General features: G+C 48.9%; 53 protein-coding genes, 3 tRNA genes and 1 pseudogene (1 of these 57 only partly in view). 25 read left to right on the top strand and 32 right to left on the bottom strand.

The annotated features are described in order from the left end of the window. Positions 1 to 1,141, top strand: the 3' portion of a protein-coding gene (locus ELAC_RS04835; RefSeq protein WP_098038142.1) for a catalase. 311 nt of this gene lie to the left of the window's left edge; the window shows 1,141 of its 1,452 coding nt (coding positions 312-1,452); its start codon lies beyond the left edge, outside the window; the stop codon is at positions 1,139 to 1,141. Positions 1,142 to 1,358: 217 nt separating this feature from the next. On the opposite strand, the gene ELAC_RS04830 is transcribed toward ELAC_RS04835, so the two are convergent. From ELAC_RS04830 to ELAC_RS11825, 6 genes are all read right to left on the bottom strand, one after another. After that, positions 1,359 to 1,445 (bottom strand) — tRNA-Ser (locus tag ELAC_RS04830). Positions 1,446 to 1,596: 151 nt separating this feature from the next. Then, complete coding sequence (gene rny, locus ELAC_RS04825) at positions 1,597 to 3,171, bottom strand: ribonuclease Y (RefSeq protein WP_098038141.1); 1,575 nt, start codon at positions 3,169 to 3,171, stop codon at positions 1,597 to 1,599. Positions 3,172 to 3,182: 11 nt separating this feature from the next. After that, a complete protein-coding gene (locus ELAC_RS04820) occupies positions 3,183 to 4,541 on the bottom strand; it encodes a hemolysin family protein (RefSeq protein ID WP_098038140.1) in 1,359 nt (452 codons plus the stop codon). A 5-nt stretch (positions 4,542 to 4,546) separates the two neighbouring features. Then, entirely contained in the window at positions 4,547 to 5,020 is a 474-nt protein-coding gene (ybeY, locus tag ELAC_RS04815; protein ID WP_158227808.1) for an rRNA maturation RNase YbeY, read from the bottom strand. 42 nt (positions 5,021 to 5,062) lie between these two features. Beyond that, positions 5,063 to 5,224: a small basic protein gene (locus ELAC_RS04810; RefSeq protein ID WP_098038138.1), complete on the bottom strand. Its 162-nt coding sequence runs from the start codon at positions 5,222 to 5,224 to the stop codon at positions 5,063 to 5,065. 12 nt (positions 5,225 to 5,236) lie between these two features. Further along, the gene (locus ELAC_RS11825) at positions 5,237 to 5,410 is read right to left on the bottom strand and encodes a hypothetical protein (protein ID WP_204250531.1); all 174 of its coding nucleotides are present in this window, start codon (positions 5,408 to 5,410) and stop codon (positions 5,237 to 5,239) included. A 219-nt stretch (positions 5,411 to 5,629) separates the two neighbouring features. Between ELAC_RS11825 and ELAC_RS04805 the strand changes: the two genes are divergently transcribed. Next, a complete protein-coding gene (locus ELAC_RS04805; RefSeq protein WP_098038137.1) occupies positions 5,630 to 7,093 on the top strand; it encodes a hypothetical protein in 1,464 nt (487 codons plus the stop codon). On the opposite strand, the gene ELAC_RS04800 is transcribed toward ELAC_RS04805, so the two are convergent. Together ELAC_RS04800 and ELAC_RS04795 are read right to left on the bottom strand one after the other, a co-directional pair. Further along, a complete protein-coding gene (locus ELAC_RS04800; RefSeq protein ID WP_098038136.1) occupies positions 7,053 to 7,940 on the bottom strand; it encodes a hypothetical protein in 888 nt (295 codons plus the stop codon). The two genes, ELAC_RS04805 and ELAC_RS04800, sit on opposite strands and share 41 nt — an antisense overlap. A gap of 167 nt (positions 7,941 to 8,107) precedes the next feature. Beyond that, on the bottom strand, positions 8,108 to 9,817 hold the full coding sequence (locus ELAC_RS04795; RefSeq protein WP_098038135.1) for a hypothetical protein: 1,710 nt from the start codon (positions 9,815 to 9,817) through the stop codon (positions 8,108 to 8,110). Positions 9,818 to 9,989: 172 nt separating this feature from the next. On the opposite strand from ELAC_RS04795, the gene ELAC_RS04790 reads away from it, so the two are divergent. Together ELAC_RS04790 and ELAC_RS04785 are read left to right on the top strand one after the other, a co-directional pair. Further along, positions 9,990 to 10,062, top strand: a tRNA-Thr gene (locus ELAC_RS04790). Between the two features lie 14 nt (positions 10,063 to 10,076). After that, a tRNA-Tyr gene (locus ELAC_RS04785) sits at positions 10,077 to 10,159 on the top strand. Positions 10,160 to 10,209: 50 nt separating this feature from the next. Here the strand turns inward: ELAC_RS04785 and ELAC_RS04780 are convergent. Beyond that, the gene (locus ELAC_RS04780) at positions 10,210 to 11,205 is read right to left on the bottom strand and encodes an aminoglycoside phosphotransferase family protein (RefSeq protein ID WP_098038134.1); all 996 of its coding nucleotides are present in this window, start codon (positions 11,203 to 11,205) and stop codon (positions 10,210 to 10,212) included. Between the two features lie 232 nt (positions 11,206 to 11,437). Here ELAC_RS04780 and ELAC_RS04775 point away from each other — a divergent pair, with 232 nt between their 5' ends. From ELAC_RS04775 to ELAC_RS04765, 3 genes are all read left to right on the top strand, one after another. Beyond that, positions 11,438 to 12,034, top strand: a complete 597-nt coding sequence (locus ELAC_RS04775; protein WP_098038133.1) for a type IV toxin-antitoxin system AbiEi family antitoxin domain-containing protein — start codon at positions 11,438 to 11,440, stop codon at positions 12,032 to 12,034. Then, positions 12,031 to 12,894, top strand: a complete 864-nt coding sequence (locus tag ELAC_RS04770) for a nucleotidyl transferase AbiEii/AbiGii toxin family protein (protein ID WP_239414366.1) — start codon at positions 12,031 to 12,033, stop codon at positions 12,892 to 12,894. The genes ELAC_RS04775 and ELAC_RS04770 overlap by 4 nt, the downstream gene beginning before the upstream one ends. Before the next feature lie 91 nt (positions 12,895 to 12,985). Then, entirely contained in the window at positions 12,986 to 13,825 is an 840-nt protein-coding gene (locus tag ELAC_RS04765) for a GNAT family N-acetyltransferase (RefSeq protein WP_098038132.1), read from the top strand. A gap of 111 nt (positions 13,826 to 13,936) precedes the next feature. Here ELAC_RS04765 and ELAC_RS04760 read toward each other — a convergent pair whose 3' ends face one another. Beyond that, positions 13,937 to 16,645: a protein-tyrosine phosphatase family protein gene (locus tag ELAC_RS04760; protein ID WP_098038131.1), complete on the bottom strand. Its 2,709-nt coding sequence runs from the start codon at positions 16,643 to 16,645 to the stop codon at positions 13,937 to 13,939. A 118-nt stretch (positions 16,646 to 16,763) separates the two neighbouring features. On the opposite strand from ELAC_RS04760, the gene ELAC_RS04755 reads away from it, so the two are divergent. Next, on the top strand, positions 16,764 to 17,957 hold the full coding sequence (locus ELAC_RS04755; RefSeq protein WP_098038130.1) for an aminotransferase class V-fold PLP-dependent enzyme: 1,194 nt from the start codon (positions 16,764 to 16,766) through the stop codon (positions 17,955 to 17,957). A 4-nt stretch (positions 17,958 to 17,961) separates the two neighbouring features. Here the strand turns inward: ELAC_RS04755 and ELAC_RS04750 are convergent, their stop codons facing one another. The 3 genes from ELAC_RS04750 to ELAC_RS04740 form a co-directional block, all read right to left on the bottom strand. Beyond that, positions 17,962 to 19,725, bottom strand: a complete 1,764-nt coding sequence (locus ELAC_RS04750; RefSeq protein ID WP_098038129.1) for an ABC transporter ATP-binding protein — start codon at positions 19,723 to 19,725, stop codon at positions 17,962 to 17,964. 6 nt (positions 19,726 to 19,731) lie between these two features. Continuing rightward, positions 19,732 to 21,108 (bottom strand): flavin monoamine oxidase family protein, encoded by a 1,377-nt coding sequence (locus tag ELAC_RS04745; RefSeq protein ID WP_098038128.1) that lies wholly within the window; start codon positions 21,106 to 21,108, stop codon positions 19,732 to 19,734. A 108-nt stretch (positions 21,109 to 21,216) separates the two neighbouring features. Beyond that, positions 21,217 to 22,104, bottom strand: a complete 888-nt coding sequence (locus ELAC_RS04740; protein ID WP_098038127.1) for a hypothetical protein — start codon at positions 22,102 to 22,104, stop codon at positions 21,217 to 21,219. 425 nt (positions 22,105 to 22,529) lie between these two features. Between ELAC_RS04740 and ELAC_RS04735 the strand changes: the two genes are divergently transcribed. The 3 genes from ELAC_RS04735 (at position 22,530) to ELAC_RS04725 (ending at position 24,842) form a co-directional block, all read left to right on the top strand. After that, entirely contained in the window at positions 22,530 to 22,985 is a 456-nt protein-coding gene (locus ELAC_RS04735; protein WP_098038126.1) for a hypothetical protein, read from the top strand. A gap of 101 nt (positions 22,986 to 23,086) precedes the next feature. Further along, positions 23,087 to 23,884 carry a hypothetical protein gene (locus ELAC_RS04730; protein WP_098038125.1) on the top strand — a complete coding sequence of 266 codons (798 nt, stop codon included), beginning with the start codon at positions 23,087 to 23,089 and terminating at the stop codon, positions 23,882 to 23,884. Further along, on the top strand, positions 23,862 to 24,842 hold the full coding sequence (locus tag ELAC_RS04725; protein WP_098038124.1) for a tRNA dihydrouridine synthase: 981 nt from the start codon (positions 23,862 to 23,864) through the stop codon (positions 24,840 to 24,842). Before ELAC_RS04730 ends, ELAC_RS04725 begins: the two co-directional genes overlap by 23 nt. Here the strand turns inward: ELAC_RS04725 and ELAC_RS04720 are convergent. The 3 genes and pseudogenes from ELAC_RS04720 to ELAC_RS04710 all read right to left on the bottom strand — a co-directional run. Continuing rightward, a pseudogene (locus ELAC_RS04720) lies at positions 24,843 to 25,214 on the bottom strand (peptide chain release factor-like protein); the annotation flags it as partial. Beyond that, positions 25,199 to 25,453: a GIY-YIG nuclease family protein gene (locus tag ELAC_RS04715; RefSeq protein ID WP_098038122.1), complete on the bottom strand. Its 255-nt coding sequence runs from the start codon at positions 25,451 to 25,453 to the stop codon at positions 25,199 to 25,201. The gene ELAC_RS04715 and the pseudogene ELAC_RS04720, both read right to left, overlap by 16 nt. Continuing rightward, positions 25,450 to 25,833, bottom strand: a complete 384-nt coding sequence (locus tag ELAC_RS04710; RefSeq protein WP_098038121.1) for a hypothetical protein — start codon at positions 25,831 to 25,833, stop codon at positions 25,450 to 25,452. The genes ELAC_RS04715 and ELAC_RS04710 overlap by 4 nt, the downstream gene beginning before the upstream one ends. A 135-nt stretch (positions 25,834 to 25,968) precedes the next feature. Between ELAC_RS04710 and ELAC_RS04705 the strand changes: the two genes are divergently transcribed. From ELAC_RS04705 to ELAC_RS04680, 6 genes are all read left to right on the top strand, one after another. Beyond that, complete coding sequence (locus ELAC_RS04705) at positions 25,969 to 27,114, top strand: alpha/beta hydrolase family protein (RefSeq protein ID WP_098038120.1); 1,146 nt, start codon at positions 25,969 to 25,971, stop codon at positions 27,112 to 27,114. 115 nt (positions 27,115 to 27,229) lie between these two features. Further along, entirely contained in the window at positions 27,230 to 28,402 is a 1,173-nt protein-coding gene (locus ELAC_RS04700) for an MFS transporter (protein WP_098038119.1), read from the top strand. 72 nt (positions 28,403 to 28,474) lie between these two features. Continuing rightward, the gene (locus tag ELAC_RS04695; RefSeq protein ID WP_098038118.1) at positions 28,475 to 28,936 is read left to right on the top strand and encodes an OsmC family protein; all 462 of its coding nucleotides are present in this window, start codon (positions 28,475 to 28,477) and stop codon (positions 28,934 to 28,936) included. A gap of 12 nt (positions 28,937 to 28,948) precedes the next feature. Continuing rightward, positions 28,949 to 29,365 (top strand): MamS/MamX family magnetosome protein, encoded by a 417-nt coding sequence (locus tag ELAC_RS04690; protein ID WP_143406441.1) that lies wholly within the window; start codon positions 28,949 to 28,951, stop codon positions 29,363 to 29,365. Then, positions 29,335 to 30,996 (top strand): glycosyltransferase, encoded by a 1,662-nt coding sequence (locus tag ELAC_RS04685; protein WP_098038116.1) that lies wholly within the window; start codon positions 29,335 to 29,337, stop codon positions 30,994 to 30,996. Before ELAC_RS04690 ends, ELAC_RS04685 begins: the two co-directional genes overlap by 31 nt. A gap of 47 nt (positions 30,997 to 31,043) precedes the next feature. After that, on the top strand, positions 31,044 to 32,030 hold the full coding sequence (locus tag ELAC_RS04680; RefSeq protein WP_098038115.1) for an alpha/beta hydrolase family protein: 987 nt from the start codon (positions 31,044 to 31,046) through the stop codon (positions 32,028 to 32,030). Positions 32,031 to 32,156: 126 nt separating this feature from the next. Here the strand turns inward: ELAC_RS04680 and ELAC_RS04675 are convergent, their stop codons facing one another. The 3 genes from ELAC_RS04675 to ELAC_RS04665 are packed head-to-tail and all read right to left on the bottom strand — an operon-like array spanning position 32,157 to position 34,442. Beyond that, entirely contained in the window at positions 32,157 to 33,062 is a 906-nt protein-coding gene (locus ELAC_RS04675; protein WP_098038114.1) for a glycosyltransferase family 25 protein, read from the bottom strand. A gap of 3 nt (positions 33,063 to 33,065) precedes the next feature. Beyond that, positions 33,066 to 33,542, bottom strand: a complete 477-nt coding sequence (locus tag ELAC_RS04670; protein ID WP_098038113.1) for a DUF6790 family protein — start codon at positions 33,540 to 33,542, stop codon at positions 33,066 to 33,068. Between the two features lie 57 nt (positions 33,543 to 33,599). Continuing rightward, entirely contained in the window at positions 33,600 to 34,442 is an 843-nt protein-coding gene (locus ELAC_RS04665) for a glycosyltransferase family 25 protein (protein ID WP_098038112.1), read from the bottom strand. Between the two features lie 95 nt (positions 34,443 to 34,537). On the opposite strand from ELAC_RS04665, the gene ELAC_RS04660 reads away from it, so the two are divergent. Together ELAC_RS04660 and ELAC_RS04655 are read left to right on the top strand one after the other, a co-directional pair. Continuing rightward, positions 34,538 to 35,134: an HAD-IA family hydrolase gene (locus ELAC_RS04660; RefSeq protein ID WP_098038111.1), complete on the top strand. Its 597-nt coding sequence runs from the start codon at positions 34,538 to 34,540 to the stop codon at positions 35,132 to 35,134. Between the two features lie 110 nt (positions 35,135 to 35,244). After that, positions 35,245 to 35,850 carry an NADPH-dependent FMN reductase gene (locus ELAC_RS04655; RefSeq protein ID WP_098038110.1) on the top strand — a complete coding sequence of 202 codons (606 nt, stop codon included), beginning with the start codon at positions 35,245 to 35,247 and terminating at the stop codon, positions 35,848 to 35,850. Here the strand turns inward: ELAC_RS04655 and ELAC_RS04650 are convergent. From ELAC_RS04650 to ELAC_RS04640, 3 genes are all read right to left on the bottom strand, one after another. Then, on the bottom strand, positions 35,840 to 36,682 hold the full coding sequence (locus tag ELAC_RS04650) for an NAD-dependent epimerase/dehydratase family protein (protein WP_098038109.1): 843 nt from the start codon (positions 36,680 to 36,682) through the stop codon (positions 35,840 to 35,842). The two genes, ELAC_RS04655 and ELAC_RS04650, sit on opposite strands and share 11 nt — an antisense overlap. A 16-nt stretch (positions 36,683 to 36,698) precedes the next feature. Then, positions 36,699 to 37,673, bottom strand: coding sequence for a polysaccharide pyruvyl transferase family protein (locus tag ELAC_RS04645; protein WP_098038108.1), 975 nt, complete (start codon positions 37,671 to 37,673; stop codon positions 36,699 to 36,701). Positions 37,674 to 37,851: 178 nt separating this feature from the next. Continuing rightward, the gene (locus ELAC_RS04640; protein WP_143406439.1) at positions 37,852 to 38,649 is read right to left on the bottom strand and encodes a hypothetical protein; all 798 of its coding nucleotides are present in this window, start codon (positions 38,647 to 38,649) and stop codon (positions 37,852 to 37,854) included. 184 nt (positions 38,650 to 38,833) lie between these two features. Here ELAC_RS04640 and acs point away from each other — a divergent pair, with 184 nt between their 5' ends. From acs to ELAC_RS04620, 4 genes are all read left to right on the top strand, one after another. Then, the gene (gene acs, locus ELAC_RS04635; protein ID WP_098038106.1) at positions 38,834 to 40,843 is read left to right on the top strand and encodes an acetate--CoA ligase; all 2,010 of its coding nucleotides are present in this window, start codon (positions 38,834 to 38,836) and stop codon (positions 40,841 to 40,843) included. Between the two features lie 145 nt (positions 40,844 to 40,988). Further along, positions 40,989 to 41,636 carry a DUF1796 family putative cysteine peptidase gene (locus ELAC_RS04630; protein ID WP_158227807.1) on the top strand — a complete coding sequence of 216 codons (648 nt, stop codon included), beginning with the start codon at positions 40,989 to 40,991 and terminating at the stop codon, positions 41,634 to 41,636. Positions 41,637 to 41,759: 123 nt separating this feature from the next. Beyond that, complete coding sequence (locus ELAC_RS04625; protein ID WP_158227806.1) at positions 41,760 to 42,683, top strand: glycosyltransferase family 25 protein; 924 nt, start codon at positions 41,760 to 41,762, stop codon at positions 42,681 to 42,683. Positions 42,684 to 42,914: 231 nt separating this feature from the next. Next, entirely contained in the window at positions 42,915 to 43,595 is a 681-nt protein-coding gene (locus tag ELAC_RS04620; protein WP_158227805.1) for a class I SAM-dependent methyltransferase, read from the top strand. Positions 43,596 to 43,636: 41 nt separating this feature from the next. On the opposite strand, the gene ELAC_RS04615 is transcribed toward ELAC_RS04620, so the two are convergent. Then, positions 43,637 to 44,680, bottom strand: coding sequence for a glycoside hydrolase family 130 protein (locus tag ELAC_RS04615; protein ID WP_098038102.1), 1,044 nt, complete (start codon positions 44,678 to 44,680; stop codon positions 43,637 to 43,639). Positions 44,681 to 44,699: 19 nt separating this feature from the next. Continuing rightward, on the bottom strand, positions 44,700 to 44,840 hold the full coding sequence (locus tag ELAC_RS11730) for a hypothetical protein (RefSeq protein WP_158227804.1): 141 nt from the start codon (positions 44,838 to 44,840) through the stop codon (positions 44,700 to 44,702). 586 nt (positions 44,841 to 45,426) lie between these two features. Between ELAC_RS11730 and dacB the strand changes: the two genes are divergently transcribed. Further along, positions 45,427 to 46,890 (top strand): D-alanyl-D-alanine carboxypeptidase/D-alanyl-D-alanine endopeptidase, encoded by a 1,464-nt coding sequence (gene dacB, locus ELAC_RS04610; protein WP_158227803.1) that lies wholly within the window; start codon positions 45,427 to 45,429, stop codon positions 46,888 to 46,890. On the opposite strand, the gene ELAC_RS04605 is transcribed toward dacB, so the two are convergent. The 8 genes from ELAC_RS04605 to ELAC_RS04570 form a co-directional block, all read right to left on the bottom strand. Continuing rightward, positions 46,800 to 47,534: a cyclase family protein gene (locus tag ELAC_RS04605; RefSeq protein WP_098038100.1), complete on the bottom strand. Its 735-nt coding sequence runs from the start codon at positions 47,532 to 47,534 to the stop codon at positions 46,800 to 46,802. The two genes, dacB and ELAC_RS04605, sit on opposite strands and share 91 nt — an antisense overlap. Before the next feature lie 12 nt (positions 47,535 to 47,546). Continuing rightward, a complete protein-coding gene (locus tag ELAC_RS04600; RefSeq protein WP_098038099.1) occupies positions 47,547 to 48,683 on the bottom strand; it encodes a branched-chain amino acid transport system II carrier protein in 1,137 nt (378 codons plus the stop codon). 318 nt (positions 48,684 to 49,001) lie between these two features. Beyond that, positions 49,002 to 50,813, bottom strand: a complete 1,812-nt coding sequence (locus ELAC_RS04595) for a hypothetical protein (protein WP_143406437.1) — start codon at positions 50,811 to 50,813, stop codon at positions 49,002 to 49,004. A gap of 159 nt (positions 50,814 to 50,972) precedes the next feature. Continuing rightward, a complete protein-coding gene (locus ELAC_RS04590) occupies positions 50,973 to 51,410 on the bottom strand; it encodes a hypothetical protein (protein WP_098038097.1) in 438 nt (145 codons plus the stop codon). 28 nt (positions 51,411 to 51,438) lie between these two features. Continuing rightward, positions 51,439 to 52,353, bottom strand: coding sequence for a hypothetical protein (locus ELAC_RS04585; RefSeq protein ID WP_098038096.1), 915 nt, complete (start codon positions 52,351 to 52,353; stop codon positions 51,439 to 51,441). 232 nt (positions 52,354 to 52,585) lie between these two features. Then, positions 52,586 to 53,329: a hypothetical protein gene (locus ELAC_RS04580; RefSeq protein ID WP_098038095.1), complete on the bottom strand. Its 744-nt coding sequence runs from the start codon at positions 53,327 to 53,329 to the stop codon at positions 52,586 to 52,588. 111 nt (positions 53,330 to 53,440) lie between these two features. Further along, positions 53,441 to 53,824 carry a hypothetical protein gene (locus ELAC_RS04575; RefSeq protein WP_143406436.1) on the bottom strand — a complete coding sequence of 128 codons (384 nt, stop codon included), beginning with the start codon at positions 53,822 to 53,824 and terminating at the stop codon, positions 53,441 to 53,443. Positions 53,825 to 53,984: 160 nt separating this feature from the next. Beyond that, entirely contained in the window at positions 53,985 to 55,457 is a 1,473-nt protein-coding gene (locus tag ELAC_RS04570; protein WP_098038093.1) for a hypothetical protein, read from the bottom strand. A 225-nt stretch (positions 55,458 to 55,682) separates the two neighbouring features. Between ELAC_RS04570 and ELAC_RS04565 the strand changes: the two genes are divergently transcribed. Further along, a partial coding sequence (locus tag ELAC_RS04565) for a neutral/alkaline non-lysosomal ceramidase N-terminal domain-containing protein (protein WP_143406445.1) occupies positions 55,683 to 56,515 on the top strand: 833 nt, incomplete at its 3' end.

The raw sequence follows: 56,515 nt of genomic DNA, 5'->3' as shown, positions 1-56,515 counted from the left end.
GGATGCCGAGAGAGATGTGCGCGGATTTGCCATCAAGTTTTACACGGAAGAGGGTAACTGGGATCTTGTCGGCAATAACACACCGGTTTTCTTTGTGCGCGATCCGTTGAAGTTCCCTGATTTTATCCGCACTCAAAAGAGGCACCCGAAGACTAACCTGCGCTCGCCCACGGCGATGTGGGATTTTTGGTCTCTTTCGCCTGAGTCGCTGCACCAGGTGACAATCCTTTTCTCGGACAGAGGACTTCCGCAGTCTGTTCGTTTTATGAACGGCTACGGGTCGCACACCTACAGCTTTATCAACGCAAAAGACGAGCGTTTCTGGGTGAAATTCCACTTCAAAACAATGCAGGGCCATAAGCATTGGACCAATGCCGAAGCGGCAAATGTCGTTGCGAAAACACGCGAATCTACCCAAGAGGACCTCTTCAATGCAATTGAAAAAAGGGAGTTTCCCAAATGGAAATTTTTCGTCCAGATCATGCCTGAGCATGAAGCGGAGAAGACCCCATACAATCCTTTTGACTTGACGAAGGTCTGGCCTCACGGTGATTACCCCTTGATTGAAGTGGGAGAGCTTGAGCTCAATAGAAATCCGGAGAACTACTTCGCTGAAATTGAGCAGGCGGCATTTTCTCCATCCAATTTCATCCCCGGCATTGGGTTTTCGCCAGACAAGATGCTGCAGGCGCGTGTCTTTGCTTACGCCGACGCCCACAGACATAGGCTCGGCACGCATTATGAGGCGCTTCCTGTGAACGCCGCCAAGTGCCCGATGCATAATTATCACAAAGACGGCGCCATGCGATTTTTCCCTAACTGTGAAAATCCGGACGCGTATTATGAGCCGAACAGCTTCATGGGCCCTAAAGAGGATAAGCGATATAAAGAGCCGCCTCTCAAGATATCCGGAGATGCGGACCGCTATGATCATCGTGTGGGAAATGACGACTACACACAGCCGGGGAATTTATTCCGCCTCTTTACGCCCGAGCAAAAAGAGCGCCTCTTTGCCAATATCGCCGACGCGATGCAGGGAGTGCCAGAGCACATAGTCGAGCGCCAGATTGGCCATTTCACCAAAGCCGATCCGGCTTATGGAGAAGGTGTTAGAAAAGCGCTGGATAAGAGAAAAAAATAGCATGAGACACTAAAAGCATCTCTCAATTAGTGATTTGGGATTACCCGAGATCCTCGGGGATCGACCAATCCCAAATCACTTCCAATGAAGCCATTCTTTAACTGTGAAGTTCAGTCAAAAGCCGAAATCTTAAATTTTTAGATACGTTGGATATATAGTCGATTCTGGTGGGGGATTTTGTAGGTGCCTGCCTTGGAGGGCAGTCTTGGGTAGGATACGGAAGAGGTAGGATTCGAACCTACGTCACTATCGCTAGTGAATCTGTTTTCGAGACAGACGCATTCGGCCACTCTGCCACTCTTCCACACTGTCAAAGGCACATTGTGCCAAAAACGGATATCTCTTTTCAAGGAAAGATAATTATTTAAATTTTTTCGAAGCTTATACCCAAATTCGGCAGCAAATCAGTATGGGGAGTTTGCCCCATAGGGTCAGAAGCTACAGTGGATAGTCTCTTAAAGGGCGTAGTCGATCACTCTTTGCTCACGGATAACCGAAACCTTGACTTTTCCCTGCAGGGGATATTCGGCTGATACTTTCTTACTGATTTCCCGGGATAGGGCGATGGCTCCTTCATCTGAGACTTTATCGGGTTCTACAAAAACATGGATTTCCCTGCCAGCCTGCAGGGCATACGCTTTCTCGACGCCAGCGAAAGTTTTGGCGATCTCTTCCAGTCTTCCGAGGCGTTTGACATAATCGTGCGCAGCCTCTGTGCGTGCTCCGGGACGTGCTGCCGAAAGGGTATCGGCGGCGGCGGTCAAAGCGCCTTCCCAAGTTATCGGCTCCATTTCCTGGTGGTGCGCTCCAATGCCGCTTGCGACATCTTCACCTTCGCCATACTGCAGGGCGAGGCGGTAGCCGATCATGGCGTGCGAGCCGTCCATTTCGTGGGTGACGGCTTTCCCCATATCATGGAGAAGGCCTATCCTTTTGGCAAGTTTGACGTCCAGCCCAAGCTCGGAAGCCATGAGTCCCATCAGATGGGAAACTTCGAGCGAGTGGTCCAGAACGTTTTGACCCATGCTATAGCGCAGTTTAAGACGTCCCAAGAGGTGGGTAAGCTCAGGATGCAGATTGAAGGCACCGGCTTCCGCCCAGGCCCCGGCTTCCGCCGCCGCTTCCTGTCCCCAGGTTTTGATGTTTGCGTCAGTTTTGTCTCTTGCCGCTTTAGCGGCCTCCTCAATCTTGGTTGGATGGATTCTGCCGTCGCGGATTAGCTCTTTGATTGCCTCTTTCGCCACATGCATCCGATAGGGGTCAAATCCGGAGATTACAAGCGCTTTTGGTGTCTCATCGAGGAGAATCGTCACTCCCAGCTCACGCTCGAGTGCCCGGATGTTGCGCCCTTCTTTGCCGATAATCCTGCCTTTCATCTCATCGCTGGGGAGGGCTATGGTATTGACAGTACACTCTGAAGCGAGGGGTCTTGCCATCCTTCCGATGGCTGTCACGATCGTTTTTTTTGCAAGGGCGTCTTCGGAAGCTTTGAGGGTTTGCTGCGCTTCCATCAAGGCTTTCTCAAGATCGGTGTGGATGGATGCTTTGGCCTCTTCTAAAAGTTGGGCTTGAGCATCCACAAGGGAGAGGTGGGCGCTCTTCTCAAGTTGCTCCAGTAATTTTTTTTCTTTATGCTGTAGGTCAGCCTTTAATTGGTGGAGCGTCAATTCGAGGTCTTTCAACGCAGCTTCTTTGCGCTCCGTCTCCTGACTCTTCTTTTCGATCTGCTGGGACCTAGAGGCGATCTTCTCTTCGCGATGTGCGATCTGATCTTCCCGTTCTTTGATTTTTTTGAGCTCTTTGTGGAGACGGTCTTCTAATTTGGTGCGTTCCTCATCCAGCCTGCTTTTGATCCGCTCTTCATTTTCATCAAATCGCTTTTGAGCTCTCTCTTCAGCGGCTTTGATGATACTGTCGCCAATTTCTTTAAATCCGCCCAGCTTCACCTTTTGGTAAATGAGCAGGCTGCAGGCGCTGAAGAGGGCTCCAAACAGGAATGTGAATGCGAGAAACAGAAGGTCTTCTTCCATTTTTATCAGCCTTAAGCTTTTTCGTCTTTCTGCTGCGTCTCTTCTGCGATGACGCGCGGTTTGATCTTAACTTTTTCCACCATGCGGTCGTTGGATCTTAAGACTTCGATGATAAATTCATCGCTTTCGACGGTGAATCCTTTGGGAGGGATCTCTCCCGTACATTGGAATAGATAGCCTGCCAAGGTGTCGAAATCACCCTCTTCCGGAATTTTGATCCCGAGTTGCTGCTCCACTTCCAGGAGAGTGATGGTTGCATCGACGATCCAGGCTCCGTCGGGCTGGGCGATGAATAGCTCTTCTTTTACATCGTATTCATCGGCGATCTGCCCGACGATGTCCTCAAGGATATCTTCTATGGTGATAATCCCTTCGGTGCCGCCGTATTCGTCGACCACGATGGCTAGGTGAACCTGCTTTTTTCTAAACTCCTGCAGCAGGGCGGAGATTCTTTTGGTTTCGGGTGTGTAGAGCGCAGGTTTCTGAATGGAGGAGATGGGGGCTTTGAGAATTTCCGGATTGCAGCCGTTCTCTTCATACTCCATATATTTTTTGAGGATATCTTTGTACATCAGGATGCCGACGATGTTGTCGACTGTCTCCTCATAGACTGGCACGCGGCTGTAGCCTTCGATGTCGAGGAGTTTTCCAGCTTCTTTAATGGTAGTCGTTGCATCAAGACTGAAGACATCAACCCTGGGAACCATCACTTCTCTGGTGAGGTGCCCGGAAAACGAGAGAACTGAGGAAATCAATTTCTTGTCGCTGTCTGTCAGCTCCTCTTTGAGATCCGCCTGGCGGATAATGCTGAAGAGCTCTCTTTTGACTTTCGATTCGGGCTCTTGCGTCGTGTCCAAATAGATGTTTCGCGAAAACGAGCGGGTAATCTTTAAAAAGACAAACGTGATCGGCAGCACGGTAAGAAGGAAAAAGGAGGATAAAAAGGCCATTTTATCCAGTGTTTTCGTCGGAAAACGCGTTCCGATGATGCGCGGAATCCAGTCGCCTAAGGAAAAAGAGAGGGCGCCAAAGAGCAGCAGCATCAGAAAGATGCCAAAGAACTTTAAATCCTGATGGCCGGCCTCGACCGTTGGGTTAGCTGCCTGAAAGAGGAAGAGTGCGGCGGAACCTGCGAAGAAAAAACGGGCCATATTCTGGGCACAGGTCGTGGCAAAAAAAAGACCCTCGTATTCATCGTGTGGAAAAAAAAACAGGTGAATGGGCCTGTAGAAGAACTTGCGGCCGATCGATTTCAAGATTTTGAGGCCTTCTTTCTCGTGAATGCTGCGGAGTGCTGCAGCCAGGCCTGTCAGGACAAACGTTCCGAGAAGCGAAAAGGCGGAAATTGCAAGTAATATGGCGGGAGTCAACTGGTTTAGCTCCTTGTGACAGTTTCTTTAGGAGAGAGCCATGCGTTCACTTCTTTTAGATAAGCCATCTCTTCTCTCTCTTTTCTTCTCATCAGGCTGCGGTCCTTTTTGTTTATATCATCATAGCCCAATAGATGCAAAAGCGCATGGATGATATAGAGGGTAAGTTCCTGATAGACCTCTTTGCCTCTTTTCTCGGAAAAAACAAGCGCGGTCTTGGGGCAGACAACAATGTCCCCGAGCACTAAGTCGCTTTGCCCTTTGACGATAGGGTCTACCGGGAAGGTCATGCAGTCAGTGGGGGAGGGGTCGTCGAAAAATTCGGCGTGCATGGCACGCATCTTTTTGTCGGTGACGAAGTGGACGGTGATTTCCGAAAAGGTAATTTTCCGCCGAGCGAAGAAGGTGAGAACCAAGTTGCGCACTTGGGCTCTATCGATAGCTAAATCTTTTTGACTGTTGGTGATGAATACTTTCACAGGAAATGTTCCACCGCCTTGCGACGACGGTGGAGTGATGGCTTACTGGAGAACAGGGGTTTTTGGAAGGCCGGTGACACGGCTATTTTTTCCCTCTTCCCAACGTCCTAATTTCTTGAGCACGTCGATGCGTTCAAATCTCTTGAGGACATTGCGTTTTTTTGTGGCTTTATTGGATTTGCCAAAACTTGGGTGTCTAGACATTGTACTCCGTCCTTATTTAATCTTTGGGATGAACATTTTTTTTGCGGCTTCCCCTTCGACAGCGGAGACTACAGGCTTGAAACCTTTAGGAAGGTTGTCCTTTTTGGGACCTGTTTTGGTCCTTGCGAGTTTGGGGCGTCTCGGGGATGTATTTCTTTTTTGCGCTTGCTTGCTGATGCGAACCATTATTGACTCCTATTAACGAATGCGTTGAGTATATCGATAAAAGTTTAAATGTGCAAGGATTGTTTTTGTGTCAAATCTCCTGGGGCAGAGCCCTTTTGCAGGCGAGGAAAGCCGGTTAGGATAGTTTAAAGTTATTTCTTTACACAATCCTTGTAAAAAAATGATTAATATAATATACTATTGTAGTGAAAGTTTATAAATAGTTGGTAGGGAGATCTTATGCCGAAGGGCGATACAATATCCAGGTACGAATCCTCTGATATGTTTTCTGTCTCCAGAACGCCCCGGCGCAATGACGAGAAGCTCGCAAATCCGACAAAAAACATCAAAGATACCGTCGAGACAACTCAGGAAAAGAATGATCGATTAACTCCCCCCAAGGTAGCTCCTACAGATAACCGCGCCGCCCAAGACAGTCAAGTTCAGGTCGGACGCGCCGGACGCTTTGTATTCATGGCGATTTGCCTCCCTCCCTATTTCGTGCTCTACGGACTGCCCAAGTGGATTATGGTAAACCTTTTGCCACAAATGATGAAGTTGAGTGTGCTGGGGATGAAATTTGCGGGATCGGTAGCTGAAAATTTGAAGGCGTGGGTAGCTGAGGCTATCGTCAACCCGCTGCGCGATGCTTTTGGGAAGATCCAGTTTGTCATCAAAGAACTTGGCAAGTCGGCCGGTGAATTCCTATCCTACTTAAAACAGGGCCTGCTGAAACCTTTATATCTACTGAAAGCGGCTGCGCTCTACCCCTTCAAAAAGGGGGGAGAACTGGTGCGGGAAGCAGTTAAGAAGTTTCAGGAGATTGTCAAACTACCCCATCTCTTGTTCAAGCGCATTAATGGGGGCCTGCAAGAGCTGGGCAACTCATTTAAAGCCGCTAAAAAGGCAGTCGAGACTCCTCTCATCAAAACCCGCGAGGCGCTAGGAGCCTTCGCAGCTGCATTCACGGAAGCTTTTGCAAAAGTGACGAAGTACAAACCTGAGTTTTCCTTTAAAATCACGGCAAGTCCGGAAAGCGTTTTAAAAAAGGTCAAAACACAAGTCGAGAAAATCGGTAGCGCCCTAGCAGAAGCGCGGCAGGGGGTCTTGCAGGCTGCGAGCGCTGTTGTGATTCCTGTCATCAATCTGTTCGTTGATTTCAAAGCGCGGCCGGTGGAGTTTAGCAAAGCGGCCTGGAGGCGTTTTAGGGAAAAATCGGGGCAAGCCATCAAAGGGGCTGTGGCTAAAGTGCGATCGGCCCTTCAAGGAAGTAAGAAGTTTTTCGGTGGCCTACCCGGCAAAGCCAAAGCAAGAGTGCTACGAGCAGTTCATTTTTTCAAAGGACCGGTGCGCGACTTCATCCGCGAAGAGATACCCTTTTTGGCCGATGCCTATCACTATATCTGCCGCGTCTTCGAAAGAGTGCTAAGAGTAGCTCTTTTCTTCTACAAGCATGTGGAAAGGTTTGCTCTTAAAATGGCCGCTTGGGCCCTGGAATTGTACAACACAGCCAAACGTCTGGCCTCCGCTTTGAAGGGCGTTCTGATCATCGGGCAGCAGAGGTTCCGGCTTTTTTGCAAAAACTCGGTGAAAAAGAGCGGCGCGCGATTTGTTTCGTTAATGCGTGGAGCCTCGCAAGTTCTAAAAGCTTTCCGCTCACTCTTTAAGGAGCTGCATAGCGAAGTGCGCTCGTGGATAGGTTAGTCTTTCTGAAAAACGCAACGAAATCGCCATAGGCTGCCGGGACTTTATCAAAGTCATGCTCGAAAATCGCTTCGACTTCTCCCCACTTCGACAGGATCCTTCCTTGCATTGTGCTGACGACGCCAAAGTGGCGTGCTTCAAGCTTTGTACCCTCTCTCTTAAAATAGACAGCCAGATCTCCTTCTGCCGTTTCTACTAAAGAGTGAAGCGCGTCATAGCCCCATCCATTAAGAACTTCATGTGTGTGTGTGAAAATTTCCGGCGGCCACTGATTGCTTGCCATTTCGCTTATAAAGGGAGTCGCTCTCTCTTCATTGAGTTTGTAGAAAGCAAAATCGTAGCAGAAGGGGGATCTTCTCCGAACGGAGGCGGATACTCTTGCCTTAAACAAGGCTTCCTCTTCCTCTGCCAGGATGATTTCCTCTTGCGCCAAGACGTTTTCAAGCAGGTCGTCGATGGTCCGTTCTGTCGACTGGGTGGCGATCTTTTGCTGAAGGTAATGATCAAGGCGTCTTTCGGGTCTTAGCTGCATACGAATCCAGGTCTGAATGGCTCGTTCGATTTTGCCAGAGAGCTTTTCGAGAGGCGATTCCGGCTTTTCGTGCCGCATCGACGCTATCTGTATCCACAGATTTCTTATGGTCAGGCTGTTTTTTTCTCCGCACCGGCCAATATTAAGGAAGAGATTTTGCAACGAGGAGAGGACACTGGCCAAAATTTCAGAGTCTGCCCCGGGGTGGTATCCGCTTCGGATCATAGAGGCGATTGTTTTCATCTCGCGTAAAGTATAGAGATTTTCCAAGAGGGGATTGACTTGATGGATGACGTTGTTTTGAATCGGGATCATGTGTGGCTTCTCGTTTCGTTATGTCGAAATTGCTAGAAAGTTTGGTTGTCGGCAAAAAGATAGCTCCCCACGATTGAACCATTGCAAGTTGCCCGATATTAGAAATATGAGCCGAATTGCAATGTCTCAAAGCCAAAGAGTTTCGGTATACAGCCTCTAAGAAACTGTTAGCCGATGCGGATTTTGGTCTGAACGTCTCTCAATCGGATCAGGTGGGCCTCGCAACGGTTTGGAAATAGGTGATCATATGTCTCCATGGCATAAAAGGCGACAGGGAGCCGGGAGTTTAAGCTGTTCCACCGCCTCTCTTCATTGACGATCTCTGCCCTCCCCTTCGCCTTAAAGGGGATAATGGTCGCTTTAAAAGGCATCGATTCAACCGGAGAGTTGGTTTCGGCATCGAGCTGGAATTCGTGATGGAGCATCTTCGGTTTTCTGACAGAGAAGAGGCTAAAGTAGCTGTCGTCGTGCTGAGCAGTCCACTCCTTGCCGGAGAGAATGGTTCTCAGGGGAGTTAAAACAAGTTTACTGAATTCGTATTCGCTAAGAGACGATTCTCCGACCGACAAGGATTTTTTAAGTTGTTTGATGCGGTAGTTGCCAAGATAGGAGCCATAGACGTTATAGGCAACGGACGCTTCACCGTTTCTTCTTGCACGATTGGTCATCAGGATCAGGAAGAGATGGCTTCCATAAAAAGAGGCGCTGCCCTCATTCCTTTTCAGACAAGCCGCCTTCAGGTAGAAAAGGGAGAGGGCGGCTCTTTCTTGATTCCGCGCACTCAAAATCCACGCGCCAAAAGCTTTCAGCTCCTCTTCAAAGACCGAAAATTTACTTATCGCTGCATTTTCGCTGTACTGATGGACGGTCATCGGCCCAGAGATGCGCGCGGCAAGTCCGAGTGCGTTGATCTTGCAATGTGAGAGAAGGCTATCAGGGGTTGTCGTGACGTCTAAGATTTCTTGAAGGGGCACTTGAGTTTGGTGCAATGCTTGCAGCTGCAGGCCATGGGGCAGTATTTCGGTGAACGAGTTCTTTATCCAGTGGTCGATGCGGGCCAAAAGGGGTATTTGACGAAGGGGCCCTTTGACGGTAGGTGAGGGGAGGGGGCGATTTGGAAACTGAAGGTTGACCTGTACCCAGACTCCGATGGTCCACTGCGGTAGTCGAGATACACTGGTTACTTTTCTTGCCGCGGCGAGGGGAAGCTTGTTTAATGTCTTTGCAATGCGCTCCTTTTTTATTGACCACGCAGTGAAGTAAATCGCCGAATCGGGTATTGCGCTTAAAATCAACGGAAGAAAGCGGGTGTCGTCAACGTTGGAAACTCTCCAGTGGAACCGCTGGATGTGCGATATCTTACTGGACGCAGTTAAGAGAAAATGAGTTCCATCGGTTTCCTTACCCTGTATAGTAGTGATGAGAATTCTTTCGTTTTGGAACATAATCCGCGCAAAGGTTGCAAAACAGAGAGAGCAATCTCCCGACTCCAGCCGGACGCGCTGCCTTCGTATGACTTCACCTAAAGAATAAAGGGAGGGGGAATTCGATGGGTTATACTTTTTTTTCGAGCGCTTCCCTAGCACTGCCCCTGTGAGCACTCCCACGAGGCGATGTTTACTAAGAAGAAAATCGATGGCAGAGAAATAACACTGGCCAATTTTAGCTCGGACTTCTTCTCCTTCGGCAAAGAAATGCTTGTTGTTCCAAGATCCAAGGAGCACTCTGGAGGCAAGGTAAGCCTGGTTGGAGAGCGGAACTGCGTTAAGTGATAGAAGTCGGTCAGAGCAATGAGAGAGCTCGTCAGGAGAGGGCTTCGCATCGTGCGCATCGGCTTTCAGGTTATTGGGAGTCCAGGAGGAGATTGTAAAATTCATAGATACAATACTTTAAATGTTGGTGTATTTTACAATTCGTTTTTCTTTCCGTCAACTTGGCAATGGGCTGTCGACCCCAGCTTGATGGATCCACGAAAAAAAAACGATGGGTGTCTCGTTTTTGTTGTGACTAAATAAGGCGATTTGCTATAACTTAGCGCATCCAACATACGCTGGTATAGCTCAACTGGTAGAGCACCTGACTTGTAATCAGGCGGTTGTGGGTTCAAGTCCTACTGCCAGCAATCCTCGTTAAGAGGGGGGTGTCGCATAGCGGCCAATTGCAACGGACTGTAAATCCGTCGACTTATGTCTACGCTGGTTCGAATCCAGCCACCCCCACACTCTACACCCGATAAAATTACCCATACAGAACAAACCTCTAGTAGACACTACTCAACAATAGCTTCGTCTGCCTGCAGCGCAATATCCACCACGCCGTTCGGTTCAAACATGCCGAGGAAGTGTCCGTACATCTCGTTTTTGTCCTCGAGGCTGCTGTTGTTCAAGAGGATTCCTTCGGCAAAATCAACAATATCTTCAAGGATTCTCTCATGCCGGTAATAGGCCAAAAGGGCGGGGTTTAATTCCGTTTCGCCATACCCTTGATAGAAAAGCGTCTCTTCGCGCGAGTTATTCCACACGTTTCCGACACCTCCCCCTATAAACATCAGATCACGCTCTCTCGGAGCCATGAGGGGATCATCCCAGTCGATGAGGAAAAGGCCGCCCTCGTTCGTGAGCAGGAGGTTCCCTGCATGGATGTCAGAGTGGCACAGTACAAAAGGAAATGACTGACCTTTAATTTTCTTGCTAAGCTTTTCGCTGCGGCTGACCAAGTCGGCGATAGTGCCAGCATGCTCTTTAAGGTAAGCAGAGAATTTCGCTCCGATCTCATCACAGTCTCCCTCAATGGCGCTCATAATCGAGCGAACGGAATCGCGCCACTTCGTAGAAAAACTCTCTCTACGGATGCGCTGTTCTACAGCTTTTGGCATCGGGATTTCATGGATTTTTCTGAGGGCTTTACCAAACAGGATCCACTGCTCATCCGTTAAGGTGCGGGTGAAGCCGTTTTCCCCTTCAACAAAAGGGTAGACAGTCAGCATCAAGTTTTCGACGTGCAGGGTTTGGTGGCCCTCACGAGTCTTGATGGGAGAGATAAGCTCCTTTATTCCCTCGTTTTGCAAAAGCGTGATGACCTCAATAGGGGCTTCGGCAGGCGGCCCTTGCCGGACTTTGACAAAGTAGACTTGGGTGTCCACGCTCTTTGCTTTGTATACAGCTGCGTTTGCGTCTGCCCCAAGCGCAAGGGGCTCCAGCGTTGTAATTTCGATTAAGTAAAACGCTCTTAACCAGTGAATAAGAAGTTGGGTGATCTCTGCCATGACTACACTCGTTACATGCAGCTCTTTTAGCCGCAAATTATAGTGAAAGTGTCTCAAAATTTGGTTTTGGACAAAAGAAAAAGTTCTCGTAATTGAAAGATTACAAGTCACTTAAGAGAGTATCTGTACACAAGTCAAAAGTCTTCCTGCCCAATCCAACTTTTAACTTAAAATTAAAACCCATTTGACCTCTTTGGGTGTATTTGTTAAGTTAAAAAAAAGGATATAACCTATGAGACCCAAAGCCTGTCTAATCCGCCTTACGCCACTGCTGACCAAGCCCTCTTTTACAACACAAGAGGCAAAAAACTTAGGTGTTCCCGCGGCCGTTTTAAGTTACTATGCTAAAACCGGACAGCTAAGGAGAATTCGTCATGGAGTCTATCAAGCGGCTGACTATCAGAATCCTGAAGCCTTCCGCTGGGCAGATCTGATCGAAGCGGCTCATTCTATTCATGGCGGAGTGATATGTCTAATCTCAGCTCTGGCCGTTTACGATTTAACGGAAGAGATCCCGCGGCAGCATTGGATCGGAATTCGCCATGGAACTTCAGTTCGAAGTAACCGTCAAATTAAAATCGTTCGCTTTCGAGACCTCGATTTAGGTAAAACGGAAATCGAACTAGAAGGCACTCGTGTTCCAATATTTGACCGGGAAAGGACGATCATAGATGCATTTCGCCTCCTGAGTCGAGAAACAGCCATTAAAGCATTAAAGGCGGCATTAGCCATAGGCGGAAAAAACCGCACTGACCTAAGAAAGCTTGAATCCTATGCGAAAAAGCTTCAATTCGACATTTCACCTTATTTACTGAGCATGACGACATGATAAACGAACAAGCCCTAAAAGACAGACTCCAAATCATTGCCAAAGATAAGGAAATGCCTTTCAATGCTTGCTGGAAGCAGCTTCTTCTAGAGAGGTTTTTAGCACGACTGGCACGCTCCTCCCATGTCAATAAATTCATATTTAAAGGCGGATTTCTACTTTCCTACATGATGAAAATAGGAAGGGAAACTGTAGATCTCGACTTCCTTTTGAATCGTATGAATGCCGAATCGAAAGAGCTTCAAGAAGTGTTTGAAGAGATTGCTGCGATGTCGTCGAACGATGGCTTCACTTTTTCTTTCGATAGCATGGAGGTGCTTTCTCAGCCCCATATGGAATATCCTGGATACCGGACTATTATCAAGGCTTCCTTTGCCAAGATGAAAGATAAAATTCATGTGGATGTGGGCGTGGGCGATGTCGTAGAACCTACGAACCGCGAAATTCGGCTTTTTGAATACCGAGGAAAACCGTTTTTTGAAGAATCGATTTCTCTTTTAGTTTATCCGATCGAAACGATTTTTGCAGAAAAACTGGAGACAGTACTTTCCAAGGGGTCTCGAAATAGTCGAATGAAAGACTTTCATGATCTGCTGCTGCTGCTCCGGGATAAAAGCTTGCATAGTTCCGAGACATTGCGTGCGAGTGTGAAAAAGACGTTCGATAATCGAGGGACTGTTTTGCAAGCGATTCAGTTCGATGAATCCGGCCACAAAGCTCTCCAAAAGTTGTGGAATGCACATATCCAAGGACTTGGTGATATGGCAAGAGAGCTTAATCTGCCAGAAGACATGAAGACGGTCATAGACGCGATCAACACTTCTATAAATGAAATAGACCGCCAGGGTCTCGAAATTTGATTTTTTAGCTATGAGACGCTTTCGCAATAAGCGTATTTGCCGAGTAATTTATCAACCGTGCCTAAAAAGCCGCAAACGAGAGGGTGCTCAAATGACTTTAGAGCAAGAACACTTTGATCTCTTAGAAGACTCCTTTCCGGGAATTGTCGCCAATATCGAGCGGTATGAAGCGCTCGGATTTTCGTGGAATCAGAGCAAACCTTTTGTAAAGAAGCAAGGTGGAGAGGTCCTATCGCATGCGGGATTTTTAGAATTTCCCATGTGGGTCGAAGGTGAAAAGCACCAAGTGGGCGCCCTCCATGCGATCTGTACCCAAAACACCGAAAGGAGCCGGGGTCTGGCTACAGCACTGGTCAAGGAAGCGCTCGAATGGGCGCATGGCCGGGTGGAGTCTGTCATTTTGTTCACCGAGATCCCTCAATTTTATGAAAAGCTCTCGTTTCGTCCTGTACAAGAGTGCCGCTTCCATCTTAAGGAGCGGAGAGGCAAGGGCAGCGCGGCACTCACACCGCTTACTTTTCCCAAAGACAACGCTCTTTTTATTCGGATGTATCAAGGAAGGGCACCGCTTTCTGAACGCTTATGGATTGAAGATAGGGGGGCGCTCGCGGCGTTTAACTCTCTTTTCGCAACCTACCCGCTCTATTGGTCGCTGCACTACAGCTCACAAGAGGATGCAATTTTTTCCTTTGCGTTGGAGGGGAAGGTGCTGCATCTTTTCGATGTCGTCGCCGAAAAGATCCCTTCGCTGGATACAATTTTAGATCATATGCCGGCCGCTATTGAGGAAATATATTTTTATTTTTCTCCGGACCTTTTGACAAAGCAAGCGCGCGCCATACCGTATCTCTACGATAACGGCCAGCTCATGCTTTACGGCGACACTTTAGGCTCTGAGCCGTTCATGATTCCACCGCTTAGCCGCTGCTAAGCGGCAGGCTTCAAGAACTCCCCGTCGGTCAGGGGCTGCCCGCAAACTCCCATCCGACCGTGGGAGTTTGCGGGCGGCCCCTGACTTGCAGGGATCTGCCTTCTTATAGACTTAGACGAGCGCCAGTTTTGTTTTTAACTCATTGAGTATGGGCTTGTCGTGCCCGTTATTCAGGAGCGTCTCCAAATCATCGACTGTGGCCAGCTTAACTGCGGAGGCTTCCCAGTGAGCCTGCGACGGATCGCCGCCGATTCGCTTCGCAAGGTAATAGCGGGTTTTGGTCGTGGATTTCACGGCGTCCATGAAGAAGCCTTCAATCTCTACGAGCAATCCCGACTCTTCGAAAGCCTCTTTAAGGGCAGTTTGCTGCATGGTGTATCCATCTTCCAGACGACCTTTGGGGAACGTGTGGTTATACCCGCCGAAGTGCTTGCGCGGTTCGTAAACCCAAACCCTTCCATCCGCTTCCACAACGATCACACCGGCTGAAATCGCTTTACCGGGAGCGGGGATGAACTCCGGTTCGCCAATCATTTTGTCGGAGACCTTCGAAAAATCGGGAATTCCTTCCGTCTTCTTGAAAGGCACGCCGTTTAAGCTTAAGCCGTCGGCAGAGAAGTTTTTATCGAACACAACAGTTTTCGAGGTGTTCTTAAGAAGCGCGTCGATGCTCACGTGAGTGGCCTGCTGCTGATGGATCAGGTTAGCTGCGTACTGCTTCAAATACGCAAGTCTATTTTTCAGTGCCTGATGGTATTTGCCCGGCACGGCTCCCAGGAGAGAGTCGAACTTCTGTTCAATTTCTTCTACCTGCCAGATGATCTCTTTGTCGGAGATGCCTTTGAAGAATTGAGCCGCGTTGGCATTCATCGCTTTATTACGCATTGCGTCGATTTCGGTCGCTTCGTCTGAGAATCCGCCTGCCTTAATGCCCCCTTGCGCTCTGAACTCAAAGGAAGAGCCGTTGTCGATCCTGATGGGCAAGCCATCATGGGTCACCAAGATATTATCGAGAGAGGCACCGATCACGTCCCGGTTGCCCAAGAGAACATCGAGCACGAAGTGTCTTCTGATCTTTTCTTTAAGCTCTCTCTTCTCCGCTACAGAGGCTTTGTTCCAGTAGCTTTTCAGAGTTTCGGCTCCCTCGACAAAGGTGGAGAGCTGTACCGGATAGCTAACGCCCTGAGCATTTCCTTTGATTGCCTCCGAGTTGGTCTTATTGTAGAGCTTCACATCAGGAACATCAACGCCCATTACCTTGTAGGCTTTGTTGGCATAATACTCTGCCACTATGTGAGGGGCGTTGTTGCCTTCTTTTCTGACATACTTCTTTCCATCGGCTTCGACGAGTTTGGCTCCGGTCGAACCGCCCAGTTTAATGGCGAGTTCTTTGACGTCGCTCAGCATACCCGGAAAAAGTGTCGCCTCCGCGAGAACGGGCGGCTTGGGCAGCGGGGTTGACGGGAACAAAATTTTTGAGGAGGAGACTTTAGGAGAGGAGAAGAGGTCTGTCCTCCTTGGAAGGGAGATGCCGTCAATATCAGCGTCGGACGAGGAGGTGCTTTTCTTCGGGGCTCCATTCAATGCGTTTTCGATACGCGATTGGGCGGTTTCAGCGAAATTTCCCTTGAAGAGCTCGTTTCCAAACTGGTAGATGCCCTTAAGTTGCACAGCCGTCTGCACAAAAGAGGGACCTCTCTGCACTCGGCCTGCTAAAATAATCTGGTGGGCTTTGGCCTGATATTCTTTAGGAGTCAGCTGTCCGGCTTGCGTCAGGTGCATTAGCGTTCTTGACGTGATGAAGGTTCCTGTTCTGCCAACACCGGCGCGGCAGTGTACCATGACGGCACCGGGCTTCCCAGCGCTCAACTTGTCGACAATTGCCGTAAGCTCTGCCACATCGGCGGGGGGGATTGCACCGTGGTCTGGCCACTCTTTGTAGTGAACCCTTTGGATCTTCTTAGTCAGGTTTCCGCTGCCATCTACAATCGCGTAGGTGTAGACGGAGATCTTGCCGAGATCCTGCGCTTCCGTGCAGGTGACTGACATGTTTTTGAAGTGCCGCGTTTTACCCGCTGTTTTTGGGAAATAGCGGCGTTCAATAAATTTCAGGCCGACATCTTTTGCCCTGTCGTTTGCACCGGTTAAATCCACAATCAGGCTGGCTTCGTTGTTTACAAGCTGGACAAAGGCGTCATTTTCTTTTGTAGAAGGATATTGGATAGCAATGTACCTCGACCCATCTTCCATGTTGACGTAGTTCGCGTGGAGGTGCTGCATAGATCCTGCGACGTCGATGGCCGGGACGTGTGTCGCTTCGGGGGAGGTAATGTCACCCCAGCGGATCGTGTAAAGATTCGGATCCACCATCTTGACTGGGTTGTTCCATGTTTTCTGAGCAAGTTTCGCGTGCTCCTGACTGGCCATTTGATCGGTGATTTGCTGAAATGGGAGGGCAGCCTCCTCTTTGTCGGTAGAGATCTTGAAGGGTTTCATCGCTTCCAGATCTAGGGGGAAAGGAAGAAGCGGGGAGATATCGGTCTTCGGGGTGATGGGTACTATAGGAGCATCCGGTGTTTTGTTTGTCTTAGGCGCCTGGTCATCAAGAGGCTGTTCGGGGAGCTTGTGTGGCTTTTGGACTTGAATAAAGTGACCTACTAATATGCGAAAAACAGCAGATGTGGCAAGAAAGGCAGTAGCGATGGACGCGAGTGCGGTTAATGCGATCGTGACAATTTTTTGCGTCACAGTGAGCTTTTTAAAATCATCCAGCGCATGATACTGATTACTAAAGGGGTTGAATACATTGATTCCATTCATGAGGTGTGCCTTCTATTATAAATTATTGAAAAATTTGATATATTATATTCTATTGTAAATTTAGTTTCTATGAGAATTGTATGAATGTTTTGTTAAGATTTTAGCCGCGAGAGGGCGTATGTCTTTAAATATTGCGAAGCTGCGAAAAGAGACTCCGGGATGCCTAGGCGTTGTGCACTTCAACAATGCAGGGGCATCGCTGATGCCCAAATCGGTCATCAACGCTGTGAACTCACATTTTGAGATGGAGTCAGCGCTGGGAGGGTACGAGGCAGCCGACAACGTCACAGACAAGATTGCGGGGTTTTATGACGCGGCAGCAAAGCTGATCCACGGATCTCCGGGTGAGATCGCCTATCAGGAGAGTGCCACCCGCGCCTGGGACATGGTGTTCTACTCGCTTTCCTTTAAGCCCGGGGATCGTATTCTGACTTCGAGAGCCGAATATGCCAGCAATTACATCGCATTTTTACAGGTCGTCAAGAAAACAGGCGCCATAATCGACATTATCCCCGATGACGTCTACGGACAATTGTCTCTTGATGCTTTAGAGAAGATGATCTCTCCTTCGGTTAAGCTGATAGCCATCACGCATGTTCCCACGCAAGGAGGGCTTATCAATCCCGCGGAAGCAGTGGGAAAAATCGCCAAAGCGCATGGCATCTTCTATCTCCTGGATGCCACGCAGTCAGTCGGTCAAATGCCGATTGATGTAGAAGCCATGCAATGTGATGCGCTTTGCGCCACCGGCAGGAAGTTTTTGCGCGGGCCGCGCGGCACCGGTTTTCTTTATGTGCGCGCCTCAAAAATTGCCGAGCTGGAGCCGCCCTTTCTCGATCTGCACGCAGCGACATGGGAGAAAAGGAATCGATACGCCATCAGGCCGGATGCGAGGCGCTTCGAGACCTGGGAGAGAAACTACGCGAACATGCTCGGACTGAAGGCGGCGATCGAATACGCCCTCACGCTCGGCATGCCCTCCATATGGGAGCGCATCAAGGCTTTATCGAAGACGCTGCGTATGAAGCTGGGGGCTGTCGAGGGAGTGGTGCTCCGTGACCTGGGAGAGAACAAATGCGGTATCGTCTCCTTTACCGTCGAAGGGATGGACGCTGCCCGGGTGATGGCGAGTCTTCGCGTGAAAAACATCCATGTTTCCGTCTCTCTTGCCGAGTATGCTCCTCTAGACCTTGGAGAGCGGGGGCTCGACAGTGTTGTACGGGCCTCTTTGCACTGCTACAACACCGAAGAGGAGATAGAGCTTTTTATCAAACACTTGCGGGATATCGCCGGAAGCGTATCCGGTGGGTAGGCCTTCACGCCGGTAAAAAGCCGCCGACTTGCATCTTCCACATCTTGGCATATAACCCATTCCTGGCAAGGAGACTCTCATGCGGTCCTTCCTCAACGATTTTGCCGCGATCGAACACCAAAATGCGATCCATGCGCGCAAGAGTGGATAGCCTGTGCGCGATGACGATCGTTGTGCGACCCTGCATCAGTTTCTCTAAGCTGTCCTGAATATACTGCTCGGTCACCGAGTCAAGTGCCGAGGTGGCTTCATCGAGCAGCAAGATGGGGGCTTTGGAGAGAATGGCCCTCGCGATAGCGATCCTTTGCCGCTCGCCGCCCGAAAGCTTAGTCCCTCTCTCTCCGACAATCGCATCATATCCCTGGGGCAACGACTCGATAAACAAAGAGCAGTGGGCTTGCCTGGCCGCTTCGAGTTTATCGGCTTCATGCGCCTCGGGATTTCCATAGAGAATATTATCGGCCAGGGAACGGTGGAATAGGATGGGATCCTGAGGTATCAGGGCGATGCTTTTTCTTAACGACTCTAAAGTCACGTCGTTAATGTCCTGTCCGTCGATGCAGATCCTGCCGCTCGTGAGAGGAAAAAACCGCAGAATCAAGTTGATGAAGGTGGATTTGCCGGCGCCTGTGTAGCCGACTAGTCCGACCTTCTCTCCGCCTTTGATAGTGATTGACTTGTCTGTGAACAGTGTCCGCTCTCCATAGCGAAAGTTCACTTTATCAAATTGAATTTTCCCAGCGGTGACTTTGAGAGGAGCTGCGCCCGGACGATCTTGGATGTCGCTCGCATCAAGCATGACGGAATATGCCTGCCTAGCCCCACCGACTGCCTGGAAGAGGACGGGAAGGGCTGAGCCGACAGTCCACAAGATCATCGTCAGATTCCACATCGTCGTAAAGACCTGGATCGCTTCGCCGGTTGAAATTTGGTTTTTAAGCCACAGGTAGATCAAGCTCCCATTAATTCCAAGGATCACAGCGACAAAATAAAAAAGAGAAAGCACAGTGCGCATCTTCTCGACACACTGCTTGGCCCGCACGTTGGTCTGCCTCTCATGCTCCTGATAATGGCCGACAAGGGCTTTTTCGTGCCCGAAGCGGAAGAAGAGATTTACCGCGAAGTTGTTGGTGAAGCTGTCGACGATTTTCCCGGATAGGACGCTGCGGGCCTCTCCGTGCAGTTGCTCATAGAAGTCGCAGGGCCTGGCGAACAGAATGCATGCAGTCAGGTGGATTGCAAGCCAGGCTAAAAAGATCAGGGCAAAAAGGGGGTGGATGGAAAAAAGAATCCATGTCCCGAAAAGGCATGCCGTAAGAGCTGGGATGACGGGCCAAAAAAGCTGCTGAATGATCAACTCGACTTGTGTGGTCATCTCGGTCAGTTTATTGGCCAGGTGGCCGGCAAATCGTTCATTGAAATAGTGTGGGGAGTGGTGCTGGATATGGTCGAACATCTTCATCCGGATAGCGGCCTGAAGCGACGGGAGGGCTTTGGCGAGCAGAAATCCCATCGTGCGTGATGCGACTTCGACATAGGCAACCAGTGAAATACCGGCTAAAAGGGGAGGTACCAGCACATCAAACGCCTCTGCCCTGCTGGAGTCAAAAGTTGTGAATATGTCGATGACAACGTGCAAAATATAGGGCCAGACAAGGGCATCCAGCGGCCAGGCGCTGGCATCCAAAAGGAAAATCAAAAGAAAGACCCATTTTTGCTTCTGCATAAATTGCAGAACAAACCTGATGAGCTCCGGATAAGATCCCATTGTGACCTACTGATTTTGTAAAATGGCTCTCGCGATCATGCGTGCTGTTCGCTCTCCCGATTCACAGGCGGACTCCATCGTGCCCGGGACATCCAGCAAGATCGAAGCGTGCTCGCCCGCGAAAAAGATCTTCTGCCCGATCGGGGCAAACAGTGTTTTCACAACCTCTCCCTGATGACTTTTCAGATCGGTGAAAAGCTCCTCTTGTCCCGGAGATATAAAAGAATAGGATCCTTTGGCATATCTGTCCAGGGGCCAGCTGAAGCCGACAGGGGTTGAGTAGCGGACAAAGGGCGTATCATCGGCAATGACAGGCTCTAAATAAGGCGGGCAGGCAAGAGCGCCCCATGTCTTTAGCATGGCGCGGTCCTGGCGGTATGTCGCCCCGATGGTTTCTCCGGTATAAGAGCTTGCCTCTCCTGTGTAGTAGAGGGTGAGCAGGGGATGGGACAAATCGAAAAAACAGAGAGCCCTGTCATTGATTAGGACATCGGGTAGATTGGGCACCTCGGAGCAGGGGACCACAATTTTTGAGTTGCCGCCATAGCGAATGCTCCTGATTGCGTCCAATGTGTCTTCTGGAATGGTCTCATCGCCAAAACTGATATCTTCATAGACGGAACATGGCATGGTCAGTGCGACCAAATCGGCTTTAAAGGAAGTTCCATCGGCAAATGAGAGTAAAATCGACCCTCCCTCCGATTTTTCGAGTGCGGTGAGAGGTTTGTTGAGGTGAACTCGGGGGCCGAGTTTGTTGGCCAGTTTCTCCGGAAGGGAGAAGGCGCCCCCTTCTATGCGGAGCAGGTGTATCTTTGTTTGCCCTTCTCCTTTTCCCGGATGTGCGGCGGATATACCTCCGAGAAGCATGTGCATCAGAGTCTCGGCGTAATAAGGAGAGAGGGCATGAACCGGAGCCCCTTCATAGGCGGCCATCCTGACGCTGATTGATTTGTAGAGGGGGTCTTCCTGATCGAGAATTCCCCGCAGTATATCCTCCAGGGTATGGGCTTCTTTCATCAAATCCCGCATGCGCACTTCAAGAGCTTGGGAAGTGAATTGCTTTTCGCTAAGCAGCCTTTGGACCTCAACAATCTTTTTTCCGTCAAAGTAGTAGTTGTTAATCACCGCATCCGTTGCGTTGAACTTCAGGTCAAGCTCGTCTGCCAGGGTGTGAATATGCGCTGCCTTGCCTCCATCGGATACGTTTTGACCCCCTAAATCGACCGGGACATCATTGATGAAGGCCGTGAGTACGCGGCCGCCGACTCGGTTTCTTGCTTCAAACAACTCGACGTCGAAGCCCTGTTCTGCCAAGCGGTAGGCTGTTGTCAGCCCGGAGAGGCCTCCGCCGACCACTGCCACTTTGATTCCTCTGGATCCCATAATACACTTTGGTAAGAATGCACCTAATGTGGAGGAAATCAGTATTCTTTGGAAAGTTCTAAGAGACTTTTAACAGATTGGGATTTCGAATAGGTAGAAGACGAAGTTTTATGATTTCAAATTTAACAGTTTTTTTCTAACCGTAATTTTTTGTTTTTCAATGTCTTCAATCCACGTTCCATCGTTATCAAATCCTATGATTTGAATGGACGGATTCAGTTGTGTCGCCAGAAGACATTTGTAGGAAATGATATTGGTTCTTGGATAGCTCGCGTGCAATTGTTGGATGTAGTTATGATTTGCACCGATATTACACACGATCAATTCCATTTCAGCCATTTCGCCGGCATTGATATCCTCGGTAATAACCTCGCAAAATTGATCTGCTTCCATCCCTCCTATAGTACCCTTTTCACCTTCTCCTTGAGCCACTATGAACATCTTAGTTAAGGAGGTAAAAGTAAAAGGTATATTTTCACGATCGCATTCAGCTAAATTCCTAATGATTCGTTGATCATTATTTTTTTTTGATAAGTCAGATATTTGTTTAAGGCAATCTTCGTCAAAGGAATAAATGTATCGTTCGTGAGGATGGTACTTATAGCTTAGTTTTCCCTGTTCATAGTTAGCTAGAATTTCATGAGATTGGTTGTCTTCGTTTAATTCATTGAATTTTGGATTGTAAATCTCACAAACCACTATACGATCAAAAATTTGTTGACAATCCTGATCTCTACTAACGCGAACAGGATTTCTGTAGAAATTGTTTTTCTGCCTCTTGGACACGGGGGTTGTATCAATGCCAACCTCATTTTCCATTTCTTGAATTTTTCTTTTGGGCAAAGAGGTCCATTCCAGTGATTGATATCCCGATTGGATCGCCGATCTTCCAATATTTGTAGCGGCACTAGTGTCGTTTGCAGTGTTTTTTTCAGCCGCTGACGCTTGCAGGTAGCTGGAATCGTGCGCTATTCCATGCACAAGATTAAAACTCATTAGAATCCTCGAAAAACAATAATTAAATGGTTTGTATTTAATAGCATAACCTATGATTTTTGTGAAGCGATTGATTTTCATGTGTTTAGGAGGTTTTGATGGTCGATTGATGGGGTGGTGGTTTCTTTTACTGTTTTGGGAGGCAATCTATTTTGAAGATTTTTTGTTGCGTATTCTTTTTTCTCTAATACACTCCTTTTCTTGGAGAGTAAATAATCCAATAGGGTACACTGCTACAATCGTAAAATTTAAATTGGGTGGTTTTAATATTTTAAATAGCGTCTAACCTATGCGGATTAATTATACCAAATAGGTCAGGCGTCCTGAGGCATCACTTGATGGGAGCTTCGTAAAAAACACCCTATCGGCAACTTTCCAGCCGGGGATCCCGCTTTCAAAGAACATTAAAAAATAAAAGGTTAGATATGAAAAAAATAGTCATGTTGATGGTGCTGTTCAGTATTTTGATTGCCTCTTTTGCCGGCGCAGAAGAGCAACCTACTCTCCCGCAAGTTGCGCAAGAGGAAGGACAAGATCTGCAGTTAGACCCTACCGTCATAGAAAATCATCAGGCGATGGTCAGAGCGTTTTCTCAAGAGAATACACTTAGCAAAAGAGATTTAACTCGCTCTGTCGAGTCCTTTCACATCACATATGAGACCTTAAGCAACGGCGTATTTTGCCATGTCGCCTGGTATGCCGATGGCTATATCATCACAGCGCTGAACGGCTACAGCAGCGGGAAACAGGTGATCGTAATCAATGGAGATACCGTCAGCATTTCCTACGTCATGGATACGATGAGCGACTCTTTCGTGCACTACCATACCTGGTGCACAGTCTACTCCTTCCCGAACAGACAGCTAGTGATAAACTTTTAAGCTTTTCAGGGGAGCGCTATGCAGCGCTCCTATTTGTTGAAGCCAATACCAAGCGTTTGTTATGCTATTCAAGATTTTTACAATCAACTTCTAGAGTGTATATGAATCTATTTCGGCCTCTTCTCTTAGCCACACTTCTTTTTACTTCGGCTTTCGCCTCCGAGCCCACTTACTATTTCAAGGTTGAAAAACACTTAGAAAAACACGATCGGAGCAGGGGACAGCGGTGCCTTCGAGAGTTTCTCGCAAGGGGCGGAAGCTTCCATAGTTATCCTTTCGATATTTCCTCTTTTACAATCAAAGAAGGGGACGCTGTCTATCCGATCTGCTCAGGAGGCTGGTGCCGTTCGCAAACGCTCCACGCTCTTCTAAAACCTCATTCGGACAGCCTTGTGCTCTTTCCGCCTCATGCCGCAAGACTCGGATGGGATCCCTACAATGGCCAAATCAACCGCTACCGCAATTATGAAGGTGAGAAAAAGCATGACGAATATGCGCTCTGCTTTAAGCGGGAAAAAGAACTGAGGATGGGCTTTGAGAACGATGCTGATTGGAAAGCTGTAGAAGCGGCACCTACAAAAGAGGGACTCGCATCGATCCGCGCTTACTATAATGAACACTATTTCGGCCCCGGAAGCTCATTTAAGGGGAAAAAAGGTAAAAGGCGCGTCTATATCACTTTTGCGTCAAATGCCCATGTTGTTCTTTTTAGACTGCTTGAGACTAATCACTCCCTTAAGGATGTGCATATTGTCGCTCTTGACCTGGAAGATCTTGTTTCGAGTCCTTTAAAAGAGTGGAATACAACGCCGCGCAGTAAAAAAGCGTATCAGGCATTCTACGACAGCTTAAGTAAAATCATCAAGGTAGGCACAGATGGGACTTCTCCCCAAAAATAGCGATGGGTGCCCTTACCTGATTTTGGCTCCCATGGAGGGTGTCGGAGACAGTTGGTTTCGTGTGGCGATGGCGACAATTGGCGGTTTCGATGAAGGGGTCCGGGATTTCCTGCGGGTGCCTTCCAATGCACATGTGCCAAGTCTTGCTGTGCGCTACTTGGCCAGCGAAATAGCGCCCATCCCTCTTGCTGCGCAGATCATGGGGTCCGATTTAGATCTCATGGCGGAGATGGCCAAGGCTATGGAAGCAAGAGGGGCGCCGCGCATCGATCTCAATTGCGGCTGCCCATCCAACACCGTGACCGGCCGCGGTGCCGGCTCCAGCCTGCTGAAAGATCCTGATTTTTTGCATGATGTCGCCTCAGCCCTTGTCAAAGCGGTTAAGATCCCGGTCACCGCCAAGCTGAGATCGGGCTTCGACGACACGTCGCTTTTCAAGGAGAATATGCTCGCTGCCGAGGCAAGCGGCATCGCCTATGTCACGTTGCATCCAAGGACCAAGGCCGAAGGGTATGGTCCCCCGGCTAATTGGGGCTTGATTCAAGAGGCGAAAAAACTGCTTAAAATTCCCGTCGTCGGCAACGGCGATATCCTGAATGTCGACGATGCACTGCGCATGCTGGATGAGACGGGCTGCGATGCGTTGATGATCGGGCGGGGAAGCGTGATCAACCCATTTATATTTCACGAAATTAAAGCCCGTTTTGCCGGGAGCGACTATCGCCCGCAGTGGGAACAGATGGTGCGGTTTTTTGACGTTTATGTCCGGCAGATGGAGGAGGGCGTCCCTGAGAGAACGAAGGTCAACAAAGTCAAGCAGTTGATGGGGTTTCTCTTCAAAAAAAATGAGAAGCTTCTCTCGATGCGGCAATCGATACTGACAGCCGATCAAAAAGAGGTGGGACAATTCCTTGAGTACGCCCTGCCGCGATTGGCAGAAGGGCTTGATCTTGCTTGATTAATCGATGTCTTTTGAGTGAATTTTGCGGAGGCGTTTTTTGGTCGACGTTTTCGATTTCATCTCCAAATTCTTAGCGCGGACAGAACGCGGCATTTTAGTGGGAACTCTGTAAGGCTTCCGGTAATTGCGCTTTTTGACTGCCTCCCGCAGTTTTTCGATGCAGATACGCTTATTTTTGTGCTGACTCCTTTCCTGTTGGCTGGTGACCACGATCCCGCTGGGCAGATGCTTTAACCTGACCGCGCTATCGGTGACGTTGACATGCTGACCGCCCTTCCCGCTGGAGCGGTAGGTGTAGACGACACACTCTTTAAGAAGATCGTCGTCATTATCCGGCAAATATATTTTGGTCATTAAACAGCGCCTTCGATAAGTTCCAGCTTCTTGAGCCGGGGGAGTTTTTTGATGGCACATTCACGCTTCAGGGCGGAGCTTTTGTCGGCGTGTTTTTCTTGAAACACCACTTTCTCGAAGGGGGAGGAGCGAAAAAAGCGGGCGCCGCCCTTTCCAGAGCTGTGCTCCTCCATCCTTTTTTCCAAATTGTTTGTGATGCCCGTGTAGAGCTTTGCATTCTTCGCACGTGCGATGTAGACGATCCAGCAATTCACAGAAACACCCTATTCAACGGCTTGACGATGAACCTCCAGACGATGGCATATATTAAAGGGCCACCGATCAATGGAACCCATTTTAAATGTTCGGCGTGCAGTTTTCCAGGGATTTGAGCCTCGAACACAGCAAAAAGAGCGACAATCAGCCCGAGCAGGGCTCCCGCAGCTGCGATTTGGGTGTTTTCGTCTTTGGGCAGGATTTTTTTAAGAGCAGCCAGGTAAAACACATTCCAGAGACCCCAAATCAGCGGAAGGAGATGAAGTAGGGGGATCTGCAGGAGGTGCTCGTTGCCCGAGCGAATGAGGAACAGGGTCGCAATCGGAAGCATAAGTGTCGGCACCACGGTGCCTGCGACGAAAGCTTTAAAATAATGCACAGAAATCCTCCTGCTAGTATACCGAAAGTATCTCTTCTGATTTAACCAATTACCGCATTTACAGATAGTGTTTCAAAATTGGTGATTTCGTGAATCGGGCTACCTATCTGCGGACAGGATCTAAAAAGGTAACGGATGGAATTCATTAAAGACTTAAGTTTCAATCAGCAGTTCATCAGAACGCTCGGACACGCAGCACGTGGCGGCGCAGATTTGGGTGAGTGTCTGGCACTGATACCCCGCATCATTCCGGGGAATTTCGAAAGTTGGCATGACGCCTTCCATCAACTCGGAAACCAATTGCGAGAAAATGCTGCGCAAGAATCCTCAAAACAGCACTTTTTCAGCGCTGGTAAGAAACTGCTGCGGGCTAGTAACTACTACCGGACAGCCTACTTCTTCTTAGAGGAAAACCCGGGCGACCCACGGATCAAAGAGAGACTGGAAGAGAGTAAAGAGAGCTTTGCCAAAGCCCTGGATTTTCTCGCCATACCTCATGTCATGATACAGATTCCCTTTGAAGGGAGCTCTCTGCCCGCGATTCTCTACCCCTCCGCAGTACCTGATGCGAAACTTTTGATCGATACGGGGGGAGGAGATAGCACGCTCGAAGAGCTCTATTTTCAGTCTGCGGTGGCTGCACGGGAGAGGGGGTATCACTGCCTGACGTTTGAAGGCCCCGGACAAGGCAGTGTGCTCCGCCTGGGTAAAACGCCGTTTCGCCCTGACTGGGAAGTCGTGATCAAAGCAGTGCTGGACTTTATCGACAAAACATACCCTGCCATGAAGAGTAGGGTGGCCTTGCGCGGAGATAGCTTTGGCGGCTATCTGGCGGTGAGAGCTGCCGCGTATGAAAAAAGAATCAAGGCCTGTGTTGTCAATCCGGGCATTTTTGGCGTCAGCAAAGGCCTTGAAAAGCTCCCCGGGGCCATGATGACTTCTCTACTGTTTGCCCTAAAGCCGGCTCTCCGTTTTAAAATCAAGAGCCGCTACATGCGCTTTGGCGTGAAAAACCTGCAGGAGATGAAAGAGCGCTGCAGGGAGTATACGCTAGAGGGAAAAATCAAAAATATCTCCTGCCCCACGCTCGTATTTGATAATGAAGAGGAACATCTGACGCAAGGGGAGGCGCTGAAACTTTATCAGACGTTAGAGTGCCCTAAAAAATACTATGTATTTAAAAAGGAGCAGCGATCGGGAGGACACTGCCAGCCTTTTCTTCCGCACGAAACCGAGGAGGTGCTCTTTGACTGGCTGGATGAAGTTCTGTCCATAACCTGAATTGGGGCTATCTGACAGCTTACATGCCAAATTTTGAGATACTTTAGGTATACTTCAATGTACCCCTTTAATTTACAAACGGATACAATATGCCGCTTTATTAAAGGAGTATCTCATGTGGAATCAAATTATCTTTTTATCGGTGGTTGCCTCCATTGGAGTTATCTCCGCCAGTATCTGCGCGCCGGCGCTTCCCTCTATCGCGGAGTATTTTGTCGCTGACTTGAGTACCGTGCAGTTTGCTATCAGCCTTTTTCTTGCCGGCAACGCCATAGGACAAATGGTGTCGGGCCCTCTTTCCGATTTTTTTGGCAAGCGGTCGGTGATGCTGTCGGGGCTTGTCGTTTTTGTGCTCGCCAGCCTCCTGTGCTCTTTTGCTGACAGCATGGGCATGCTGCTGCTGGGGCGGTTCTTTCAGGGTATGGGCACTGCGGCAGGACCTGTGCTCGCACGAGCGATTGCGACCAGCCAGTTCTCGGCTCACAAGTCGGCAGAGGTGATGTCCTACGGAGCATTTGGCGTCGGGCTTGCCTCCATGCTGGCGATTATCTTCAGCGGGCAAATTACGATGGTTTCGTGGAGAGGAAACTTTATCCTGGCAGCGTCTCTCGGCCTTCTTCTAATATTTTGGGCTATCCCTTCCCTTAAATCTGTAAACACTCCCTCTGCCGAGCGGCGCTCGTTCAAGAGCATACTGTCGTTTCTCAAAGACACTTTGCGCTCGCCCGTGTTTTTAGTGAACACCATCGCTCATTCGATTACCTACGGCCTGATGTACGGCTACATCACCATATTTCCCTTTATCATCAAGGATCTCTACCACGAGAACAACCCGAAACTGGTGGGCATCTTATCGGCCTGCATGATAGGAGTGTATCTTATCGGCGTCTTCGGGGCGGCAAAGATCGTGGCCAGAGTGGGCTTAAGGAAACTGGTGAAGGGTGCTGTTGCCTTGCAGCTGGTCTCAGGCGTTCTGCTCACTCTCTCTCAGGGCAGCGTCTCTTTTTTCACAGCTCTTATCCTATTTAACCTCAGCATAGGTGTGATTCTGCCCATGACGTCGGCCGCAGCGCTTGCGCCGCTCGCCAAGACCGCCGCAGGAACTGCCTCGTCCACTCTCGGGCTTACCTATCGCCTGATCGGCTCGCTGCTGACAAGCGCCATCTGTCTTCTGCCGGTGGGCCTCGGGGGATTCCTCGGGGGATCCATTGCTCTACTCTCGCTCTTTAGCCTGCTGGCGTTCAAACTGTTAGAGTCCTCTCCTCAAGAGGTCTTAATCAATAATTAATTTGAGGAATAGTGGTGGCGGAGGTATTGTAAGGATAGGGAGTAATCCATTGATCTGAGGAGCAGTACACCTATGCCGAGAGAGAGCAAGTATCGTGTGGATTTGAGCTGGCAAGGCGACACGACAAAGGACTACGACAGGTCTTTCAGCCTGACGGCACCGCTGAAGCAGGCAATACAGGGGTCTACCGACCCCGTCTTCAAAGGCGATGCCGCTAAGTGGAACCCTGAAGAGTTCCTGCTTGCCGCCGTATCCTCTTGCCACATGCTCTCCTACCTGCATCTCGCTGCAAAGGCGGGTATCTTAGTCACCGAATATACAGACAGCCCGACCGGTGTGCTGACTCTTGCTGAAGGCAAGGGGAAGATGACTAAGGTGACTTTAAACCCGGTCGTCAAGCTCACGGACATCAGCCGGTTGGAAGAGGCCAAAGAGCTGCATGGGAAGGCTCACGAGCAATGTTTCATCGCCAATTCGGTCAGTGTTCCAATTCAGATTAATCCCGATGTGATCGTGTCTATTAAAGCGCCTTAAATGGAGGTGTTTATGAATAAGATCGCAATGGTGGCAGCGTGCTTGCTCGCAGCAGGCACCCTAAGCGCAGTGGAAAGTAGCAACCATGCGCCGACGACGGAGATGTTCAGTAAGGAGTCTTTGAAGACATTCAAGGGAAGTGTCAAAGAGGTGCAGCGGGTAGAGCATGAAGGGATGGTAGGCGTTCATGTGGTGCTGGATGTCGAGGGTAAAGCAGTTGTTGTTTTACTGGGACCGGCCCCTTACCTCGAGGAGGTGAAGTTTGACCCGAAAGTCGGCGATGCTGTGGAGGTCACAGGGTTCACGATAGAGACAGGCAAGGAACAAGAGGTGATTGCCAAGTCAGTGAAGTTCGGCGATAAAGAATTTAAATTCCGAGACGATGGCGGCGTTCCGGAATGGAGTGGTTCCAAGATGAGAAGATGGTAAGCAAAGAGAGTTGGGCTGATATTGATTTTGAACGGTCCCTGCTGAGGCATCAGCGGGACCTGTCCATCTATCGGGTGTTGACTAGTAAGGAGAGACCGGCTTCCGGTGAAATACGGGAGCTGGTCTCTTTACTTAAGAGGCTTTTTACCGAAGAGAGAAAAGCTGCCGAGCCTATCCCCAAAAAAATTCATCAGATCTGGCTGGGTCACAACCCGCCTGAAGACTATAAAAAGTGGATGGAGTCGTGGAAACGCCTTCCCGGTTTTACCTATCACCTCTGGACCGATGCGGATATAGCCACTTTTCCCCTTCAAAACCGCGCCCTCTATGAAGCAGCCGACAATCCGGGCGCTAAATCCGACATTGCGCGCTATGAAATCCTCTACCGTGAGGGCGGGATTTACACCGATGCCGATACGGAATGTTTCCATCCCGACAAACTTACGGCACTCTGTGAGAACCTCTCTTTTTTCGCCGGCATCGAACCTTTGTGTCAGGCTCTCGGGATTTGGATAGGCAACAGCATCATAGGTGCGCAGCCTTTAAGTCCGATCATGAAAAGGGTCGTTGACGCATTACCTGCTGACTACCCAAAGCAAGCGAAATCTCCTGTCTACGTGACAGGGCCGGCGTATTTTTCGCATCAAATTAAAGCGATGCTAAGAGAGGGCGGGACGCCCGCCGGAACCGTGATTTTTCCGACCACGGTATTCTATCCCCACACAAAAAATGAAGTATTGACCGCCGCGAAAGAGCAAGGGGTGCTTCAGACACCACCTGAAACGATTTGTGCTCACTACTACGGCAAAAGTTGGCATAAAATGAGCATCAATACCCTCAAAAGGGCAAGCAACCCTTCCTATCCTTCATTTGAAAAAGCTCTCCAGCACTCGAAGAGGGAAAGGGAGGCTTATAAATTCCTGGCACATCCGCTGCACCGGGAAAAAGAGAAGCATGCAGAACGTCTGACTAAGCTTCAGGATCTTTACCATCGTCTGGGGAAGGCGCAAGCATCCTCCTCCATACCCAAGATCATCCACCAGATTGAATCGGTATCATTTACACCGTCGGCCCTTTCCTATATCGCATCCTGGATGGGGATGAAGGGATTCTCTTATCGTTTGTGGTCGAAAGAGGAGCTCTTTGCCGAGATTCCTGGTCTCCGGGATATCCCCAACGAGAAAAAGATGGACTTTGCCAAATTTAGTCTTCTTCTGCGCTACGGGGGGATCTATGCGGAAGCGAACCTCTTTTGCTACGATGAAGTTTTTTTTGACGAGATCACCAATCGGGTCGGTTTTTTTGCCGGGCTTGAACCTTTGGCCGAGGCAAAAGGACTAGTCATTTCTCCGCTTCTTATCGGAGCGGAATCGGGGCTTCCGCTCCTTGAGTTGGCTCTAAAGCGAATGAAGACAGAGGGTGTCACCGGATCTAAAGCTCTGTCTGAGGCCTTCTTTGACGAAAAGGACGCACGCTATGAGAGGGTGGTGTTCCCTCCGAGCTTTTTCTACCCTTTCGATCGAGTGGACTTGGAGCATCTGGCCCGGGCAAACAATACCCCTACTATTCCTCCCGAGTGCGCCGCTTTAAGAGCTTATTATCCTGCCTATAAAAAAAGGGTGATTCTCTAGATCACTTATCGGTATATTTTTCCTATATTATCTAAGGGAGCTGAATTGTGAGAGCGTTACTTATCTTTCTTTTGATCCCCCTCTATCTCTTCGCGTTTGAGATAAAACCTGTTCTACCCCTGCCAGTGCTGGGCTTTCAGCAGATTGCTTTTGATGACAGGTCCATTTCCGTTTGGTATCCGGTAGCCCCGGAGACAGAAGGAAAGGTTTCAGATGACCCTTGGGACCTTTTTAAAGTCGCTCCGGCCGCTAAACCCTCTCTGAAGCCCCCGCTTATTGTCGTTTCACATGGTTATATGGGCGATCCTCACAATCTCAACTGGTTGATCCGGGGGCTTGTCGATCAAGGGTTTGCCGTCGCTGCAGTCCGCCATCGCGATATGATTGACGGCAGACCGCATATGAACCATTGGATGCGTGCTGTCGATGTCAGCAAAATGTTAGACGCTCTTGAAAAATCGTCGCTAGCTTCTTCCATCGACTTTAAACGCATTGGATTTGCCGGATTTTCCCTGGGAGGCACAACCGGTATCTTCTTAGCGGGTGGTCGGGCCGAAAATTTAGAGAACCCCTTGCCGGGTAAAGAGTATTCTGCTCCTCGGGAGTTCTCGAGAGCTGATGAGGCATTGAAGACACTGAAGAAAGGGGAGATGCAAAAAGATTACCGCGAGCGGAGGATCCGCGCCTTTTTCCTGATGGCGCCGGCATGGTCTTGGATATTCAGCGATGAAAGCCTGGCGCAAGTCGATGTGCCCGTCTACCTGATTGCCGGGGCCGCTGACGAGATTTTGGTTACTGATACCAATGCCGGACGATTTGCCAGACAGATTCCTGGCGCATATTATCAGACGATACCAGGGAAAGTGGGTTATTTTGTCTTCATTACGTCGCTGAGCGACGTGAAAAAGCTGAAAGTAAACCAGCAGATAATTTCTGATCGAGTTTTTAAAGATGACCCCTCGATAGACCGCGACTGGATCCAAGCTAAGACGCTGACAGAAGCGGTGCGCTTCTTCAACGAGACATTTCGTTAAGGCTCTTTTTGGGGAGCGCTCCGCTTGTCTGAAGTGAGATGTCGATGCTGACAAGGAGGTGAGGGTTTTACGGATCTAGCACCGGACACGAGATAGTGTTAAAGGCTGACTTATTGATGGATTTCTTCAATCCGGAGGCTTACTCAAAGCTAAAACATCACCTTGTGGGACATTTTCGGCAATATCATCCCTCTCGTCATTATTTGACGGAGGCGAAACAGTATCAGAGATTGGGATTTGCCAGTTGACTGTAACAATATCTCTTCTGGCTGCGTAAACCTTGATTTCGGGGATATAGAAGATGTCGATGTCTATCGGAGACCACAAATAGACGTGGGAGAAGTAGTCTATTATCTTTTGAACGCCACGGCTTGATATAATTACGGAATACATACCAAAACGCTGCCGAATTTCCATTAAATCATCGTCAATAACAATTCTTTCGCGATAGTAATTTACAGGTTCCGCGGGTTGATCGGGTCGTACAAAGACGTCCCATGAAAGGATGGTCTCACCTTTGGAATTTTTCGTGTCAGGATCGGTAAAGAATAGATCCCATTCAGGATCTATCACACAAAGACGCATCAGCAACTCTTCTAGTACTTGAGGAGGTTCGTTAATTTTTATGTCGTCTTCCAACACCCAGATGTGACTGTATCCCTTTCTATAGGCATCGTAGACAATCGATAGATGACTGAGAAGACACCCGGTTTGGCCTCCATTCAAGTTGAGTGAGTATGGCCCAAACAGTTTCTGTTTTATGTCTTCTCTCAGTTTCCATCCATTAATTGCGCTGAATCTTAGCGCATGGAGATTATTCTGCCCCAATTCATCCTGAATTTTGTTCCACTTTTGCGGCCTTTCATCCAAGTTGATGACATAAATGCAGTCTATGAGCGGTAAACCGCTTTCGGGCGGATTTTCTGTGACTTTGGTCAAATGATTCAAAACAGGTGTTTGCTCAGAAAAGAAGTACCCTTGGATAGGGGACTTCCAGGCTAACAGAGCTACGACTAAAAATAACCTGAACATAATCTAATCTTGACGTGAAACTTTCATCCCCAGAAAGAGGAGTATCAGTGGAACAATCAGATCATCGACCCAGACAAATACACCGATGTTGTATGGATCGATATTGCCGAAAGCGAAGTACTGATGGATGTGAACGACCAAAGCGCCGATCAGGAAAACAGCGTTGCCGATGATGGTCGCATACCAAAACGGTCTTTTCATGAACGGTGCGATCACCCCGATGACCCCATAGGAGAGATTCGCGGCCGCAATTTCCGACTGGAATGGACTGCCCGTCGGCCAGCCGATCAATCTCGCGATCTCATCTGCCATGAAAGCGTGCCCATAGAAACCGAGCAAGCCCATGATCCCGATGTTAAAGAAGATAAGGTAGGCGAGGAGGATGGGAGTGAAGTTTTTAGTTGGATCCGCTCTTTTGGCAACAAACGCATGCAGGGAGGAAAGAACGACAGATGTTATCAGAAGATAGAGAGGAAGCATACGTTACTCCTTCATTCACGGCCAAGAAAACCACATAGCAGAAAAAATAAAAAGAAATTATTGGGTGGGCGCTACCGAGCTATCTGTGATTTTGCTTTGCCAGTCGTTTGTTATCAATGCGCGCCTCAAGCCATACTGTCTAATACCGGGTACGTAGTGCCTGTCCGTATCGAAGGTATCCCATAAATAGACGTGGCGGAAGTAATCCAGTGTTTTTTTAAGACCTTTTCTCGACATGATATAAGAGTGATTTCCCCATCTTTGGCCGATGGTGGTGAAAGAGCTTCCACGGCGCTCGCGTTTTAAAAATTCGCTTAGAGATTTCAGGTTTTGATCAGGCCGCGGACTGTAGTGGTAGGAAGGGTGTCTTTGGCCTGAGCTGCCTAGCATGTCGGGGTCTGTATAAAGCACATCCCAGTCGGGGTCGATTCGTGTTAGTTCGCAGATGAGGTCGGGAAGTTTTTTCTCATCTCCCTTGAACAGGAGATCATCCTCACAAACCCAGATAATCGAAAAGTCTCTGTCCACGGCATCTTGCATGACCGAAAGGTGGCTCAATAGGCAGCCAATCTTCCCCCCGGATAAGCGAACGGGATAGGGGCCGAACATCTCGATTTTGGCCTCTTCGGCAATGGCCCAGCCATCCACAGCACTGAAGCGATTGGTGGGAATACCTCTTTCTTCGAAGAGCTGTTTGACTCGCTCAAACTTTTCCGGCCGGTAATCCAAGTTGATGATATAGACGCAGTCTATTGGATCCAAACCACATGGAGTGATGAGCTCTGCGTGGGGCTTCACGTAATTCAAAGGAGGAGTGTTCTTTTTTTGGAGGTAGGCCTCTGAATTGGTGCGTAGCAAGATGCTGAAGAGCAGTATGATACCGTAGCAACATTTTTTCATAATAAACCGTTCAATGAACAAACTGGTGGATATGACATGTTGTCATGAAATTCATTTTTCGATAAGTGTTATTCAAACAATCGGATTGTAAGAAAATGAAGACTCTTCTACTGGATATCGGGGGCGTAGTCCTGACTAATGCCTGGGATACGGCACAGCGAAAAATTGCGGCGGATGCCTTCAAGCTGGACTGGGATCAGCTGGCTCTAAGGCATGATCTTTTCTACCCAGCGCATGAAGAGGGGAAAATAGGCCTTGATGCTTACCTGAACAGTGTGATTTTTCATACCGAGAGAACTTTTTCCAGGGAGGAGTTCGTAGATTTCATGCGCTCGCTTTCCCAGCCGCTCGAGGGCATGATCCCCCTGTTTACCGAAGTGAAAAAAACACGGAATGTCCGGATTGTTTTTCTCAGTAATGAGGGAAGGGATCTGGCGAACTATCGCCTTAGTCATTACAAGCTCACGGAGCTGGGCGATTTCTTTTTGATCTCAAGCTTTGTCGGAGTCAGAAAGCCGAACCCCGCGATCTATCAAATGGCCAAAGAGCTCACTCAAGTGCCGGCTGAAGACATGCTCTATATCGACGACAGAGAAAACCTGGTTAATGCGGCAACTCTCCTCGGCATTCCCTCCTACCGTCATGAGTCATTCGTGGAAACTAAAAAAAGACTCGATCAGTTTTTTGCATAATTAAAACCCCACTGCTGATTCACTTGCTAGCAATCCTCCCGAGATTTACAATCAAAAACGTTTATTTTCAGTTACATAGTAAAAAGCACGATCTAATTTGGAGATTCAGCATGTTAAAGTACCTGCTCTACACGTTTGTTTTTTTCTCCCTTCCTCTTGCTGCCGAAACGCGCGTGGTGGTTTTTTCCGGAAGCCTGCGAGCTGATTCATGGAATACCAAACTTGCGAAAGAGGCAGCCTACATCGCCTCCAAAAAGGGCGCGACAGTGACCTATTTTGACCTAAATCAATATCCGCTTCCTTTCTTCAATGAGGATATCGAGCGGACGACCGGGATGCCGGAGAACGCCAAGACCATCAGAAGGGCCATTCAAAATGCCCACGCGGTGATTATAGCCTCCCCAAACTATAACGGATCCATGTCGGGAGTTTTGAAAAATCTTCTGGACTGGATTTCGAGGTCTGAAGACGGCAAGGACTCCAGAAGCGTATTTAAGGGCAAGAAAGTGGCCCTTATGAGTGCTTCGACCGGTAAGAGCGGAGGATCCGGGGGACTTGCCCATTTACAATATGTCATTGAAAAAATGAACGGCTCAGTGATCGAGCGCAAAATCTCTGTCGGCAGAGCCGACTCTCAATTTGACGCGGACGGCCATTTAATCCCATCCGAGACCCGTAGCAATTTAGCTAAAGAGATCGAAGAGGCTATTCGCTAGCAAACAGCTTGTCATGGGCGAAAGAGTACCCTTTCGCCTTTAATTTTGAGCTGTCGACAGCCATGCCAATGCCATGAGCGCTAGGCAGCGCAGGATCCCATTTGGGCTGGGGAAGACTAAGCTCTATCGCCAGCTTTCCATATAGCTCCCGTCTTGTCGGATGGGCGTCCATCGTGAGGTTATACGCTCCGTAAACCCCATTTCTTAAGCAGAAGTCGATCGCCCCTATAATATCGTCAAGATGGGTATGATTGGTTTTTTCCTCTCCCGTGCCCGGCATCGGCCTCGTCAACAGGCGAGCAGCCCGGGAAGAGAGATCGCGGCCCGGACCAAAAATCCCCCCCAGCCTCAGAACCGTAACCCCCACTAAAGGGTTCTGAATTCCCAGATAGGTCTCCTCAGTTGCTGCGAGTATGCGCTGATTGTCTGTCTCCGGATGAAGAGGCAAGTCTTCGGTCACCGGAGAGATGTGCGGCTTTCCATACACGGAGATGGAGCTGGTATAGATCAGATGAAGGGGTCTTTTGCGGTGTTGCAGCAGATGAGCGATATCTTCTGCGCTCTTAAGATAGGTTTCAGAATAACCCGTTCCGTCCCTTGGGGCTAAAGTGATGACACAGGCATCGGCTCTTTCAAGCACGGAAGCTAGCTTTTCCGTCTCGGAGGTTTTCATGACAATTGCCTCGTCGGCCATTTGCGCCAAAGCACCCCTCTTTTCTTCCGAGGTAGTGGTAGCGATTAGGTGATACCCTTGCCCTTTCCATAAATTCAAAAGAGCCTGTCCGATATATCCTGAGCCGATCATGGCTATTGTTTTGTCGTCTAAGTCCACACCTGTCCCTTGTGTTTTACGAGCTGCTTTTTTTGATCTTTTGCTGAACCCACTCACTTACTATCTGGATCAGGTTCTCCCGGATTACTTTATAGTGCTCAGGATTTTTTGGAGGGTTGTCAAAGTCGAACGGGGCAGAGCCTGATAAAAGTTCTTCCTTAGAGCATCGATGAGCTAATTCACCTAAACCATCGAAACGAGGATCATAGTTATTGCGGATTAATAGAACTGGGGTTTCCAATCCCAGGCAAGGCATACTGGCGTGCAACCTGCCTGTAACAACACATTTAGCTTTCATGTAACGTTTGAGAAGAGTGTTTGCCAAAGACATCCTTTGTTCATTGGTCAGTTTCAGAAACATCTCATGGTGAATGGAGTGCGTTATCGGAATAACTTTCGCCTTAGTATGAGCGCGCAGGTAATCTAAACACTCTTTATCGAGGTCGACCGCATAGATGATATTCTCGCGTTCATTATAAATATTCTTCAAAGTGAGGGTAAGGCATCCAGAGAAATAGCTGGGGATACCTCGTTTCTGTAATTCATGGAGTGTGGGGTAGTCTCTTGCACCAACAGGTCCGTGGTTTTTCATATATTGCACAGCTTCTTCAGTGAATGCAAAAGGGATAAAGCCATCCGTAAGATGGATCGATATTAGCATTGGATCGATGAAGGGTGAGGGCGGCCACGATTTTAAGGGAGCTGCCACATCAGGCCTATACCAACAGAAATCTTTGGTATGCATGAACCACCCGTTGATGATAGCGTGGACAGGTTCGGGATAAGTAAACTCTCCGATAAATTCCCTGTCGATCGGAACGCTTTTGTCGGGTAAAAACTGTTTGGCAGCTAATGCTTGTATGTCATCTCCTATGTTTAAAGACGTATAGGATACATAACCAAATGCTGCTCCAAGAAAGTTTGTGTAAAATAAAGATATAGTGACGAGAATGGTAATGCTCTTAAGCTTTATTTCCTTAATCCGATTCATTTGACCTCACAAACATATTGCTAAAAATCTCTGGGACACAAACTCTCCCGATCGATTTCAGATCTTTTAGCAAAAACCCTCTTTTTAGGCTTTGGATTTACAACTTATTTTTGCCAAGGCGATGCGGTTCCAATCCAAAGTAAGTCACGTTTTTAACGTTCTCAGCAGTGTGAACAAACTATTTTTTGCTGTTCACATACTTTTTCAGCTCTTCAATCACTCCTAGGTATGGAGCTTCATTCTTGATCCAAAATGCTGTTCCCATTCCAATGGGAACATAGATCTCGATGTAGTTGGGTGGAACTACGATACGTCCATATCCATAAACATCATCTAAATGACGGATATCTTTCGGGGCAACGTCATGTGCGGCGATGATGGGAACGTGCTGAAATAGAGTTTGCACGAGATCCCCACGAATGCAGACGCCGCAATCTACAAAAGCCATGTCAATGTCGTAAAGAGCTGTTTGCTCCCTCACGAAATTGTCAAGGTCGCTGAGGAATGAGGGGTCGATGAGAGCGTAGCTTAAGCGGTGTACAGGCTGATAAGCGCAAGCTCTGTAGACACTGTCCATCCCTAAGTATTTATGGGTGGCCCAGCTGGTGTCGAGACCAGGACCTGCGAAGTAGGCGATGGGTGTCCACTCAGGATAATCTTGGTAAAGCTCTATACAATACTTCAGCCAGTCGGGTCCGCTACCCGGGGTTACGAATTCTACCGAAATGACATTCTCGCTGTTATCGATAAAATATTTGGTTGAAAATCCGCAGCCAAACTCGAGAAACGTTCTGACGTAGAATTTTTTAAACACTTGCTTGATGTGCGCGATATGCTCGGTGTAGCCGGAAGAGCTACCAGTTTCTAATAGAAATTCCTCTGTGATCTCTTCAGCACTGTTGATCCAAGTGGCCTCCGATACATTGGCCAAGAGTGCAAACAGGATCGATAACATTGTGAAACATGTAGTTTTCATTCGAATGCCCCAGTTCATTAACAGACTTTCTTTCTGTACAAAAATCGCTACATAAAATCTAGCGGATAGCTTCGATTCCGAGTAGTTGTTCGAAGAAATATCTTTTTGAGAAACGATCATTGCTAAAAACAGTTGTTTTAAGCATATCACCTTAATAATTATTTTTAACGATGAAGCAGGTCGTATGTTTGTGTCTTGGAGCCATTTTTCTTGCTCCCTTAAGAAGGCGCTGTCCAGCAGTTTTCTTCCCGCGTTAGTGATTTTTGTTTGTCCCGCAGCCTCGCACGCAACCGATAGCAGTACTGTCTATCAAGTGAACGAAAACTTTCGCCAAAATGCCAATGTCCAGGATCTGTCTTTATTCGAAGAGGCAAAAAAAGACAGGGAATTTTTCTGGTCAAAACAGGCTCATAACTTAGATTGGTTTCAACCATGGGATACGGTACTCGAATGGGATCCTCCCTATGCAAAATGGTTCTTAGGTGGAAAGTTAAATGCTTCATACAATTGCCTCGACAGGCACTTAAATGAATCGGCAAGCAAAATCGCCTTGCTTTGGGAAGGGGAGCGCGGTGAAGAGCGGTCAATCAGCTACGATCAGCTATTTAATGAAGTCTGCAAATTCAGCAATGTTTTGAAAAATCTCGGCGTCAAAAAAGGGGATAAGGTTGCCATCTACCTCCCCATGATTCCAGAAGCCGTTGTTGCGATGCTGAGCTGCTCTAGAATCGGCGCTGTACATACAGTTGTGTTCGCTGGTTTCTCCTCTGACTCTTTGAAAGACCGAATTATCGATGCAGGAGCTAAATTCTTAATCACTGCCGATGGGAGCTTTAGGAAAGGAAAAATAGTATCGCTTAAAGAAATGGCAGATCTTGCCCTTGCTTCACCCACACCTGTTGAAAAAGTGGTTGTAGTCAAACATACAGAGGTCCCTGTCCCCATGAACGAAGAGCGGGATTTTTGGTATGATACGCTGATGGCAGACGCTAAGGAGGAGTGTCCTCCCGAATCGATGGATGCAGAAGATGAACTCTTCATTCTTTACACCTCGGGTACCACCGGGAAACCAAAAGGAATCGTTCATTCGACCGGAGGTTATCTACTTGGCGCCACTATGTCTTTACGTTGGGTATTTGATATAAAGCCTGCAGATATCTATTGGTGCACCGCTGATGTGGGCTGGATCACCGGACATAGCTATGTTGTCTATGGACCACTTTCGAATGGTGCGACAGTGTTGCTCTATGAGGGGGCTCCCGATCATCCGGAACGCGACCGTTTTTGGAGATTGATTGAGAAGTATGGTGTCACCATTCTTTACACAGCACCAACTGCTATACGCACGTTCATGAAGTGGGGAGAACAGTGGGTTAAAGATCACGACCTCTCTTCTCTAAGGCTGCTTGGATCGGTAGGTGAGCCGATCAATCCTGAGGCATGGGAGTGGTACTACACTCACATAGGGCGTAAAAATTGTCCTGTTGTAGATACTTGGTGGCAAACAGAGACAGGAAGTATCATGATCGCCCCGATTCCGGCACTACACCCATTGAAGCCAGGAAGCGCAACGAAGCCGTTGCCTGGTGTGGATGTGGCGATCGTCGATGAAAAGGGCGACAGTCAAACATCTGGTTTTTTAGCGATCACTACACCTTGGCCATCGATGCTACGAGGCGTGCACAACGATCCGGTTCGCTACCAAAGCACCTACTGGAAAAAGTGGGACAAAGGCTATTACTTCACAGGTGATGGAGCAAGCATCGACAACGATGGATATGTTTGGCTCTCAGGTCGCATCGATGACGTGATCAATGTCTCAGGTCACCGTTTGGGAACTATGGAGTTAGAAAGCGCTCTGGTAGACCACAAAGCAGTAGCTGAAGCTGCTGTCATTGCTATCTCTCATGAAATTAAAGGGCAGGCGATAGTGGCTTTTGTCTCTGTTAAGGAAGATGTATTCAACCATCCGGGACTAGAGGATGAACTCAAACAGCACGTCGTGAAAAAAATCGGTGCTATCGCAAGACCGGAAAGAATCATATTTATATGCGAGCTACCCAAAACACGAAGTGGAAAAATCATGAGGCGTCTTCTGAGGGACGTAGCCGAGGGAAGGGTGATTGGTGACACAACGACCCTGTCCGATCCTTCTGTGATCGAAGAAATAAAATTGAAGTATCAAGAGGACTAGATTTAACAAAAATCGATAGCTGCTCAAACAAGCTATTTAACCGTAAGTAAAAGACTATATGCTGAGTTATGTGATTAATTTTCTATTGGTTGTCATGTGTCTGTTCCGGATGGAGATATCGTCAAAGGAACTAGATTATGAAGCGATGGATGAAAAGGAAATCGAAGCAGGAATTGATTTTGAATCAACCGAGCCACTTTTTATTTCTCTAGGCTCCATTTGTAGAACAGCTTCCTCTTTGAAGGAACAGGGTCTGAGAAAGGCCTCTTTTCCTTTTGACTGGTATTTGAGTGTCGATGGCGAAAAAATGATCGAAATCATTAAGGATGATTTTCGATATTTTTTTAATAGAAAATATTTAACTCCTTTTGTTACAGGAGTGCTGCTGAACACCTACTATCACTTTGAATTTAGCCATGAAGGAATTTGGGCGAATGGACTAGTAAACGATCAGTTCATCAAGTTTTATGAAAAATATTACAGAAGAATTGAGCGATTCAGGAAGCTTGGCCAATATCAGGGGAAGCTTTTTTTTGTAAGGAGCGCTTGGCCGCTCTCAACCCATCCTAATTATGCCTTTTCAGACCAAGGTAATTTGGATATTTCCCTAGAATATGCTGAGAGGCTTCATACAACATTACAAAGCCGATTCCCAAAATCTGATGTGTACTTGATCATTCAAAACGGCAGGGCTGGAGAGCAAGACGATGAAGTGGTGATGGTCGGAAAAATAGCAATGGTAAGAAAAACTCTTTGCAGCTATCAAAGTGTTGCTTCGATTTTAGCTGAATAGCAAACCACGAAATCGCTTGTAGTGATTCTATGGGCTTCAATTTTTAGTGGTTGTGATTACGATCTGAATACGTTTCAGTCGATGAAAGATATCAATCAAATTTCAATGATTCCGAGGAAAAGCATGAATATTTTAATGATCTTTTTTTGCTTGTTAATCTCACCCGCCATCGTTTGTGCGGATGTGATCGACTATTTAAAACCAGCTCCCAACAAAGAGGGGGTGCACAGCATCCGGAACATTGATTTTATCTACATGATCAACCTGGATCGCAGGCCTGAAAAATTTGCCCGATCGGCAGGACAGCTTAATACTTATGGAGTGTTTCCCTACCGTTTTTCTGCAGTCAACGGCTGGGAGTTAACTTATGAAACGTTAAATAAATTAGGGATCAAGTACGAACCGGGGATGAAGCAGGGAATCTGGGGGACTTGCTATTTTGCCGAAAATAACGGCACCCCTCACCACGAAGTCATGCACGTGCCGGGCAGAAACTATTTCAGCCATTGCATGTCGCGTGGAGCGATCGGGATCGTCCTGAGTCATTTGTCGATTCTTAAGGACGCTTTAGATTCCGGTTACGAAACCATTTGGGTCATGGAAGATGATGTGGAAGTTATTCAGAATCCCAACAAAATGTCCGATCTGATCGACAAGCTCGATGCACTGGTAGGCAATAAGAAGTGGGATATACTTTTCACAGACCAGGACACCAAAAACAAGCATGGCGATTATATTCCATGTCTCGGATATGCCTTAAGACCCAACTATGATCCGCAGAATCCTGAGCGTTTCGCCACGAGAGAAAATGTCAGCCATGAATTTAAAAAAATCGGCGCACGCTACGGTGCTTATTCCATGATCGTCAGAAGGTCCGGCATGCAAAAGATCTTATCTTTCATCAACACTTACAAGGTGTTCTTGCCCTATGATATGGAGTTCTATCTTCCCAAAAGCATTCGTATGTATGCGGTGAGGGAAGATGTCGTCTCTACTTTTATTGATGCGCAGTCAGACAACGGCGCTCCCAACTACAGTAAGAAGTAGGAAGGCGTGGAACATGTGATACCCCCATCGCATGTTCCACTTCGATAATAAGTGGGATCTCCGGGTTAATCCCTAAAATCTGACAGTACCTTTTTGATATTCAGGTGCTCAAATCCTGCACTACAACCACACCATTTCAAAATGATGCACGAAAATCCTTTAAGGGATTCCTGCTAAATGGTATTTGATTACTCACCATTTTTTTTAAACGCGTATGTGGGAGTAGTCTTTATGGATTTACATGGAGTGGAGTTTGCGATGCCGGCATCGCATTATGAACAGGTCGTCACGGAGAGGCATAATGCCCTTACCGGCTACAAGGTTAAATGGAAAGCCTTTCAGGCGATGGATGGACTCGAGGGGTGGTGCAGCAAGGAAAAAGCCTCCGTTTTGATCGATATGTGTCTTTTGCTGAAAGCAAAGACTGTCGTGGAAATCGGCGTTTACGGTGGAAAGTCCTTAGTTCCAATGGCATTTGCCTTAAGGGAGCTTGGCACCGGCGTTGTGATTGGGATCGATCCTTGGAGCAGTGCCGAGTCTGCAGTCGGCATGGACGGGGTGAACCACGACTTCTGGAGCAATCTCGACCATGAAAGAATTTATCAGGGGCTAATCGAGAAGATCAAAAAGTATGATTTAAACAACAACGTTATACTTCTGCGAGAAACATCCGAAGCGGCAATGCCCATTCCGGACATTGACATCTTGCATATCGACGGAAACCACTCGGAAGAGACATCCCTAATTGATGTCTACAAATGGGTGCCGTTTGTGAGAACGGGCGGATTGATCATTTTTGACGATGTGAACTGGGCGACAACTAATAAAGCGACAGCCTGGCTCGACGCGAACTGCATCAAATTCGCTGAATTCCACGGTGACAACATCTGGGGTATCTGGATTAAGCGCTAAATTTCTTAGGGCACCTCGAGAGATTTTCGAGGTGCCTTTTTTTACTTCACGCTCGACATGGACTGGAGGACTTTGTCTTTGTCCATCGTCACAACCCACACCTGGTGGTCATCTTTTCCAAGAGCCATGATGATTTTATTGCCTCGGATAGCAAATCCCCCGGGGAAGACCACTCTTTTCCCATAAGCAGTCGGTTTATAAAGGTCGGGATGGATCAGGGGGCTTTTATTCATCTTGGTGATGTGAAAGGGCGGGTCTTTGGAAAATGTGTAGGCGGCCATGAAGTAGTGATACATCAGTTTACCGTTGGAGTAGAGGCTTGGCATCTCTTTGGATGAGTGGAAAAATGCTAGATATTCTCCATCGACAAGTTCTGCGGGAGTGCCTCCGCGCATGGAGCCGAAAACCCACTTGATAGGGGCCTTTGTTTCATAAACGCTCTGGCACACTCCGGTGTTCATATTGACGAGCAGCACTTCGTGGGGATTCAGGGAGTACGACATGAGCAGGTTACCCTGATATTCAAAAGGCACCCAGTTCTTTTGCCAGAGGACATTGTCCCATTTACCCTGGTGGATGATCTTCAGAGGCTTTCCTAAGCAAAACCTACCTCCAGTGAAATCCACTTTGGCAATGTACATATCCCGGCGCTGATCGGCGCTTATTCCTAAGAATTCCATGTTGTCGTTGTAGATGACCCACAGAGATCCCTGAAACCGGAAGAGCCGGGCATCTTCAGCCTGCGAAGGGATGGGATGGGTTTTTGTTCGGGTAGGCAGCTTCTGTGGAAGGCTTTTCAACGTGAAGTCGTCATGGAGATAGACCATATAGATATCGGAGAAGGACGGATTCCCCAGCGGATCGGGCAGGTAACGAAACGAAAGCAGTAAACCTTGCTCGGTATCGATGAGCGAAGGATTGAACGCATCTTTGAATCCGGGTATGCGTATTTCCTTAGCATCGATAAAGATGCCGTCGGTAATGGCATCCCTCCTAAAAAAAGTCTCAGCGGGAGGATGGCTGGCCATATCGCAGCACGATATGCCGGTGAAAAAGCAGAAGATGGCTGTCAAAATGTGTTTCATGAGCGGCCTTTTTAGTCTTTTAAAACAGATTGAAAACGTAAATTACGCTCATGGCTTTTCTGCTATGAGCTTCTCTTTCGTTGTTGGCACTCGTCTTGCCAATGGTCAGCATATGCGCCGGTGTGTTGACGGCTCCGATTTTCCGTTCGGAGAAGAGCATTCAATCCTGCTGAAGGGAGTGAAATGAAAATACGGGCCAGTCAACTTATCTTGAGGTGCGGCCTGGGAATTTGAATGAAGGACACACCTCTTTTATACCGAATCAAATTGAAGTATTGGCCTTTGGCTTCGTCGGGTTTATACCGAAATTGTCTCAAAATTTGGGATGTGGGCTTTGAGAAAGCCTCGGGATTGAATGATCGCAAGTCACCTCATATTTCTAATATTAGATGACTTTGTATCTTTCAATCGCGAGAGCGTTCTCTTTGCCAAAAGCCAAATTTTGAGACACTTTCGGTATACTTAAGAATTTTCGTTCTCACTCGCGCCTTGCCTCTCGGCAATGGTCGCTCGCTCCGGACAAAAATTCTTAAGGCCCTCCTGGCCAAATTTCCAATTCTTCAAGTTGTTTCGGTATAGCTTCTTCATGGGAAGGTGCGAAGTCGCTTTTTTAAGGTGCTTAAAGCCTTCGCCATCCATGGGAGTTCTTAAGTTTTATTTCGGTCGATCGATAGTTATAAGGGTGTATACAATTTTGGTTTTCCATGCTACCTTCTTTTCCATTTATCGTAAAAGAGCAGTTGCTTATGGAATGCTTTTGGAAGGGTTTTTTCTTAGTTTGCGTCATGGCAAACACCTCTCTGACGGGGGCGATGGATGCCGATACGGTCAGGCAGCTCATCAATGAGGATCCTGCGTTGAAGAGCGCGCAGGTCGGTATCAGCATAAAAGCTAAAGACGCGCCGGAACTTTCGGTGAACGCAGAAAAACGCTTCATCCCCGCTTCCGTCACCAAGCTAGTCACGACGGCTTTGGCCTTAGATGAGCTTGGAGGAGAGTTTCAATTTATAACCAAAGCAGCGATGGATGGGACTCTTAAGGGAGGCATCCTTGAAGGAAACCTCTATCTCATCGGCGGAGGGGATCCTTCTCTAAACCAGCGAGGAATAGAGAGTCTTGCCAGCCAAGTTGCCGCCAGCGGCATCCGGGTAGTGAAAGGAAGCGTCTTTGCTGACGTATCCCTGTTTGGCAGCGAAACCTTTCCGACAGATCTGGAATGGGCGGATCTGCAGGAAGGTTACGGTGCGGAAATCTCCCCGCTGTCATTCAATGACAATTATGTCACCGTCGTTGTCAACCTGGCGACAGGGGAGCTGCATTGCCGGGAACAACTTCCCTACTGCTCAATAGAGGGCAGCGTCGACAGGGCGGAAGAAGGATCTCCTCTAAAGTACAAGAGGGAATTTCTCGCAAATCGCGTCGAGGTCTATGGCGGCTTAGGAAAGGGCGAGGGAGTCGAGGAAATCAAAATTGCAGTCCATAAGCCCTCGGAATACGCGCGGCAAGCGTGGATCAAAGCTTTGAGCGATGTGGGTGTGCAAATTCATTTTGGTGATGAGCCCGGAGGAGATAGAACTTTCCTGGCATCCCTGGCCTCGCCCACGCTCGCTAATCTCTTAAGGGAAGTGAATCATCAAAGCAACAACCTCTATGCCGAGACGATACTCAGGTATATAGCCAAAAGGCGCTACCCGGACCTCTCTTTTGAAGAGGCAGAGTCCCGCGTATTGCAAGAGTACCTGCACAAGCTGGGGGTGGAGCGAAGCGAGTTTGTCTTGCGGGAGGGCGCCGGTTTATCCCGTCATAATCTTTTGACTCCCAAGATCGTCGTCACGCTGCTAAAACGTAAGGTGGAGAGTCCAGAGGGGAGTGATTTCCTGAACGTGCTGCCGGTCGCAGGGCAGGATGGAACGCTGCAGAAACGCTTTAGCGAGCTCAATGCCGGCCTTGTCATCAAGGCAAAGACAGGCGGCATGGAAGGAGTGACCAATCTCGCCGGCGTTGCAGAAAGTAGTGCCGGAATAAGAATTCTCTTCTGCATTTTTGTGAACGGCTCGACCAAGACCTATAAGGAGACAGCCGCCTCGCTTGACGCGCTGCTCCTTAAAATTCTGAACTCCTACGGAGAAAATAGCGCAAATACCCGGGCAGGAAATCCGGAGGCTCCCGCGACTTTGGGAAAGGCAGCGATGACCATGCCGCCGGCTTGATCGGCGCGGTTTAAGTTTGCCATCATCTCAATCTGGTAGAGATTTCTCGACAGAATGTAGTGTTCGGCGGCAAATCCGGATGCGGCGCCTGAAAGACCGGGGTCGGTATCGATTGTTTCATGTCCAATGGCAGCCACCGCCCGCTCTTCTACAAGAAAGCGCAAGGCGTCCAGGCTCCAGCCCGGTGTTCTCTGCCTTCCTTCTCGGTCCAAGTTTACAAATCGCTTCTGGTCCGGCCACCGCTCACTCCAGTCAGAGCGCATAGCAACAAAAGCTCCCTCAGGGATTTTTCCGAAGCGCTCCTCATACTCAGCGATATCACCGGTGGTGAGAGCGTAGTCGGAATCGGCCTTCACTTTTGCACTGACGTCGATGACGGCGAGTGGCAAAATCATATCCCGGACATCGATAGCGTCGAGGGTCTTTAACCCATCGACAAAGTGGGAGGGGGCGTCCGCGTGGGTGCCCCACTGTCCTTCAAAGTGAAAGCGCTGGACGCTGAAGCCGTCACGGGCAGTTTCGGCGACTTGCTCCTTTTCCATCGGCACAGCCTTGGAAAAATGGGGTATCTCAACGTCCATCGGATGGGTTAGATCCACAAAGCGGCTATTTTTCAGCCTTTCAGCCAACGTCCAGTATGACACAGGATCCTCTCCTTAGGCGGCCAGTTTAAGCGCGATGGCGGCGGTGACCGGCCAGTGCGATGTTTTGAATCCCATAAAGTAGCCTGCAATGTTCACGGCTGTCAATAAGATCAGTGCCGGATACACCGTCTCCAGGATCGGGCCGAGGAAGCTGGCGATGCCGCCGAAATCCAGGGTAGAGACCAAAAAGCCGATCAAGAGGGTCAGGCTCAGTGAACGGGCGTTGCCGATTCTGTCTTTGGCGATATCATAGCGGACAAAGTCAGCAAAGAGAACCGTAAGCACGATCGCGGTGGTAAGGCATGCGAGAGTGACGGCTGCGGCAACCACGGGAGCGGCGTAGGGTCCGAGCGTCAGCAGGGCGACTTTACCCAGCATTTCCTTGGGTTCCACTCCTGACAGCTCGCTGCTGTAGAAAGAACCCAGCATGACGAGGAGAAAATAGACCGCGCCGAGCAGGCCGGCTCCGATGAGCGACGACTTGAAAAACAGGTTGAGCGAATAGTTTTTCGCGGCGCTGTCGTCCCGTCCTTTCAGGTGCGAAATGATAAACGTCGAGAAGAAGAAGGCGGCGAGGAGATCCATGGTCTGATAACCTTGGAAGAAGCCGTTAGTGAAAGCGGGAAGCGCTTCGCCGGATACTTGAACTTCCGCTTTTCCGCCGATGTAGCCAAAATAGGCGATCGTGGCGATCGCGGCCAGGAGGAATGGAGTCAGGTAGGCTCCCAGGACGCTGACGATTTTATGTTTATTGTATGTCAGGACGAAGATAAGCAGGCAGAGGGCTAAGCTTGTCGGCACAAGCGGCAGCCCGGGGAAAAGCAGCTGCAGTGCTCCATGAGCGACAGTCAAACAGCGTGCCAGCACACCGAATGGGCCCATCAGGGCGAGCGAAGCGAAGCTGAAGAGGAAGATGCCCGTTTTTCCAAAGCAGCTGAAAAAACGTTTGGGGTCTCCCTCATAGAGGATCATGCCGAAAACACCAAGAAACGGAACCAGCACACCCGTCAGGATGATTCCAAGCGCCGCCTCAGGGAAGTGGCCGGCGCTCTCTTTGCCGACCTGTAGGGGGAAGACCAGGTTGCCGGACCCGAAGAACATCGAGAACAGGGCAAAACCCGTTGTTAACATTAAAGAAAATTGTTTCATAAAAAACCTAACTCTATTTAAGGGATGATCACTTCCCGAGACTGTTGTCTCTAGGGGATTATACTGACGGATGTGCGTTATTCGGGGGGTGCTCTGCTCTCTTACGAGCAGATAATAGAAATAATGGAGATAGAGCGAGCGGAAGCGGCTCTTGAGTTGGACTGCTGAAGTGAGTAGTAAGCAGTAGTTTTCATGGTAGGGTCATTTAACTTTAAAAGGGCAAGTATAGCAAAAATGTAGCTTCTTGGCAATTAGAGATTAGAACCCGTGGCAAGAAAACGCCGGCGCGTGTCATCCATCACTGGATGACACGCACTATTAGCTTGCTGCCTCTTCAAGTGCGGCTAAGGCAGTGGCATCCTTTGCGAGCAAGACGACAGGAAGATCGTGCGGCATCACGATGTATTTTTTGTCCAGGTACCGAGTGGTGGTTTTTGCTAGCTTGACTGATCCAGCCACCTCCACCAAATCCGGGCCGAATTGAATCTCATGGTATACTGCAGCTCCTTCAGCCTTGCGCTTAAGTCCTAGATTATTCTGCACTACACCCGGCTCTACACCAGCCAAAATTTGTCCGGTGTTAAAGCAGTAAACTTCACTGCCGTGAATGGCGCCGACAAGAGCCGACAGAAGCCCACCCACGCCTGAACCGGTGGTAATGATCCTCTCGCTCGCTTCGACATGCTGTTTTTTTAATTCCGTGAGGTAGCTGTCGATCGCTTTGACGGCTGAGAGGAACGTTGGATAGGGGAGTGCGCCGTCCGGCATCTTGATTGCTTTCGCTGTCGCTAGGGCCGCTCCCTTCGCCAGACCGGCTGTCGCTCCAAAGGCTGTCCCTGTCAGCCAGAGCGCTCCTCCAATGAAGAGTGCGACCGGAGGAGCAGCTACGCCCCCAGCGGCGAGGGCCATGGTAGTGGCCACTCCCATTCCGGTCGATACGGCGCCGCCGATGATGGCTCCATGGCCAGCTTCCGCGATGATCTGACCGGCCGGACTCTTGCCGCTGGGCGTTAGCTCGGCGCAGCCTGCAGTCAAGAGCAGGCTGAGCTGCTCTTTTTTAAGCTCATACTCCTTTGTCTCTTTGAGATAGGCGTTCACTTTACCGATCGCCAGCTCCAACTCGTCGTGGGATTGCAGCGGGCAAATGTGGAGATGAGCGATCGCTTCCTGAACATCTTTGATGAGATTTCCAGTTAAATCGGGGCATTGGATGGCGATGACCACTTCATCGCCTCTCCGGAGTGCCCGGACTTGGATTCCCGGCGGCAGTTGAATGCCCAGCTGATCCGGAGTAGGCAGCGTGGAGTGATTTTGGCTAAGATCATCTATTAGACCTGCAAAGGCTGCCATGCAGCGTATTTTTTGCGTTTCACCGCAGACGCTGTCTTTAGGCTCTATCAACTCGCTTTCATGAGCTGCAGAACTCTCCAATGATCCCAAGCCGGCACTACTGCAAGCGGTGGCGCTTGCCAGGCTGATCGATTGGGAGACTTGCTTTTGCAAGGCTACAAGCGTGTCCAAATCCTTAGAGGTCTCTAAATTGGGTTCATCCGGAAAGAGGCAGGATGCGGAGGTCATATCGATAGTGTCATCCGAGGCCTTGAGAGCCATGCGACCCTCCGGAATGGGTTTTAAGTCTGAGATCGAAGCAGCTTCAGGCAGAGTGCTTGTTTCTTCGAATAATTTATCCAGGTCCCACATCGCGTCATCCGAGGACGGTAGGGACGCAGAAGGCGTTTCTTTCTCTCCGCTCGTGGTGCATGAGGCGTTATGGACCGGTGGCATTCCATTCGATTCAATAAGGGTTCGCGGTCCGGTGCGATGGGCGGCGATTGTGATTTCCCTTTTTCTTGGAATAGTCTGCTGGGTTGTGGCGCTTCTTTGCTGCCACTCTCTGCTGTCACTCTCCGAGTCGGAGGGCGTCCTGTCCGGTTTATCGGCTTCGATTTTCTTGACGTAGTGGTTGACGAGCAGGCGGAAAATGGCCGCTGTACCGATCAGTACCGTCGCGAGCGCTGCGATGATTGTGATGGCGACCGTGATGATTTTTTGGGAGGTTTTCAACTTCTTAAAGTCCTCAAGCGCATGGTAGCTGCTGCTTAACGGATTCAATAATGTGATAGTCTGCATTGTGTCAAAGTCCTTTCTGAGTGGTTCTCTTGCCGACATTCTGTCGGCTTTGTATTAATATTTCATGAACTGAACGTTAAGTATATTTAAATAGGGCAGTCTCCTTATCTGATGGACCTCAAAGAGCAAATTTTTGAGGCCCTGTCGGGTTAAGGGGCTCTAATTCCTGTCTGCTAAATAAATAATATTTTCTTGTGGGCACACAGGCACATGCTGTAAAACGCCCTGAATTAACTTGATGCCATGATGGGAAAGGGGCTTGTTGTACACGCAAGCGGGGATTCCCTCAAAGTTTTCAAGGAAGGTTTTTTTTAGCCTGAGAAGCTTCAAAGGCCCATCTCGCGCGCCCAGGTTGCCGATAAAGTCCGCCTCCATGCAGATGCTGCGGTAGTCAAGTTCCGGGTTTAACTTGCGCTCAAGTCCCAGATTTCTGACAACGTGTTCCACCTCGTCCAGCCTGACGCCCGGCCCGTTAAATGAATAGGCCTTTTCGGCATGCATGAAGCCGATCACTCCTGAGAGATATCCGGCAAGAGAGTGGCCTGTTGTGATCAGGGTGTCGCCCTCCCTGATCATGCCCTCTTCTTTTAATTTCATGATGTAAGCATCAATCTTTCGTATGTAATTAGCGGTAGTCTGGTAGCCATCCGCGAGTGTAATGATCTCCGTGGCATTGGACGCGACCCCTTTGATTAGACCTGACATCGTGCCTATTAATGCCGCCGCTGGTGCAGCGATCGCGGCGGCTGGCAGCGATCGCGGCGGCTGGCGCGGAGACGATAAGGACACTTGCTCCCAGCACCATCCCGCCCAATCCACCGAGAGCGCCGCTTTTTGCCGATTCCTTGCCGACTTTTGCCGCGGTGGAGAGCATCCTTGCTTTATCATCATCACCGATGGCCCGGCTGGTGATCAAGGCTGCGAGAAAATTAAATTGCTCCGGGGGGATGTTATAATTGTAGAGGTCAAGGACGCGTTCTCGAACGGCATTTATCGATCCGATTAAGTCCTCGTTGGTTTTGTGGCGGCCGATCCCCATATCGGCGATCAGGTTGGCGGCCATGGTCGCACTGTCTTGGTTCAGCTCCGTGCCACGCATCGCGATGATGATTTGGCTTCCGTCTCGGAATGCCTGGACGGCAAGACCGGTCGGGAGTTTTATGCCCATTTGATCTGGCGTCGGCAATAACTCGAGTGGGGTGTCGAAAAACGGCTGTACCCGCTCAAGGTTGTCGATGTGTTGATACATCAAACCAGCGAGGGAGGCCATTTGGAGAGCAGAACGTTTTTCTTCTTCGGAATGAAAAGAGTTGTACTGTTTCAGCATTTGCATCGCCAGGTCGTTTTCCAATAGGAGAATTTCACGATCCGTAAGGTCGGAGGGTGCTGCCTGGATTTGAAGCGCCGCTTCGCTGGCTTCCTCTACGCTGCGAGCCACTTCTTCTACCGGAGATTGCTCCTCTCTATTTTGAGGGGCGGGAGACTCGGCGTCTTTGGCGCCGCGCTTAAAAAAACTGGATATGTTGGGGAAGGAAAACATAATAAATACCTATTAAATTAGTAATAACGAGGTAATTATATATTGAACGATCATTTAGTTCAATAAACAATTTGTCTTTCCAATTGGACGCGATAATACGTTGACTTACCCTGGTGCTCGAGCGCGCGTAAACGGAGAGGGATTTATGGCGGAAGTGTCTTAAAAGTTGGTGAAGACCGGAACCGCGCCGGTGCAGGAGATGTGTGTGTGTCTACTAACTAAGCGAAGCTCTCTACTCTACGAGCAGGTGTTTTAGGGCTTCCCGTCTGCCCGGAAGCAAGATCATGTAGATGTCACTGTCATCACTATAGAGGATTTCTTGCGCGTACCGGGCAAGAGGCGCATCGCCATATTTTACCTCTTCGCTATCGATCAGAATGCACTGCCCCTGCTCATTGATAAGGTAATAATCGCCTTGCCCCATGCCGAAATATTCAAAAGCTGAGGCTCTTCGGCCCGTTTGTTCGGCGATGACTTTGAGTATATCACCGATTTGGTCGATCCAACCCTTGGTCTCGTGAGGATTTTCCCTTTCAAACGATTCATAAAATTCGATTTCACGTTTGTTTAAATCGATCAAGGGTTCGCTAAATTCAGCTACCTTACATACCTTAGCGGAAGAGGTGCTTCTCGCTTCGTCCTTGGCATCAAGAGGGCAGTAGCCGGCGGCCAGGCGCCGAAGGTCTTTTCGAACAGCGTCCATGCAGAGTGATTTGATGATATAGGCGCCTAGCGTCAACGGTAGTAGCAGCAAGGCAGCCAGTCCGCACAATAAGCGGATTGCCAGACCGTGCGTCGCATGGGTTATTTGCATTTTTTCATGATGATTCTTATGCCAGGTGATGGTGCGTCCCTGGAGCGCAACAGAGAGAGGTGTCAGGATGAAATCCGCTGCTCGCGGCAGGAAGGGCTGCCTGGGGTAAATCGCCTGGTCGAGCGCCGCTATGCTATAAAATGTTGCGTTGTTTGCCTGCATGCCATCTCCTTGCTGCAAAGCAAATATATATAGAACGATCATTTATTGCGATGGGTTTGTCTGCTAGTGTGAAAGACGCGGCTGCAGCGATCGCAGCCGCAAAGGCCGGGGCTACTGCCTCATGGCAGCCGCCAGAACTTCCCTTCTGCCCGGCATGAGGAGGGTGAATTGATCGAATGATTCATCGTAGACTATCTCACGGGCATATTCGATAGTTGGGCCCTTACCGTATTTTAGGTCTTCGCTGTTAATGACACGGCATTGACTCGCGAGGTCAAGGTAGTAATAGTCGCCTTGACCCATTCCAAAATATTCAAAAACACGGATGTTTTTGGCCGTTGTCGCTGAAATTTTTTTGATCAATTCACCGATTTTTTCGATCCATGCTTTTACTTCCTGTCGATCTGACCTGTCGAAGAATTCGTAAAATTCGATTTCTTGCTTTTCGATGTCGACCAGGGGTTCGCTGAAATTTTCCAACTTCGTCAGTGGCATGCCTTCACTGAAAAAATTGCTAACTGGGATTTCATCCAACTCTTCTTCAAGACCGCGATCGGAGATTAAGTGGGACAGATCACGCTTGATATCATCGGCGCATACCCACTTGATAAGGTAGGCTGCTCCGATTCTTGGGAGCAGCCTGTCTGAGAAGGCGCTAGTCGTTGATCTCTTCTACTTTGGGCCCCTCTTCCTCGCGGGCTTTCAGCAGCAGCACCGGAAAATTTGGCGTCTTGGGTATTGAGTGGACAGTGGAGTTTTCGAGTATTGCGTGCATTAGCATAATGCCGTGGTGAGAGAGCGGATCACTGTAGGCGCAAGCAGGCATCGTCTCATAAGGCGCGTTTAGGGTGATCGGTAAATAGAGTTTGCGGCCGCATACTTCCCTTTTTCCTAAATTGCCAATGATATCGGCTTCCATCACGACAGAGTGATAAGTGCACTCCGTAGAGATCTTACGGCTGATTCCTAAGTTCTCCAGAGTCTTGATAACGTCCCTGTCGATTAAAACCCCTGGACCATTGAATGAAAAAGCTTCATCAGCGTGGATGAAGCCGATCACTCCCGCCAAAAAGCCGGCGAGGGAATGCCCCGTGGTGATCAATGTGTCCGTGTTGCGGATTTTTGTTGCTTTGAGCTGAGTGATGTAGTTGTCCAAGGTTTTGAAGTAGGATTGCAGTGTAGGATAGCCATCCGCTACCGTCAGTCCTTTGGTGGCCAGGGTTTTTCCGGCTCCTATGCTGCCGCCCAGCGCGCTGCCGGTCAATAGCGCACCGAAGGCTAGAGCGATAGCGACAGGCGGCGCAGCCATCCCAACAGCTACCAGCGCGCCAGCCACAACACCTCCGGCTCCGCCGGCGATGCCACAGCCTATCGCTGCATCCTTGCCACTCTGTAGGGCCATCTCTTTGCCTAATGAAATCACCCTTTCCGTATCAGAGTCGCCGGTGATACGCTGGTTAACAATCGATTCAAACGTGCTAATCAAACTCTCGCCGATGTCATAGCCATAGAGTTTTTTAAGTTTAGCTGCCACTTCGCGCACAGAGGAGATCAGGTCTTCGTTCGTCTTGTGGCGACCGATGCCAAGGTCGGCAACTAAGTTCGCCAGCATAGTGGAGGCATCCAGGTTAAGCTCAGTGCCGCGCATGGCGACAATCACCTCGTCACCGTGACGGAATGCTTGAACGCGAAGTCCTTTAGGGCATGAAATCCCGAGATCGCAAGGGGAGGGTAGCATAATCAGTCCCTTGGGAAACAGGGAGGCGATCCCCTCGATCTCTTTAAAATCTTTGTACATCAGGCCGGCCAGGGCGGCCATCTGCAAAGTTGTTTCCTTTTGGCAATGCGACGGAAAAACATTTTCGGAGCCGATGGCGAGCAAGGCTCTCTCTTCATTGGCTGCGCTTTCCTCGAGTGTGACAGAGGAGGTCATCTCTTTGACCTCTTTGTCAGAGAAAACGTCTTGCGAGCATTGCGAAGCAACCTCAGTTGTTAGATGCGTTTGCCCGATAGCGGTAATTTTAGAATTTTCACCGGTAATCGTCCCGTTCGTCTCAGGGGGTGTAGCCCCTGTTTGAGTTGGGTCTTGGATTTCAGATTTGGAGAAAAAATTTATTATAAACGACATCTTTATACCCTATTTAAAATTAACTATTGGATTGTATAGTAATAACTGGTTGATCTCAACTAGAATCAATTGTCTAGAGATTAACTTAAATATAGTTGTCGAGATTGAAATTAATGTTAGTTTGTAAAAAGACACAGGTATGGCGAATTTAAAGGGAAATTGATACTCTGGCGGCTATCGATTTGAAATTTTGAGACACTTTCGGTGTATATTTTGAGGATAGTGATGTTTCTCCTTAAGTTAGTTTTATCCCTTTTGTGTGTTGCTTACTCCGCCCACTTGTCAGGCGCTATCAAAGCGGGAGTGGGTGAGGCGGTGATGACGCCCCCGGTCGGGACTCCTTCTGCCGGTTATGCAATGCGGAAAGGCGAGGGAATGGCAGGGGAGCACGACCCCTTGCTCGCAATCGCTCTCTACCTTGAAGCAGATAAAAAAGTGGTTTTTTGCAGCGTGGACTCCCTAGGATTTTCGCACGTCATGGCAAAAGAGATTATCGGCAGAATACAGCAGATTCCGGGGCAACAGGAGACTCTTGTCTTGATCGGATCTTCCCATACCCACTCGGGGGGCGGTGGATTCCTTGACATGCCTCCCATCGGAGAGGTCCTCGCTGGAAAATATGATCCGCACATCACTCAATTTTACATTGACAAGACGGTGGAAGCTATAGAGCTTGCGATTCGTAACCCCCAGGAGGCCAGAGTTGGTATCGGCTACGGTGAGGTAAACTTAAGTAAATACAGGGGCGCATGGCCAGAAAATGTGAAACCGCTACCGGAGGTGGCTCTCATCAAGGTAGAGACGAAAGAGGGGCGCCCGCTGGCCGCGGTCTTTAACTATCCGATGCATCCTACCATCCTGGGAGCGGATAACAGGCTTTTTTCTGCCGATTTTGTCTCGTCTGCGAGAGAAGAAATCAAAAAAGAGCTGGGGCCGGAGGTGAAAGCGATCTATTACAACGGAGCCCAAGGCGACATCATCCCCGCTGAGAGGGAGAGCACCTTTGCTGCCCAAGAGAGGGTAGGAAGGGCGCTTGGAGAGGAAGTTGTGGCTATTTG

The organism is Estrella lausannensis, from assembly GCF_900000175.1.
In the GTDB taxonomy this organism is placed as follows: domain Bacteria; phylum Chlamydiota; class Chlamydiia; order Chlamydiales; family Criblamydiaceae; genus Estrella; species Estrella lausannensis.
The sequence above is the reverse complement of the archived record's forward strand: the minus strand, read 5'-3'. Positions and strand labels throughout refer to the sequence as shown.

Excerpts from the sequence above, each read along its gene's own strand:
- rny (WP_098038141.1), bottom strand. The coding sequence starts at position 3,171 with ATGGAAGAAGACCTTCTGTTTCTCGCATTCACATTCCTGTTTGGAGCC.
- ELAC_RS04810 (WP_098038138.1), bottom strand. The coding sequence starts at position 5,224 with ATGTCTAGACACCCAAGTTTTGGCAAATCCAATAAAGCCACAAAAAAA.
- ELAC_RS11825 (WP_204250531.1), bottom strand. The coding sequence starts at position 5,410 with ATGGTTCGCATCAGCAAGCAAGCGCAAAAAAGAAATACATCCCCGAGA.
- ELAC_RS04805 (WP_098038137.1), top strand. The coding sequence starts at position 5,630 with ATGCCGAAGGGCGATACAATATCCAGGTACGAATCCTCTGATATGTTT.
- ELAC_RS04800 (WP_098038136.1), bottom strand. The coding sequence starts at position 7,940 with ATGATCCCGATTCAAAACAACGTCATCCATCAAGTCAATCCCCTCTTG.
- ELAC_RS04795 (WP_098038135.1), bottom strand. The coding sequence starts at position 9,817 with ATGAATTTTACAATCTCCTCCTGGACTCCCAATAACCTGAAAGCCGAT.
- ELAC_RS04780 (WP_098038134.1), bottom strand. The coding sequence starts at position 11,205 with ATGGCAGAGATCACCCAACTTCTTATTCACTGGTTAAGAGCGTTTTAC.
- ELAC_RS04775 (WP_098038133.1), top strand. The coding sequence starts at position 11,438 with ATGAGACCCAAAGCCTGTCTAATCCGCCTTACGCCACTGCTGACCAAG.
- ELAC_RS04770 (WP_239414366.1), top strand. The coding sequence starts at position 12,031 with ATGATAAACGAACAAGCCCTAAAAGACAGACTCCAAATCATTGCCAAA.
- ELAC_RS04765 (WP_098038132.1), top strand. The coding sequence starts at position 12,986 with ATGACTTTAGAGCAAGAACACTTTGATCTCTTAGAAGACTCCTTTCCG.
- ELAC_RS04760 (WP_098038131.1), bottom strand. The coding sequence starts at position 16,645 with ATGAATGGAATCAATGTATTCAACCCCTTTAGTAATCAGTATCATGCG.
- ELAC_RS04755 (WP_098038130.1), top strand. The coding sequence starts at position 16,764 with ATGTCTTTAAATATTGCGAAGCTGCGAAAAGAGACTCCGGGATGCCTA.
- ELAC_RS04750 (WP_098038129.1), bottom strand. The coding sequence starts at position 19,725 with ATGGGATCTTATCCGGAGCTCATCAGGTTTGTTCTGCAATTTATGCAG.
- ELAC_RS04745 (WP_098038128.1), bottom strand. The coding sequence starts at position 21,108 with ATGGGATCCAGAGGAATCAAAGTGGCAGTGGTCGGCGGAGGCCTCTCC.
- ELAC_RS04740 (WP_098038127.1), bottom strand. The coding sequence starts at position 22,104 with ATGAGTTTTAATCTTGTGCATGGAATAGCGCACGATTCCAGCTACCTG.
- ELAC_RS04735 (WP_098038126.1), top strand. The coding sequence starts at position 22,530 with ATGAAAAAAATAGTCATGTTGATGGTGCTGTTCAGTATTTTGATTGCC.
- ELAC_RS04730 (WP_098038125.1), top strand. The coding sequence starts at position 23,087 with ATGAATCTATTTCGGCCTCTTCTCTTAGCCACACTTCTTTTTACTTCG.
- ELAC_RS04725 (WP_098038124.1), top strand. The coding sequence starts at position 23,862 with ATGGGACTTCTCCCCAAAAATAGCGATGGGTGCCCTTACCTGATTTTG.
- ELAC_RS04705 (WP_098038120.1), top strand. The coding sequence starts at position 25,969 with ATGGAATTCATTAAAGACTTAAGTTTCAATCAGCAGTTCATCAGAACG.
- ELAC_RS04700 (WP_098038119.1), top strand. The coding sequence starts at position 27,230 with ATGTGGAATCAAATTATCTTTTTATCGGTGGTTGCCTCCATTGGAGTT.
- ELAC_RS04695 (WP_098038118.1), top strand. The coding sequence starts at position 28,475 with ATGCCGAGAGAGAGCAAGTATCGTGTGGATTTGAGCTGGCAAGGCGAC.
- ELAC_RS04690 (WP_143406441.1), top strand. The coding sequence starts at position 28,949 with ATGAATAAGATCGCAATGGTGGCAGCGTGCTTGCTCGCAGCAGGCACC.
- ELAC_RS04685 (WP_098038116.1), top strand. The coding sequence starts at position 29,335 with ATGGAGTGGTTCCAAGATGAGAAGATGGTAAGCAAAGAGAGTTGGGCT.
- ELAC_RS04675 (WP_098038114.1), bottom strand. The coding sequence starts at position 33,062 with ATGTTCAGGTTATTTTTAGTCGTAGCTCTGTTAGCCTGGAAGTCCCCT.
- ELAC_RS04670 (WP_098038113.1), bottom strand. The coding sequence starts at position 33,542 with ATGCTTCCTCTCTATCTTCTGATAACATCTGTCGTTCTTTCCTCCCTG.
- ELAC_RS04665 (WP_098038112.1), bottom strand. The coding sequence starts at position 34,442 with ATGAAAAAATGTTGCTACGGTATCATACTGCTCTTCAGCATCTTGCTA.
- ELAC_RS04660 (WP_098038111.1), top strand. The coding sequence starts at position 34,538 with ATGAAGACTCTTCTACTGGATATCGGGGGCGTAGTCCTGACTAATGCC.
- ELAC_RS04655 (WP_098038110.1), top strand. The coding sequence starts at position 35,245 with ATGTTAAAGTACCTGCTCTACACGTTTGTTTTTTTCTCCCTTCCTCTT.
- ELAC_RS04645 (WP_098038108.1), bottom strand. The coding sequence starts at position 37,673 with ATGAATCGGATTAAGGAAATAAAGCTTAAGAGCATTACCATTCTCGTC.
- ELAC_RS04640 (WP_143406439.1), bottom strand. The coding sequence starts at position 38,649 with ATGAAAACTACATGTTTCACAATGTTATCGATCCTGTTTGCACTCTTG.
- acs (WP_098038106.1), top strand. The coding sequence starts at position 38,834 with ATGTTTGTGTCTTGGAGCCATTTTTCTTGCTCCCTTAAGAAGGCGCTG.
- ELAC_RS04630 (WP_158227807.1), top strand. The coding sequence starts at position 40,989 with ATGGATGAAAAGGAAATCGAAGCAGGAATTGATTTTGAATCAACCGAG.
- ELAC_RS04625 (WP_158227806.1), top strand. The coding sequence starts at position 41,760 with ATGAATATTTTAATGATCTTTTTTTGCTTGTTAATCTCACCCGCCATC.
- ELAC_RS04620 (WP_158227805.1), top strand. The coding sequence starts at position 42,915 with ATGGATTTACATGGAGTGGAGTTTGCGATGCCGGCATCGCATTATGAA.
- ELAC_RS04615 (WP_098038102.1), bottom strand. The coding sequence starts at position 44,680 with ATGAAACACATTTTGACAGCCATCTTCTGCTTTTTCACCGGCATATCG.
- ELAC_RS11730 (WP_158227804.1), bottom strand. The coding sequence starts at position 44,840 with ATGCTCTTCTCCGAACGGAAAATCGGAGCCGTCAACACACCGGCGCAT.
- dacB (WP_158227803.1), top strand. The coding sequence starts at position 45,427 with ATGGAATGCTTTTGGAAGGGTTTTTTCTTAGTTTGCGTCATGGCAAAC.
- ELAC_RS04600 (WP_098038099.1), bottom strand. The coding sequence starts at position 48,683 with ATGAAACAATTTTCTTTAATGTTAACAACGGGTTTTGCCCTGTTCTCG.
- ELAC_RS04595 (WP_143406437.1), bottom strand. The coding sequence starts at position 50,813 with ATGCAGACTATCACATTATTGAATCCGTTAAGCAGCAGCTACCATGCG.
- ELAC_RS04590 (WP_098038097.1), bottom strand. The coding sequence starts at position 51,410 with ATGAAATTAAAAGAAGAGGGCATGATCAGGGAGGGCGACACCCTGATC.
- ELAC_RS04585 (WP_098038096.1), bottom strand. The coding sequence starts at position 52,353 with ATGTTTTCCTTCCCCAACATATCCAGTTTTTTTAAGCGCGGCGCCAAA.
- ELAC_RS04580 (WP_098038095.1), bottom strand. The coding sequence starts at position 53,329 with ATGCAGGCAAACAACGCAACATTTTATAGCATAGCGGCGCTCGACCAG.
- ELAC_RS04575 (WP_143406436.1), bottom strand. The coding sequence starts at position 53,824 with ATGCCACTGACGAAGTTGGAAAATTTCAGCGAACCCCTGGTCGACATC.
- ELAC_RS04570 (WP_098038093.1), bottom strand. The coding sequence starts at position 55,457 with ATGTCGTTTATAATAAATTTTTTCTCCAAATCTGAAATCCAAGACCCA.